Source organism: Flavobacterium sp. NLM (genome assembly GCF_002210235.1).
GTDB lineage: Bacteria > Bacteroidota > Bacteroidia > Flavobacteriales > Flavobacteriaceae > Flavobacterium > Flavobacterium panici.
The window spans coordinates 173,015-230,685 of sequence record NZ_LIAC01000010.1 but is presented as its reverse complement, the minus strand read 5'-3'; the positions used below and the strand labels follow the sequence as shown (position 1 = coordinate 230,685).

Below are 57,671 nucleotides of genomic sequence, written 5' to 3'. Positions count from 1 at the left end.
TTGAAAATTTGTCAAAAGAAAAAACGACTTACAAAACATCCAATAATATCATATTAGTACTTTCACTGCTTATTTTTGGAATTGCAGGAATCTCTTTTTATTTCCGCAATGATAAAGATTCTGACCCAGACGCATGGATAGTTTTTACATTTATAGCAATTGTTTTATTTACCGTATATTTTTTTATGAATGAAAATTCATGGAAAATTAGAACTCATAATAATGGATATCTCATTCTATTTAAAAAACACCCCAATCAAAATTTTGTTGATGAATTTATATCAACATTGTTTCTTGAGAGAGATAATTATTTGCGAGAAAGATATCTAAGCCTTGATCCTAATTTAAACTACGAAACACAGGTAAATGATTTGAGATGGCTGCGAAACGTTGAAGCAATTTCTAAAGATGAATTTGATAAATACTATTCAGATTTAAAATTATTATACGCACCAAAAAGAGGAGCAATTGGCTTTGATAGATAACATGAGAATTAGCACAAACTCTATTAAAAATAATCATCCCAATAAATAACCATTCCCCTTATGAAAATTACGCTCCAAATTTTAATAATCAGTATGCTGTTATTCTCTTGTCAAGAAAATAAAAAGGAGCTAAGTGAAAAACCGAATAAAAAAGAGATTGTAAGTAAAAAGAAAGAAGATTTAGTATCGGCTGGAGAAAAAGTAAATGACGCAATAGCAGATCTTACTATTAAATTTTCTGATTTAACGATTTCAATGAGTGACGATGATACAAGCTGGAAAGATGAATATGAAGAAACCGATAATATTTATGAAACCAGAAAAGATACAGCCATTTTTTATCTTGATCCGGGTTACTCTCTTGAAAGATCATTTAAAATTGAACAAGAAGAGTTTGATGAAATAGAATTGTATGGACAATTTGAAATAAACGTGGGAATTGATACAGAACGAGAACTTGATGTGCCGTTTTGCCTTATCGAAGATTGGAAAAGCTACACTTCTGAATGGACTAAATTTAAAGTCAATAAAAATGATTTACAGCTCCCAATGATTGATGATAGAATAGACCGCCCAATAGATTTTACTATTGATGAACTCAAAACTGCTGTAGGGAAACACTGCGGTTCTGAATGGTTAGATGAAATCAAAAATATTAAATCTCTTGATAAAATAAAAACCAGTTTTTTTACAACAAGATACATTTATAAAATTAGAGCAAAGAATAGTAAAACAAACGCGATAGTTGAAAAATTCATTGTCTTTTATGCACCTACAAGCTGTTAGAATTTAACATCACTATTAGATTCAGTTCTAAAAACATCTAAAAATGAAAAACCTTATTTCGATATTTATTATTTTACTTTTAATGAGCTGTAGAAATACGGCAGAAAATGTTTCTTCAAAAAAAGATCGCAAAGATGAGGTTTCGGTAAAAGAACTTTCTCAAACTAAAATAGATACTTCTGTAAAAGTAAGTCCACCATTTATTCTTAATAATATAAAATGTAACTGGAAACAAATTGATTCTGTTTCAGGAGCAATTACAATAGAATTAAGAGACTATAAAACACAAAGGATTTTATTAAGCTATTCTGATTATTTTAAATCAGGAAATGATGTTAATGCAGAGGATTATTTTAACGAACATTTTCAGGATTTAAATTTTGATGGTTTTAAAGATTTTTTGATCACAAGCAGTGGAAGTACTGCCATGACAGATTTGGTAAACATATATTTGTTTAACGAAAAAACGAAATCATTTGAATTTTCTGAAGAGCTGTCAGACAATACAATAGACGAAGTAGATAAGGTTAATAGAAAACTTTCTACAACTTCATCTACTTTAGATGATGAAACTATAAAAAAGCATTATTTTAATAAAAACGGTACGATAAAATATTCTGAAATTATAACTAGATCAGACGTTAGTGAAAACGATTCGGTTACACACTATAAAAATATATATGAAAAAGTAGTCAATGGTCAAGTTGTTAAAACAAAAGAGTATAGTACTATTGAATGATATTTACATCATTTTCCCTTCTTTAGCATATTCTTTTTTAATTCCCTGAAGCAAATGATTCAGGTTGATACTTTTGTTTTGATCTTCTAAAGTTCTCAGGCAGGCATATTGAATGATATTTACAATATTCGCGCCCGTAATATCGTATTTTTTTGAAAGTTCGCTAAGATTTACATCTTCGGCAATCTTAATTCCTTTTGGCAGATTATTTTGCCACAGTTTTAAACGTTCGCCGTAAGAAGGCACTTCAAACTCAATTATAGATTGAAATCTTCTAGTAAAAGCGGTATCAATATTTGTTTTAAAATTAGAAGCCAGAATAACCAATCCCGGATGATTTTCGATACGTTGCAGCAAATACGAAACTTCCTGATTAGCATATTTATCGTGTGCGTCTCTCACATTGGTTCTTTTTCCGAAAACGGCATCGGCTTCATCAAAAAACAGAATCCAGTCTTTGTCTGCCGCTTTGTCAAAAAGAGACGACAGGTTTTTTTCGGTTTCTCCAATGTATTTTGAAATCACCATTGACAAATCAATTCTATAAACATCTCTTTGGGTATATTTTCCTAAAAGTGAAGCGGTAAGCGTTTTTCCAGTTCCCGGCGCACCGTAAAACATGACTCTAAAACCGGGTTTTATTTTAGATTTCATATTCCATTCATGAAGTAAAATATCGTTGAATTTAAGCCATGTTTCTATTTCTTTAATTTGATTTAAAGTAGAAGAATTGAGAACCAAATCGTCCCAGTCTAATTGAGTTTCGATTAATTGCGCAGGGAAAATACTGCTAAGCTGCGGTTTTAGAATTTTTCCGGTAATGAATTTCTCGATGTATTCATCTTCTAAAATCAATAAACCACTCAGTTTAGGTTCGCCATTTGGAACAGATTCTATTTTGATGATTCTTTTTTGATAAAGAAAAGACTGATTGTGCAGGTAATCATAAAATGAAATTCGGTTTTCGAGATCATTTCCCGCAATTAAAAACTGAGCCGTTTCACCCGTTGGTAAAATTCCGCGATGGTTTTTGGTTTTTATTCCTCCAAATTCGGGTAATTCGCCGCCATTCGGTAAATATTCGGCAATAATCGAACTTAAAAAATCGGGTTTCAAGTGCGGCGCAAGAGCTAGTCCCAACAAAAGAGTATCGATTTCTGTCAGGTTATTTTCGATGATGAATTCGTTTATAAACCCATTCGAATCAACTTGATTCAAAACAGGTTTTTCCATTGGATTTTCGGTCTGAAAAAGGTTATCAAGCTGAAATACGAATTGGTTTTTTAGATAAGTGAATACATTTTCCATTTTATACTTATAATTCGATTGAAAAAAAAATCAAGTTTTGATATAGCTATAAATTAACATTAGGGAAAAGAAAGATCGGTACTTTTATTTTGTTAGCTTTTTAATCTAATTTAGCTAATTTGGTAAAATGCATTAAACTCTCCTTATCAATACTGCCATAATCATATTGGTCTTTTTTAATTATTTCTTTTACTACTTCATATTCAATAGGATCAAGTTTAAATAGTTCATTTAAAAGTCTTGAAATAAAAATGGGCTCATTGTGATATTTAATAAATAATTCATTAAAAATAATTACAACATAATCTCTATATTTTGAACTCTGTAATGCAAATTCGACCAGTACCTTAAATATAACAACTTTAAAATCCCATTCAATTTTTGGGTTTTTTATAAATTTTTCTAAATCTGGAATTATATCAAACCCCATCAATACAAGGGCTTTTGGCAATTCGGAACGAAAATCAAAAGCCTCTTCATTTTTTTCGTCAATTAATGCATCCAATAAAATAGGAACTGATTTTGTAATTTTTAATTGACCTAAAGCTCTCCATGCATGTCTTGAAGCAAAATCTTTTATAGTAAATCCTGAAATTGCATGGCTTAAATTTGAAGTTTTTACAATGTCGATTAGTTCGTTGGCATTTTTTTCTCCAATGTTCAATTCTTGAGCATAATTTGGCCAGTCTTTAGACAAATCTGTTTTTCCGAATTTGAATAATTTTTCTACTTCTTCTGAATATTTCTTTTTCATCTTACATAATAGTTATTACCTTCTTTGATTATTACATCATCTATTAAATTATTGATTGCATCTCTTATTATTGCATCTGTTCTGGAAAGATCTCTGGCTATTTCTCTATATCCTGTATAACTTGTTTTTTTGTAAACCTTTCCGTCTCTTTTAATTTGTCCTGAAATTTTGTTTCTCTTTAATAAATCTGTTACTAATTGCTCTGGCGGAGTAGCGGCTATACCTGTAATATTTGGAAAACTACCTGTTAAAGTCTGCGAATAGACTGAGTTAAGAGTAGTTCCATTTATTTCATCAATTTGGGCAGTTATAGATTGCGCAATATAAAAACCAAGTGCTAAAGTTAACTGTGCATTACTAGGAGATGGTAATGCAAAAATTGAATCATTTTTAGAATCTTGATAATAATTAACAGTCATTGAGTATTTTAAAATTTTTGATTTATTATCTTTTCCAAATTGCTCTGGACCATTATCCATATTTGTGTTTAAAGATTGTGTACCAAAAGCTAAATTGTCGTTAGTTGCTTTTCCATATAATGCAGCAGATAAAACGTGAATACCTTTAGTTTCAGATTGATTACCTGCATTTTTAGCTACAAAAGCATCTATAAAGCTATTTCCTGTCATTACACTTCTGTTTACTCTGGATTCCCCGGCTCCACTATCAGGTTGTTTTTTTGTTAATGGATTTGCAACAACTGTTTTTGGTCTTCCTTTATCCATAACAGTAGGCATAATTACTGTTTTTGGTGTAACTTTTTTAGGAGTAATTTTTTTAGTTAATTGAACATAATTATAATCCCAGGTTTCTCCGCCATCAGTTACAGAAGAAATATTTATAACAGATGCCTGATCTGTATTGACTTTGTTTTTAATGGCTTGAGCTTCATCAGCGGTAACTTCTCCTTCATCATTTTCTTTTTCAGTTTCAGAATCAATTTCCGCTAAAGCTCCCGCAAGTGGACCAGCAGGAGTTGCAGCTTCCGGTTCACCTCTTCCCATCACTCTGTCTAATAAGGCCATTCCCGTATCAACAGCTTTATTCACGAGCCATGTAAGTGCTTCATCAACCATTTGTTGTACAGAAATAATCATTTCGCCAATTCTTGCCCCAATTCCGGTTAATCCAACCTGATTGGCTAAGAAGCCTATCACAACCGGCATAGCTTGTCCCATAGTTCTTTCGAGATAATCTGCGGCTGTGGCGACATTACCTCGGGCTAAATCAGCTACGCCATTGACAAACGAATTGACAACTTCGAGCATTTCTCGCAAGTATTTTATAAAACTTTGTATCGCATTAAAGAACGCCATTGCACCGTTTATCACCGCCATGATTCCGGTTGGGTCTAACATACTCAACAATCTTGCGGTTATTCTGTTCACGATGCGTTCCATGACAAAGTTTTTCACGGCATCGAGAACGGTATTCCATAAATTACTAAGCTGTTCTTGTATTTTATCCCAAATGGCAGCCATACCGCGTTCCTGAACATCTTTAATAAATGTCCAAATACCTTCAAGTGTATTAATCATGCTGCGGATTCTGGCAACTCTTGCAGGCCCTATACGGGGATGTGCGGCGAGTTTTTCCCAGATTTTTTCCATTGAGATATTCAACACTTCCATTACCCAGGTAATAACACCTTGCAATGAGAAATCAGTAAGTGCCGGAATATTAGCATCTTTTAACTCGCTCATTAGCCAGCCTGTTACACCATTTATTAAATGGGTTACAATATTGTCAAAGAATTGTATAAATCCTTGTTTAAGCGCACGCAGTATATTTTTTAAGAAACCAATTGGATCTTTTTTGATGTCATCAATAGCTTCTAATGCTCTTGTAATGATATTTCCGATAAGGTCAAATGGGAAATTCATGATTTCGAGAATGGCTACAATAACGATTCGGACAATTTCTGCTACAAAAGCAATTAATCGGCCTATAGGTTCTCCAAATTTGTCAATGATTCTCAAGAAAGCATCTATCGGATGGATGAGGTCATTGATACTCATAGAATCCCAAATGTCGGTAAACAATTGAATTATAGATTGCGGCGTCATGTTGAGTGTCGCTACTGCGGCTTCAATTTCGCCTACAATTCTGGCTATTGCACCAGATTCAACCATTTGTGCATATTGTTCTTCTCCGCCGTCCATAAGGCTCATAAAACCTCGTATTAGATTTGGAACTGTGCGAGGTACAGCTTCTTGTGTAAAAGGATCTCTTCCAATAATTACTTTAATAAGCGAATAACCTCTTACAGTAGCTGCTTGAGAAGACAGCCATCCTAGTAATGACTCCTTAACAAGTTCTAATACTTTTAGTGCAACGCCTGAAGCAAAATCCCAAACTCGTTGCAGAAATCCTCCAGCTTGGGCTGCAAGTGCTGAAAGATTATCAGCAATATTGACCAAATTTGCAGGCTGAATAGCATCCCAGGCTGCAGTTATGAGTCCGCGAAGCTCGCCTAACAATGAATTGAAAGTTCCAACCTGAGTGTCAAGCCAGTCGGCAGTTTTTTGCAGCGTGCCTTTTTCACGCATTTGCTCAAGCTCTGTTTGCTTGTCTATAAGTATTAAGAAATCTTCTAATATTTCAACCGTTGTGGCATTGACTGCTTCATTGCGTAACGGGTCGTATTTGATTATTTTTTTGATTAATGACCAGGCTTTGTTTTCTGCCAGTATAGGTTCTGCCACACCAATCAAGGCTTCTTTTATCCAGGTAATAACCTGATCTACAGTTGAACTTACAAAAGAAGTTATTCTGTTAACTACTTCATTAAATTTTTCAGTAACTAAGTCAATTATACCAGTGTAAGGAAATGATATTTCGTCCCAAACCTCTTCAACTAAATCTAAGATACTGTCGATTGTTAATCCGAGTTCGCTTAATTTTCCTTCTACCCAGTCAAAAACCTGTTGTAAAATTCCATATTCCTGAAGCTTGTCGAATATAGCAGTTCCAAAAGGAACAAGACCCATTAAGCCTTCAACGAGATTAATTGGAGTTCGTTCTACATCAACTTGTCGCAGCGGATCATAACCAATAATAACGGTGAAAAGAGTGTAACCCGGAACGTGTCGTGCCTCATTGATGATCCAGTCTGGAACTAAATCCAGGAACGAACCCTGAACCATTTCGGGAGCAGGGGATATAGTAGGTTCCGGTTTTTTTCTAATGGCAGCTCCCTGCTGTACAGTATGTGTTAATTCATGAGCGAGTAAATGCTTGCCCTCTTTCGAATTTGGATTGTATTTTCCTTCGTTAAAATAAATATTGTTTCCGGTTGCAAAAGCCTGAGCTCCCAATTGCTTATTCATTTGAACAGCATTAGAGTCATTGTGTATACGGACATTGCTGAAATCGGCTCCAATGCCTGATTCCATTTCGGTTTTTACTTTTCCGGATAGTGGAGAACCTCCGCCTTTACTGCTGTTTAAATTAGATTCTAAATTTGAGTTGTCGCCAGGATTCGCATCGGCAGCAGCACTTTTTTGTATTTGTTTTTCGTCGTCTTTAGCCTGTTTCTCTTCTTCTTTTTTCTGTTGTACATTTTCTTCTTCCCCTTTATTTTGGATTAAAGGTTTGAGTGAAAGTGTATTTGTTTTTGAGGTAGTTTCTGTTTTTTTGACTTCTGTCTTATTCTGAATTGTCTCCTCTTTTTTCTGGATTTTATCTTCGAGTTTATGTTGAATTAAAGTTTTTGAAGAAAAAGCCGGATTAATTTCTCGTTTTTCTGGTATTCTGGAATCAAGTTTGTTTTGGATTGATTCACCATTTAACTGCCCAACTGGTGTTATGGTTTCGGGTGCAGTTTTTCGTTGAATTTCTTTGTTTTGTTCTTCTTGCTTTTGAACATCACCCGCCAATTTCTTTTGCATTACCGGCGATGGCGAAAAGAAAGTGTCTGTTTTTGCTGTTTGTTTATTGGCAACTACTTTGTCTGCGACTCTATCGGCTTCTGTTTCAAATTTATCGTTAGATTTTCCTATATTCAATTTTGCCTGTACCCCAAAAAAAGATTCCTTCCCTTTGTCATGATGTGACGCAGAGTGCGAAGGATTCGTATTTGTTTTTTTGGTTAAAACTGGCATGAATAAATTTTATTTAATTGATACAGATGCTTTTATTTGTGCGTTACAAAATGGAGGAATTGTTAAAGAGATTGTATGTTTTCCTTTTTTTAAACCGGGCAATGAAACGAAAGTTGTTTTCTTTTTTGTTGTTGGATTAATTGTATCTCGCAATTTTCCATCTACATGTACGTCAAACGCATTGCAGCCGCCTGTTTCTGAATTATCATGTAAATCTTGTGCGACGATTTTTAAACGATTCTCGCATCCTTCTTCTGCAAAAAAATTGCCTGATATTTGATTAGTGAACGTACCTCCAAGAATAGCAACAAAATCTTTCCTGCTGCATGGCGGAGGTTCTTTTTTGCCTCCTTTTTCTGCCACCAGTACATTGTCTAACGCTCCTATAGTTTCCGGGCCAACAAGACCGTCAATTTTATTCAAATTATTATCTGTTTGAAAGCCGATTACCGCATTTCGTGTTTCGCTTCCAAAATCTCCGTCTGCTCCAAATTTTGGTAAACTTTGACCTGCTTCCAATAACCCCTTTTGCAATTCTGCAACATAATTCCCTTTTTGACCAGTAGAGATCAGCATTTGATTATCATTGGCTTTTTCAAGCGGAGGGTTGCCTTTAAACTGTGGATTTTGGGGTCTCTCTGCTTGTAAATCTTCAGGATGATTTTCAATAGATGATTTTTGTATTGTTCCTGATTTTTGTTTGGCTCCGGTTTGCTGCACCGTATGGGTTAGTTCATGCGCTAATAAATGTTTTCCTTCCTGAGAACTTGGATTGTATTTCCCTTCATTAAAGTAAACATGATTACCATTGGTAAAAGCCTGCGCGCCTAATTCCTGACTCATTTGAACAGCACTGGCATCGGTATGGATTTTTACATTACTGAAATCAGAGCCAAAACCAGATTCCATTTCCTTTTTGGTTTTTTTGTCTAATCCGGTTCCGCTTCCTTTTGAGCTGTCGAGCTTTCTTTCTAAGGCATTGTTCTGAATTTCAGTTTCTGAATTTTGCTCTTTCTTTTGAACTGGTTTTTTTTCCTTTTTTTCTTCTTTTTTCTGAACGTTTTTGTCTTCGCCCTCGCATTCGGCACATTTTTTTTGTACTTTCTTGTCTTCCTCTTTTTCTCCCTTTTTCTGTACTTTTTTATCTTCTTCCTTGTCGGATTTCTTTTGTACCTTTTTGTCTTCTTCTTTTTCTCCTTTTTTCTGTACTTTTTTGTCTTCTTCCTTGTCGGATTTTTTTTGGACTTTCTTGTCTTCCTCTTTTTCTCCTTTTTTCTGTACTTTTTTATCTTCTTCCTTATCGGATTTCTTTTGAACTTTTTTGTCTTCTTCTTTTTCCTTGCCCTTTTTTTGCAAAGGCTTTTCTTGTGCTAAATCTTGTTTTTGAACTGTTGAAATGGTTTCTGAAATAGGTTTTTGCTGAATAGCTTCTTCGCTTCTTGATTGCAAGAGTCCTCCCGTTTTACGTTTGTTCACTACTTTATCAGCAACATTATCTGCTTCTGTTTCGTATTTGTCTCCTACAGTTCCTGTGGTTAGTTTTTTTTGAATTTTTGGTCCAAAAAAAGGAGAAGGTGAGGGGTTTGCTATTTTTTTGTGTTCAAATTCTCTCATGATATATTATTTTACCATTTTTGGTTAATAATTTGTTTGACTAAACAAACTGCGGATTATTCGCGATAACATCTTCTTTCTCTAATGCGCTTTTGATTTGCATATACCAATACGGAAATATTTTAGAGAGCCGAAGTTCAATTTCATCAACAACATATTTTTCATATTTTTTCATTCCAAAAAAATGAGAATACCCAATACTATCGGCGTATTTTCCTTGCTCTGTTATGTTTTCTCCTTTTAATAGTATTGCAGGATTATTGTTTTTATAATTCAATAGCGATGCAAGCGTATATTGTTCTATTAAAATGCAGGTTTCATAACCTTCTTCTTTCAATACAGAAAAGTTGTTTTGATTTTCAAGATATATTTTCTCTAAATCATAATAGCTTTTTATAAATTCATCACGGAGTTTGAGATCGTTAAAACCAAAAATTCCACAATTATAGGAATAGCCTAAATTGGGATGCCAATAAGGTAAGTTATTGGTGTATTTATTAAAAAATTCTACCTGCTTCTTATAATGGATTTCATAAGTATCTTCTTTGCGTTCTACTATTACATCATCAAAACTAAAATCTATTTTTTTCTTAATAAATATGTCAGTGTCTACGTGAACAAATGGTTTTGTCTGCAGTTCCATGGCAATAATTTTAGATTTCATCCAAAGTTCTATTTTGTTGTCATTGTTCACTTTGGTAACAGCACAAGGAAGCATATACAGGAACTTAAAGCCTATTTCGTCTACGTAAAGTTCAATTTCATCATACCACAAATGGCTGTATAATATACTTAGAGCTGTCATGTAGATCGTTTCCTTTAGTTTGTCTCCCATATCCCACCTGTTATTCATAATGGGAAGTACATCAAGGCTATAAATGATCTTGTGTGTTTGTTTCATATACAGCTATTTATAGTTTTTAAAAGATACCTTCTTTTTCTAATGCATTTTTTACTTCTTTGTACCAATACGGAAACAATTTAAAAAGCCTGTTTTCTATTTCCTGAACAATGTCACTTCTATATTTTTTTTGACCTACAATGTGTGAGTAACCCATTTTATCTGCCAGCTGAAAATTTTCGAACAATGTTTTTTTCCACAGCAATAATGTTGGTTTAATATTATGATGAGCTAATAATGACGCAAGATTATATTGTTCTAAAACAATGCAGGGTTCTATTTTTGCTATTTTTGGATTATGATTTTTTATAAAAACTTCTTCTAAATCATAAAAAACTTTTAAAAACTGGTCCCGAAGTTCCAAATCTCTAAAACCTAATACACCACAGTTAAATGCATATCCTAAATCTGGTTTCCAATGGTCTAAATGTTGAGTATATTTATTAAAAAAATCTACACGGTATTGGTACATACCATATAATTCGTAATCGTTTTGTTCAACAATTACCTTATCAAAATCAAAATTTATTTTTTTCTTTATAAAGACATCATTGTCAAGATGCACAAAAGGTTTGGTTTGTTTTTCCATCACATCAATTTTCGATTTCATCCAAATAACTTTGTCTTTATTACTGTTAATTTTAGTAACTCTGCAAGGAAGCATATAAAGAAACTTATACGAAGTGTCATCAGCATAAAGTTCGATATCCTGATACCATAAATGGCTGTATAGTATACTTAATGCAGTCGAATAAATTGTTTCTTTAAATTTATTCCCTTGATTCCATCGATTATTACTAACAGGAAATGCATCTAAGCTGTAAATTATTCTAGGTTCTTCCTTCATAAAATATTTTTTTTAATAGTATGAATTAAGTTTTTCTCTTCCAGAAAAGTTACATTGTTGTACAAAGAAGCTTTTCGGCTGTGTTTATATAATCGTCTCCATTCGTAATTTATTCCTGCTATTTTCGAGGTTTTTAGATGTATCTCATTGTTATGAAATTTTTTCATTTCATTAAATGAGGAGTGCCATACCATTTTGCCCAAAAGAGGTGATTGGGTAAGGCTTAATCTCGAAAAATCATTGGGGAAATTATCTACATTTATTTCCTTACCATAGATTTTGAATTTATAAACCAATGTTTCTCCGTTTTTGGTTCTGTAAAATTTAGAGGTATATCTCTTTATGTCAACTTTATTCTTAATTGGGTTTAAATCTTCTTCGTTTTCATACATTATATCCAAATCATTTACACGCATTTGATAGTACTGACGAAGGTTCAAATAATCGGCGATTCCTCCGCAAAAGGCGATTTTCGATAAATCAAGATTATCGAATACAAATCCTAACGCTTTTTGCTGTTCAATAAAAATATTTTTTTTATCGTATTCTAAAAAAGAGGCATTCTCAATATTCATACTTTTAATTTTTACCAGTTAACATATATGATTCGTTTTTTCCAGACCAATTTTATTATGCTCAAATTCCAGCTTAATTTGTCTAATAAAATATCTTGTGTTTTTCGCTCTATAATTATTACCGGACTGTCGTCTCCATTAATATTCAGTTTTCCGGGGCGTTGCAAAAATTCGTTTTGCAGCAATTCTGCCGATGATGTTTTCATTATATCCCAATTGCTTAATACCGCCTGAAGCATTGCTTCTCCTTCTTTTTTCATTTCTTCAGAGAGTAGAATGTTTCTTTCTATAGGTTGCACTATTGGAATATTACATAAGAATTTTTCAAAAGCCATAGCGTTCTCATAATCCTGTTCTTTTCCTGTGGCTATATAATGCAAAAGGTGCGTGGCAACTTCGGGATTATTTATAGTATTGTCTTTATTGAGCAGTTTGCAATTATCAAAAAGGGATTTCAAAAAGGGATGAATCAATACTAAACCCGCATTGTCAAGATATAATTCGCTAATATCTGCAGCTAATATTTCTTGTTCTTTTTCTTCTTTTTCAAAAGAAAGCTCTTTTTTATCGATTACTTCTTCGTGATCATCCGGAGTTTTTTCTTTTGAGTTATTTGATAATGATTCGACATTTTTATCGTCGCTTTGAATATTTATCTCTTTTGTCTCTTTGTTTTTTGACAAAATCAAATCCGGATCGGGCGATGTCTTTTCATTATTTTCCTGAATTTTTTCTGATTTTATTGTTGTTTCAGTTTCTATTTCTGTCTCTTTCTCTTTTTCTATCTCTTTCTCCATTTTTATTGAAGCTTGGTTTTTGAGAAAAGTTTCTTTTCCTGTTTCTTTTTCTTTTAAAATAATGTTGTCTAATTTTTTTTCGATAATCAAAACAATAGCATCAAGATTAGCCAGCAATTCCAGTTCGTTTTGGCTTTCAATCTGATTTTCAATTTCTTTTAGAAAAAGTTCTTTGTGTTCTAAAAAGTTCTTCTTTTTATGAAATTCAAATACACTGTAAATCAATTTGGAAAGCTTTTGTTTTACAATTGCATTTTTTGTTTCCAAAAGACTTAAAACAACTATTTCCCACATTAAAAATCGTTGATTAGGAATCAATTGATTTTTTGTAATACTGGTTTCAATGTGTTTTTTTATAGTTTCAATCCTGTTTATTTTGGCATTGCTGTCGGCACTATTTTTTTTAAGCAATATCCCTTTTTTAATAATGGTTACAATTTGGCTGTCACTAAATTGTTTGATAAACCTTGTTCTTACAATTGGTTTTTGGACTGCATTTATCCACTTAAAAGAAAAGGTTTCATCATTTAGGATTTCATCAAATGTGGTGTCATCTACTATTTTAAAATCAGGATTTAAAGTTGTCCACCAGGCATTTGTGCCAGTTTCCAGGAAATAAAAAAAGCTTTCTATTTCTTTTTCTTGTGGTTTGATGAGTTTATAGCCTTCTATATTTGCATCTTTTTTTTCAAAAACTTCTTCAACTTGTTTTGTGATTTTGTTTAGGATTTGCCCTTTAAAATCTTCAAAATCCAAATTTTGATTGATGGAAATATCAAGATTAAGTTTATCTAATTGTATGCTGTGCGAAGGATTTTTTGAATCTAATTCATTAAAATAATTTTCTAAAAACGAGAATATTTCCTTTTGTAAAAACGCATCAATATTGTCCTTGAGATAATACCCTTTTTCTTTAGAATTGGTATTTATCTCAAGGAAAACTTTATTGATTATATGTTTATTTGAATTTACCATCAGATGTAAGGTCTCCTATTTGTATATTTAAATTAGTCAGTATAAAATCGACTTTTGGGAATACTTTTAGCATGCTTGCTAAAAAGTCTTTCAATGATCCGTCCTTATCGGCATTGAATTTTATTTCTACGAAACTTTTAAATAAATTATTAAAAAGTAATCCTGCCGGGAAAATTTGTTTTTCAGAAGCCTTAAGCGTTTCCGGATCCTGACATCTTAAAATAGTGTAATACAATGAAGTATTTAGCTTTATAAGTGTTTGTACCGCAGCAATCTGATTTAAATTTTGCAATTTAATGGCAGCGGCAACAACTGTGGATATAGAATTGAAATATTCCTGTGTGAACAATCCGGATATTTTAGCATTTGACTTACCGTTGATGTAACTCGCAAGATCTTTTTGAACATCGAGAAATCTGCTTTCAGTATCAGAAATGAAGTTAACAGTTTCCTTATTGAATTTATTTATATCGGAAGTTTCTCTTAAATTGGTAGTCGTTTCAATTGCCTCTTTCACAAATAAATCGGCATTGTCAAGGCATATATTTACTTCAGGCACTTTTCTAAACTCAATTAATTTTGGCCCATCAGTTACTGAGCCACATTTGCCTTCGGCAGTTAATGCAACGAAAATAGAAGGTTGATTAAATGAAGAAACTAGCTTTATTATTGGGTCTTTTTTATCCGTACTTATTATTTCCTTATCAATTTGCCAAGTATAAGTTGCGGCATTTAAAGAGTTGTTGGTTAAGGTTAGATTTCCCAATGGATCGATAACAAAAGCAAAACTTGCAGTAGGCAGATCTAAAAGTGAAATTACAAGATTAGATGGTTTGCCGTCGATCAAAATGGTTACGCTTGTTACACCCGAAGGAACACCAGCCGGATTAAACTGAACTCCCCCTCTTGTTGTTACAATTCCTTCTCCAGAAATAACGGCCCCTTTTATATTTGGTTCAAGGGTAAGGATCACCGGTTTATCGTTTCTGCAAAAAGATACTTTGTTTACTAATTTTCCATCTACCAGTACTTTTGGGTCTTCAATTTCAAAACTCACAGGATGACTAACTTGAAATCCGCAGTTACCATTATCTGCATTAAGAGTAACATCAAATGTGAATTTTTTTTGCGATTCACTATTATACTTGTAGGTGTGTTTTATTTCTGTTTTATCATCTGCTACAAGAGTGGTTTTATCCCCAAAATCCCAGATATATTTATTGCCCTCAATATTTTCTCCGGTTACGGTAAAAGTAACTATGGTTTCGCTAATTCCTGAAGGTTTTAAAGGAACAGCAACAAAATCGAATTTTGGTTTTTCAAAAATGGTTATGGCACATTCAGTATCAAAATTATTAACCGTAAATGTTATGGTTTGGCCTATTAACTCTTTACTGACTAAATTTGGATCAAAAACAAGTAATCCATATTCATTTACCGTTACTCCTCCGTTTTGATCACGTCGAACATTGGCTTTTACATAACCTCCAGCTGGAGATACTTTGAAAGGCAGAGGCGGTGTTTTGCTGTCAAAGCAAATTTTATCTACTGGTAAAGTAAGCCCTATATTGTTTTCATCACAACATAAATACGGCAGCGAAAAATCAGCAACAACCGGATTTAAAATTGGAATGCCTTCAGCAAATTTTTCAAAGTCACCAGTTAAAGATAGTCTGCGGCTTTTATTATAATAAGGTATTTTTTCTTCCAGATATATCATTATAAATGTACCGCCGGGAACTACGCCTGCTTTATGCTCGTAACCATGGTTTTTGTTGAGGTAATATTGGGTGAACTTTTGGATCGTTTTATCCTGTTCATCAGCATTTACTGCCAGGATCATTATATTAAATCCCAGTCCGTTTTCTAATCTAATTTGTTGAATATCTTTTAGTGCCTCTTTGTAATTGCGACCCTGATGTCCTTCAATTCTATAAAAATCACTATCAAGATGAATTTCGAGCGGTTTTTTAGTATTCAATAAATCATCATGGTAACTAACATTGTTTTTTTGTAATCCTAAAATAGTTTTATCAAAATCCCAGGCGTTAATAAGCAAATCGTTTACATTATTGTAAAACGGAATGGCTTTTTTGCCCAATTTACCTAATTGTAAAGACGGTGTAATTTTTATATCCTCATATAAAGGATTGTAGTTTTCTAATAATTGTGCGCTTCGCAGTATAAGACTGTAGATTCTTTGTCTGGCTGTGTCTTCGCCGTAGCATATATTAATTTCATCTGCTTTTTCCTCTTTTTTCTTTTTTTCTGAATCTTCACCAGGAACGGCATCATCTGCAAGGCAGTCATTACAAGTGCTAAGGCTTTCTCCTGTAAGCAAAGGCGATTTGTAAAAAGCATGGCGGAATTCAAAACAAGGTTCTGTTTTTATTAGCTCGCCCAGCATTAAGTGTTTTGGAAAAGCATTAATATCTGGAGAACAATAACTATCATCTATAGTCAGCAGCAGTGCTCTGGTTTCGTTATAAGTATCTACAAGATCGTTAAGAAGATCATATAGATATTGAAAATCGGGAGGAAGTACCGGGTTTCCTTCAAAATTAAATAGTTCAGCTATCTTTTTTTGAATAGCATCTGAAATGATTGGCATATTTAAGCCTGTCAACAGTTTATTGTAGCCTTCCTGCAAATTTTTAACAACATCGTTTTTGAAAATTCCTTTGGTAAAAGTTTGTTTTATAGCATCAAGATGGACAAAATCTTCTTTTTTTAGTACAATTCTGTTTGATTTTAAGTCTGGCAAATTATAGTATAAATTAGAATAATTGATTTTGCCAATCATGCTGTCATAATTCATTATTTGTGTGGCAACGTCTTTGCTGACAATTAAAACTTTATAATTGCCCACAATTTCTAATCCCTGATTGTCACACGAAAGACTTACGCAAAGGTCAGATTCTTTTTCATAGGACTCCAGATACAAAAGAATTACGGCTTCTTTAAACTCAAATTTTGTATTTGCAGCAAATTCTGCTAAAGAAAAATAAGGGTCTTTTTCTTTTTTTTGCTGTTCTTCTGTCAAGAGTTCAAAAAGAGCCCATTGCTTGCTTGGACCATCATAAAAAAATGGTTTATAAGCCGCTTTTGTATTGTCATAAATTTTGCAATGTGTATAGGTTTTAGAATCAAAATCAATTTTTTTGTTTCCTAATGCATCTGCCTGATATAATTTAAAAAGATCACCATCAGTAGTAACACCAGTTCCCTGCGTTATTGAAATAGTTTTTTTATCCTCATTATAAGCCGGATAAAGTCCGCAAACTATACCAACGCCACTCAGGTAAATGCGGGACAGGCGATCCTGATCGTCAAAAAAATCTACTACCTCATTAAGGTTTCCTTCTGTAAGTACCTGATTCTTTGTGAATCGACGGTATTGTGTTGTTATTGTTGAAAGTTTTGCTGACATGGCAATAGTTTTTATAGTGATCCTAAATTCGTTTTTCCTAGTATAATTTTATCTGACAATCGCTCGTTTTCATCGCTGCAGTTAAACAGTCGTCCTGTTGGGTAAACATTGTCGAGAACGGTTAACGCTTTAATGAAGCTTATTAATTGGGGTTCTGGCTGCTCCTGATTCAAATCAGTTTTGGCGAACAAATAGTCTTTATATGTTTTTTCAAATTGAACAAGCTGGTTTTCTGCGGGGTCTTTTACATCTTTTTCCCTATATCCAATCCAGCATATTTTTGCCAGTACATGCGCTGGTAATTCTTCCTTAATTATTTTTTCGATATAATTTCTAAAATCGGTATTGGCAAATCGCAATGTATATCCCGGCAATACTACACTTACACGATAGGAGTAGGGATCTATTGGTTCGCAATTATCACATTCATCAGCGCAGATAGGCATGAAAGTATCCGGATTTACGGTTGTTTGATTTACATCCGGGCGAAGCATCATATGTTCTATCAAAAACATTCCTTCTTCGGTAAAATCTTCTTTCATGAAGTGAATCAAGTCCAGAATCGATTTTTCTAAATCCTTCAAATCAGTATAGTATTCAAATCTGCGGGCAATAATGCGGTTTGGATTTTTCTTGTCTTTAATTGCCGGATTTATAATATCATAGGAATATTTTCCGGCATCTGATTTTTGAATTAAAATATTGTCAACAATAGATAAATCTGTGACTGTGCCGTTTTTAAACGCCTCTTTTATTTTATATTCCCTAGTTTGGATAATTTGAAGTACGGCAAAATAAAGTTCTTTATTTGCTGCCGAAGTATCGAAATATTCTGCTGTTGAAGAAAGCACAATTTCCTTATTAGTGTCTACAATACGCCATCTATAAACAGATTGATTGTCTGTATCAATAAAATTGTACATTTCGACAAATGAATTAGAAAGGTTCCTGCGACTGTAATCTTTAATACCAATGAGTCTTGAAATCCTTTTTTCGGCTCCCGAAACATTATTCGTATCCCATAAATTGGCAGTAGGTTGTTTGTAATAATCAAAAGCATTGCCGCGCTCTTTGCTTACTACTTTATAATCTTTCAAAAAGTTTTCTTTGTCACGCAATACAACTTGATCTGTAGTGTTGCCGTAAATGGTTTTGTTGACAAATACGTATTCTGAAAAATTTTCGGCAAAACGGGACAAGAGGTGATCTAAAATTTTATTTCTTCGTTCGATATTATTGTCCTGCTGATCAAAAAGCAGTGCTGTAATCGTTTCATCATTGTAATCTTCATATCCGTTTACAATGTCATCAGCGCCTTCAATATCTTTAACGACTTGCGTAAAAAGGGTTCGGGACAAGTTCCCGCTTACAGAAAGCAATTCGTTTACCTTGCCTAATTGTTTAAAATAACTTCCTAATATCTGATCAAAAAATAAAAGATATCCTTTTAATTGTTTTGCTTTAGATTTACGTTCAACCGATGATCTGGAAGGAAGTCCAACTTCGCCAATACCATAAGTTTCAGGGAAATCATTTTGTATGGTTGTATAAAAATCGGTGTTCAGATATTCGCCATTTGGGATATCTAATTCTTTATCCTGACTGGCGTTTGTTGTCGCTTTATCTTTTTCTGCTTTTATGGCGTCTAAATAAATTTTTACCTGAGCCTGATTGATATTAAGTGGCAACAATCCTTTGTTGTAATTAAAAACACTTTTAGCACAAACAACAGGCTTTTCATAAGGTGAAAGGCAAATAAGCCATTTGTTTTCGAGATCATCACCTCCGCAATTTCCTAAAGAAATATCTTTAATTAAGATTACATCTGGAACTGACATTATTATTCTCATGATATCTGAAAGACGTACTTCGTTTCTCAAATCGGCTGTAAGCAATTCTTTTGTATCAATAAAACCATTCTCTAAAGATGGACCATCAAAAATTTCCAAAGTTGAATATCCTTTCTCAATCATTTGTTTTAGAGAATAAAAATTGACGGTTGTCGATAAGTAACTTTCCAGAGCGTCAATAACATTTGCATGAACCAATTCTTCATCGGCTTCAGTATCTACTTCAATATCTGCACATATTTTTATAGGGTAGTCTACCACTTTTTTTATTTCAACAAGATCTTCACAAAGGTTTCTGTTTGCATGATACTGCTTTCTTATTTTTTCTTTAACAGCTTCTATTTCTGAAGGTTTTGAGCTTTCAAAATCTACATAAAGATCATATAAACCATTGAGCTCAAAAGATTTTCTTAAATTATCTGGCAGGTTTTCATAATCTTTAATATCATAAGAAAGTTTATCTTTTTTGCAATCTACATATACTGTTTTTTTATGTTTTGCAAGCCAGCAGTTTCTAACTCCTTTTATGTCTATAAATAGTTTTCTATAATCATTTTGCGTGACTGGACTTGATGACAATACTTCTGAGGCTTTAAAAAACTGTTTTGGAATGCCTTTATTAATGTCATTAGATTCTAAGATATTTTCTATTGGGAGATTGAGTCTCATTCCAAGATCAGAAATGGCGTAGCAAAGCATCTCCAGCATCGTAATTCCCGGATCATGCTCATTAAAATCAGTCCAAAATTTACTGCCAAAAGATTCGATATATTCGATTCCTTTTTTTCTCAAATAAAAGAAATCCAAATCGTCCTCAGTTGCTGATTTTTTAGGAATGGTGATATGTTGGTTTAGTATCGACATTTTTCAGGTTCTTCTGGGGTTGTTATTGTACAAGTTATTATGTCAGTGCTGATAATGTGGTTTTTAACAGAGACTAAAATGTTTTTTGGGCTTGATGGGGACAGCGTAGTTAAAAAGTCTAAAAGATGTACATTAGCCTTGTTGTTTTCTGTATCTTCTAATGGCTTAGGATGTTCCTTATCTGTTTTCTTATCGATATATATTGCCATTTCAAGCGTAGATAAAAAATCTACGTAATATAAATTTTCGATATATTCAATTACTATACTTCGCTGCAGTTCAACTCCAAATATGATTTGTTTAGAGGTATCAAATGCCCAGGGAGATAAAAACTTTATAAGATCTTCGTTGAGCTGTTTCTTGTAAAAATTCTCATCGTATTGTGGATAAAACTTTACATCCAGTTTTATTATAACTTTTTCATAATCAGGATTAATAACTTTTGCAGACACTTGCATTGAGTTTTTAGAATTAATAAAACTCTCTATGCTGTTCAATGTGGCTGTGCTTACTCTTGGCTCATAAATATCGAATACATTTTTGTCTATAATATCCGGAATTACTACCAGCGTTACTTTTCCCGGCGATAAAAACGAGGTATTTGTACCCGAAATAAAAGTATGATTAAGACATTTTACTCTAAAAACAGATGGAAATTCCTGTAAAATAAGATGCTCATAATCCCAAAGCGTTATAGCTCTGTTTTTGTGACGCAGGCGTTCACTTACACGGAGATAATAGGAGGGATCAGATTCCAATGGTTTTCCATCAAATGAATTAAAGGGTTGTTCAATACTTTTAATCTGCGGAACTCTGGTAATTAATTTAGATATTGTTTTGGCAGGTAATGTGCTGTCTAAATGAGCTAAATTGTTGTTGTTATCAAAAAACTGGGCGGTAACAACCTGAGTTTTTACATCGATAACTTTGCAAACTGCATCATAATCTTTGTGCATTTTTGCTTTTACCCAAATGGTATCGGCTGGAAACAATGTATTGTCATTAGTTGCCTGCTTTGGAATGCTAAATTTTACGATACCCGATTTTAAAAAGTTATCGATACCATTTGCTAAAATTTCCTTATCCAGATTTTTCCAATAATTATCGCATAATATATACCATTCTACTTTTTGTTTTCCTGTAAAAGTGGGAACGCTGATATTTTCGCTTCCTTCTAATATTTGAAATAATAATGAAATTTGCTGTTGTATTTCGGCATCCTGAAGCCCTACATAAAATTCGCCTCCATCGCAATAATCCGGAACCAGACAATTTGTAGTTGGCGTGCCGGTCTCTAAAATTTCTTTATTGATGGCTTGTTTTTTCAAATAAGAATGCTCTTCACGCTGACCAAAAGGAGCTTCATGAAACAATTTTATTCGGTTAGACTGGTAGGCAGAAATACTAAAATCAGTAGTTTCTTCGGCAGAATAATTCAGGCTTATACTTTCTACAACCGGAGTGTAAGGCTCATTTGGGATAGGCGTTGTTGGGTCTGTCGCCACATTCATTATGGCCAAAGTATATATTTTTGGAAATAACGAATGTAAAAATGATTGATTTAATGTCAATCGTATAGGACCGCTTTTGTCAATGCCATAAGTGTTCCCTTTTACATTGATATTACATTCATATACTTTATCACCATCAGTATCATCAAATAAATTGACAATTTTATTTTGTTCATCCCAAACTTCTTTGTTTAAAACAGATAATGTTGCTTTAAAATAGCCCTCTTCAACAATTGGATCATTTGGGTTTATTTCAGGTGGTTCGGGTGTTTCTTCAACAGCTTCTATTGCATCATTAATTTCTATAGGAGCTTTTATTTCTGAATTGTTTTTTTTAGGAATTCCATCTTCAGGCTGGTTGGCATGCATTATTTTTTTAACGCTGTCCTTGATGAAAATGGCATCAAGAAAAATCTGTTTACTTATGGTTTCAAGAAAACTATTTTTGTAGGCTGCGTAATGAGTTTCAAATGATAATGGAGTGTTTTTCCACTTGATGTTAATATCTGCATCTATCCATTTTTTAGAAAATATTTCGGGATAGTCTATTATAAAGGAACTGTTTTTTTCAGGTTGAGGTGTAAAAGGGTAAAAGGGTTTTGCTGCATTAAGTAAACCGTTATCACTTTCTAATAATAGCGATTTTACATCCTTAACCTCAACTTTTGTGGTAATGCTGGTGATTGTTTTTGTTACTAAAGCTCTAAAAAGAGTATGCCCTTTTACATCTTGTGTATTGATTAAAAATCGAATTACAGGAAGTTCTGTCGAGAAAAATTCGCCTAAAACTTTCTGGTCGTAGTTCACAATAGCCGGATCATCTTTTGGTACCTGAAAAACCAATCTTAATTTGTTGGCACCAATGCTGGAAGACTGATTTCCAGTCTTAAAAAGAACAGATGTACTAAGCTTAAAATTTCCAATCCATCCTTTTTTTCCACTATACAGAATGCTGATGTTTTTTAAAAGATCATCTACATTAAATGGATTCTGAAAAGTTAAATTTTGATCAAAAGTAATTGTGATGTCAATATTTCTATCGCCTTCCTTAAGATTAAATAATTCTGAAGCTATTGCAAAACCTAATTTTGCATCGTCCAATTCCGGGTATTTCTTTTCATTAGATGTATATCCGAAAGGAAACCAATACGGAGCTTCTTCTTTTAGCGGTTCCCCTTTTCCGTCAAGGGAATTGGCAATTTGACTGCATTTTATTTCGCCCAAATCAACATCATTATAAACGTTTTTTAGATACGCTATATGGGCTTTATTGGCAATAAATTCTTCTGTGGTTTTGTATATTAATTTTTTGCCATCGGGGTCTTTTCCAGCATCAAGTTCTGTATTTACGGCTATTTTTTCTTCGGCTATTTTTTTTGCAAGCTCAAAAATAATACTCACCTTATCCGCTTTTGCAGGCAGTTTTTCGATTTGCAGTATGTCTTTATAAAAAAAGTCTAAATGCTTTTTTGTAATAAGATTAAGTTTGTTTTGGGATAATTCCAATAATTTCAGGAAACACACAAACAATGTCATGTGAGGCGTAAGGTCCTGATTGAGATTAGAAGTAGATAATGTTTTGGTAATGCTTTCTTTTAAAACAGCATATTCTTTTTCTGTTCTTTTCGGAATACCATCCGGATGATCATTTTTTGAAAAACCGAAATAGGTAAAAAATTCCTGCCAATCGCCTTCTGGAGTTTTATCGTTATTCGTGTCGAAAAAGTTGACTTGTTTTGCAAAGTTATAAGCAAATAACAGCCAGTCTTCAATAGTAAAATCATGAAGTTTCAGGTTGCCCGGCTCTAGTGAGTCACTAAAGCGTTCTTCCTGATTAACTCCATTTCTTTTAAAAATAACATTGTCTATTTGGCTGTTGGTACTCATAGTTATAAACTTTTAAATATTAGTGCCTTCTCCTTTGTAAAATGGATAAACTAGATTGCTTCTTGAGTTTGTACTTCTTATTCTGTAATCGATTATGACCAATAATTCTCCTTCTAAATCATCGCCTTGTGTGATGTCAATTTTGTCAACATCAATTCGGGGTTCGTAATATAAAATGGCCGTTTTTATTAGTTCTGAAACATAAGTTTTTAGTGTTCTGTCTAATGTTTCAAACAGTAATTCGTCCATATTGCAGCCATATCTGGGAAGCATAATACGCTCACCTATTTTGGTAGAAAGCAATATCTCCAGACTGCTTTTAATATCTGCCTCGTCAGATGTCATTACGACTGCTTTAGTGTTCTTTTTAAACTCTGGCGGAAAACTCCATCCAGTACCTAAAAAAGCTTCTTTACTTTCCATAATTAACCTATTAAAACGGTTGGACATCCTATTACAATTGTTCCGCCATGCGCAGTTGAATCTCCCATTCTTGCGGCTGGTTTTCCTCCAATAAGCACTGTGGCTGAGCCTGCTATAATACTATCAGGTGGACCTGTACAAGTGATCATATCTCCCAAACAGGCTGCTGGCTGACCGCCTATCAATACTGTAGGTGCGCCTGGCGGCAATATTGGCCCGCCTACATGAGGAACAGTTGCTGTTACCATTGGGCAAACATGCATATCGTTGATTCTTGCGGCTGGTGCTCCCATAATTGTAATTATTAAGTTAGTTGTAATTATTTTAACACATAGAAACATAGTTTTCTGTAGCTTTAAAAAAAAGGCGTTTCACTAATTTAAATGCACATAGTTTAGCTATGTGTGGAAACTTGTTTCTTTTACTTTCTTTTTTCGACATAAAAACCTATGTTTCTATGTGTTAAAAGATTTTTAATGGAAAGCAATAGAAATAATTTAATTTATCTGAACAATGCTGCCTTTTACAATCGCTACTGCTGCCGACGACATTTCTGCGCCAGCACTGCCTTCGGCTTTAAATTGGGCGGTTGCTTTTAGATTTACATTGGTGCCTTCAATTTTTACATCGCCTGTTGCTTTTATTGAAATATCGCCCGCACTTTCCATCTTTATTCCTGCGCTGTCGATGGTAATCACATTAGAGTTTTCGTCTTCAATAACTATAGATCCTTTGTCTTCATCGAGTGTTATTTTTTTGCCTGCCGGAGTTTCAATGGCTATCGATTTTTTATCATCATCAAAGAGCACTTTCATTTCGCTTCTTGTAAAAATCCCTTTTTGATGGTTATCATCAGCTGCTTTTAGCGGAGCAGGTTTTGCGCTGCTGTGGAGCATTCCTAATACAATCGCATCATTAGGATCTTCGTTGATGAAGCCAATAATTACTTCGTCTTCAATTTCAGGTCTAAAAAAAGTTCCTCTGTTGTCACCTGCATCAAGGGCAGCAACTCTGCACCAAATACCTTGTTCTTCGTTATTGATAATTGGTATTTTTACCAAAATTCGGTCTTCACCATCGGGATCGTCCTGAAGTTGGGTTACAATACCAATATGAAGTCCTTTTATGGATGGAATTATTCCTGAAGCCGACGGTGTATTGACATCATAAGTTTCAGAAAACCATTCTGGATTTAATCCAAACTGCGCGTTTACAGTCCAATTACCGTTTGCAATTTCATGGAAAACTCCTGTAATGTATGCTTTGCCATTAAAACGATCTCCTACGCCTTCAAGTGTAATAATCGTGTTGGGTTTTACTGCGGGAATGCCTTGAAATTTTACTCTTCCGCGAACTTTTGATAGTTGTTGAAATAATAATTTAGCATCAGCCCAATCTTGCAATTCGGTATCGGTAACGTGACCGCCGTGGCGCAATTCCAAATTTTCAAGCTTTACTATATCGGATAAATCCGAAGGAGATAAATTTCCGTTTAGGCTTACGCTGGGATCTTTGGCTTCGATTTCTAATAATTCCTGATTGGATGCATTCCAACTGTAGGATGAAACTTTGGCAAACTGATTTCGAGCATCAATTTCGGCATCAAAATCGAGCATACTCGAACCAAAAGAAACCGTTTCAACTGCTTCAGAAGCCAAATCTGGTTTTTTAATCGAGATTTTGCCGTTTTCAACAAAACATAATTTTCCATTGGCTTGCGCACGGGAGACAATAAAATCCCAATCGGAAGTATTGTACTGCACTAACTCTTTGTGGCTATAATTAGTGCTTTCTACATCTTTTTCTAATCCGTAAGTGCCTATAATGTCTTCAAAAGCATCGCTGTCTTTTACGTCATAAAAATATTTGCTTTTTCTGCCAATGGTCATTTTTACAGCTTCGTCTTTGCATTCCACTATTAACAAGGACGAATTGTCTTTTATTTTTATGGAATGTTTTACAACTATTCCTTTGTAAATGGTTTCTTCGTCACTGTGATAGCCAGCTTTTATTTCTATTTTTTTTCCCGGAATGAGCAAATCTTCATTGCTCAATTTAAAATCTTGTGAGGCAGCATCTCCATCAGTCAAAATAATTTGCGCCATCGGTATTCTATTCACCTCATTATGAACTACAATGCTCATTACTTGGTAAATGCCAGACAGCTCAGTTCCCTCAATGAGCAATTTGTGCGTTACTAAATCTGCACTTTTACTGGTTTGTATGACGCCGCTATTGTTCATCTATTGTTGTTTTTGTAGAGGAGGGAAAAATATTTTTTGACCAATTTTTAATTTTCTGAAATTGATAAGCTTGTTGGCTCTTGCTACTTCGAGATAATATTTTGAATCACCATAAATTTTAAAAGACATTAAAGGAAGCGTATCGCCTGCTTTTACAATTCTGGTATGTGTTAAATCAGGAGATTGATTGTTTTGCTGTTTTGCTCTTAACTCATCCTCAACAACTCCTTTGAATTTTCCTTTTGCAATGGCTCTAATTGGTGTTCCATCTGGCCTGAAAAGTTTATACTCAATAGTCATTTCTGTGAGAGATCCTTTAAACAGCAGACTTCCCCAGGCAATTTTTAAATAGTTTGGCTTATGTTCTGTGCCATTATATTCTAAAATAACCTTTCTAAAATGCTCAATGTCTTCAATAACACCATTTTCGGTAGTTTCCTTGCCGGCAATAACACCTGTTCGGTCAAAAACAAAATCCAATTCTAATTCCTCCGGAGCAATTGCTGTAAATCTTGGCGCAGGACTGCTTGTTCCGGGAGCTTGCGTTGTATCTTGCTCTATCTTGTAATGAAAAGTATATTTTTCGGGATTCATCAGAGTAATGAACTCTTCAATATCCGAAATTGGATTGTTGAATTGAGGATCGCTGTAAGCAATGATCTTCAGTTTTTTTAATTCACCATTAGTCGTTGTCATATCAGCGTTCTTTTTTTCGTTCTATAATTTTCATTACTTGCTCGACACATTCAGCCACATTGTCTTTTTCAGCAGATGATGATGAAGCAGCTGGTTTTGCACCCGAATTTGAATTTTCGCTCACGTTTATTTTAATGTGAAGCTCTTTAATTTCAATTGGCATGGTAAAATTATTTTTTATGAAGCGTGAAATAATTATAAGCAAGCTCAAAGCTTTCAACAACAATTTTGCTTTCTAAAGCACTAAAATCTTCCACCGCCCATTTTACGGGATAGGCATGTATAACTTTCCAGTGCATTAAAGGCTCATGATCCTGATTCAAGAGTTTTACAGTTAAATCGACGGGCTTAAACTCGAAATTTTCTAATGCTTTTCTGCACCATTCAATTACGTCAGAGTCAATAAGTATCCCCCTTTTTAAAACCAAATTGGGATATTTGGTTTTAACGGGAAGTTTGTGTTTGAATCTGTTTTCTCCACCCTCGACAATTTCTTCTGTTTCAAGATCTACGGAAAGTCCTGATACAGATTGAAATTGATGGTCTTTTTCTTTTGTGCCCAGTTGATCAAATTCAACCAGAAAATGAAAGCCTACGGGTGGATAATAGTTAGCCATGACTAGTCATTTTGAATAGATAAACCTTCATGAACCAATTCAATTGATTCGATAGCCACTTCGTTTCCGTCGGCTTTTAAATCAGTCGACTGTACTTTTGTTGGCCATGCATTTTTTACTTTCCAGGTAATCACTGGTTCGTGCTCCTCATTAAGTAATTTGATGGTAATATCCCTTCTTTCGATGGTGTTTAGTTTTACTGTATTCCACCAGGCATAATACTCATTGTCGCTTTTAAAAGTGCCTCTTTTCATAGTAATGTTAGAGTACTTCTGCATACCCGGCATTTTAATTTTGCTGTATTCCGGACTTGCACCCTGACGGTACTCAATAACTTCAGTTTCTACATCTAATCCGGAAACTTCTGTAAACCCTATTTTTGTTCCACCCCAGTCAACTGAGAAATGAAACTTTGGTAATGGATAACTCATGATCTATATTTTTTTAATGATGATTTAATTAAGATTCCTGCATTTTGTGAGAGAAACGAAGAATGATGAACTCAGCCGGACGAACTACTGCCAGACCAATTTCGATGATCATTTTACCGTCTAAAATATCCATAGCAGACATGGTTTGTCCCAGTCCGATTCTAACATAAAAAGCTTGTTCTGGTTTGGCTCCTGCCAAAGCTCCGGCTCTCCATTGAAGAATTAAGAAATTCTCAATCATAGCTCTTACTCTTATCCAGGTATTGGCATCGTTAGGTTCAAAAACAAACTGTTCTGTTGCTTTTTTAATAGATTCTTCGGCCATATTAAAGAAGCGGCGAACCGGTACATAACGCCATTCACTATCGTTACCGGCTAAGGTTCTTGACCCCCAAACCAAGGTTCCTTTACCGGTAAAGGTTCTGATAGCATTGATAGATTTACCTGCAACAGTATCAATATTTAAATTGTCCTGAATGGTATTTGTTATTTGTACGGTTGGTTTTATTACATAGTTCAAACTTACATTTGCAGGAGCTTTCCACACGCCTCTGTCTCTGTCAACTCTGGCATAAACTCCCGCAATAGCAGAGCTTGGTGGAAGTGTTATTGACAGGTTGTAAATTTCAGTAAGTATCTTATTAAAAGTCGCATTGTCGATAGATTCTAAAGTGCTTAATTTTCTTCCGTTTAATGCACCATTATTTACATCTTTTCCGCTAACAGATTTAATAGCATTTACAAGTGAAAGAAGGTTTGCTTTAATACCGGAAAAACTATTTGTAACTATCGTAATTGCAGTTTGAGTATTCAAATCAGTATAGTTTACCAATTTTTTTAATTCCTTATCAAAACTTACAGTATCTGTAGATATAATTTTAAGCATTTTAGCTGGTGTATTCTCATCCTGTATTTTTTTCTTTAATGTTTTTAAGTTTTTATATACAGAATCAATTTTATTTGCAGCAGTAAAATTTGCATTAAATGCAGTCAGAGCACTTGTAATGTTGTTTGCAATAACGGGATCTTCATCAATTGTACTGATTGCTGCATTTGCTTCGTCGTTAAGCGAATTCCTCAAAAGAGATAAACTTTCTAAAGAAATTAACAGAGCATTTAGTTTATCTAAGAAAGCTCCTTTTTTTGCAGGATTACTAACAAAAGTTCCGCCTAAATCAAAACCGGTTGCATCATTGCTGTACATCTGTAAAAGTAAATCACTCATTTGACCGGAAATATCTCCGGGAACAGTATCAACGTCAATCAATTTAGCTACAGTAGCATCAATTCCTGTAGTTGGATTTTCGATAGTTGCCAGTCCTGCAGCGATTTGGTCATACGCTTTTGCCGTATAGGAGAAATGTTTTAATATAATTTTACTGCTGTCAAAAGCATAATCCAATATGGTTTCTAAATGCGGATAATAAACAGCTCCGTATTTAATAGTGTCTTTTTCAGAACTAATTTTATCTCTTAAATCATCTATATTAGTATCTGTTGGACTTGATTCATCATAACTTAAAGTATCAATTAAGGTAAATCTGTCCTGCAGGTTTTGACATTGCATTAATGCATTATTGTATAATCCGTAGAAATCAGTTGTAGTTATGCCGCTTACTTTTGTTGCATCAGGAAATAAAATTAGTGTTGGTTCGTCTACCTTTTCTAATTCTGCTAATCCGTCGTTTAATGCAGTACTGTTATTGATTGCTGTAATCTGAGTGTCTGCCTCATCTAAATCATTTCCATAACGCCCTACCGAAATAATGTAGCAAGGACCACCGCCATTTGCAAAGAACAACTGCAAGGAATAATACATCAAAAAAGGCTGTTTTGAAGTTGGCTGATCTACAACAATAGATCTTGTGTCTCCATTATCTGTTGAAACATCATTAATGGTAACACTAATTGTTGTCTCTGGTTTAGCAAAGCCAAAAAAGCGTTCGTATTCTAAAAGAGATGTTATTCTTGTTGGTTTCAATTTCAAATCTCCATTAATCTTGTTCGTGGCTTTTTCTGTATAACCAATAAAAGCAGGAATCGCTGTCTCTACCTGGGCAACAGAAGGGGGAAACTTTACGATTTCCTCAACATATACTCCAGGCGTTTTGTAAGTTGTTGCCATAATTGAATTGTTTTTTAATTATTAAATAAATATTTCCGAATAGTAATCACTATTGATTTTTGTTATTGATTTTACAGATGGATTTGGGTATTGACTTTCTGCCGGTTGTGCAGGCGTAAAATCGGTAAGCGGGTCAATTTCAACAAAACCGGAGCGTGTTAATGGTTTTGCGGCATTGGTTTTAATTTCGGTTCCAGCTTTACGGTTGATATATTTCCAAAGTGTTTTCCGATTATCAAAATGAATTTTAAAATTTGGGCTTGTCATTTTGCCCAAATTATTTATAATGTTTCCTGAACTGTTGTCGCCTTTAGCTGTGAGCGAAATAATCCCAAAGACATTTTGTTGTTCTGACGGCTGCAGTGTTGAAATTAAATTGACAGTGGTTTCTTCAGATACTAAATACGCATTTGAAATTAGCTTGTTGTCATTTATTTTTGGAAGATATTCAAATGAAACGGGTTCAGTCAATGGTTTGACATTACTGAAAAGATATGCCTGAGTAAGAGCAAAATCAAGATTAGTATAATTTTCAAATTGATAATCGTTTATTTTAATTAAAAACTTTAAGTTCAAATCAACAGGGACTTTTATAAATGGATCCAGTTCATCTTTCACTTTAACGTATACTCCGAAACCTGTTTTGGTTTTTTTGAATATCATTTTGTAGTTTTTAAGTACAATATTGGTTTCCAGAGTTGGTGTTATTGCTGTAAATGCATCTGTATTAAAGGACTGCAGCATTTTTTCTTTATCAGCATTTGTCATGCTTGCAAAAGTTTCTTCTCCGTTATTCAAAAAATAATTATGAAGAAGTGTTACTTCAAATAGCAATTGATATGTAGCAGCAAAACTCATGACTGTTCTTTTCTTTTGGTTGTTCCTGAAAATTCACCAATAACTTGTCCTTCTGCTTGCACAATATTGCGTTCAATTTGTATCATACTCACTTTATATAAAGCAGATGGAAGCTGTTTACCGCCCAATGTTCCCCAGATATAATTTAGTTCTTCAAAAGTGGGAGTATAGAGTTCAACCGTAAATCTAAAGTTGTCTACATTGCTCATTGCGCTAGTGCTCCTGTTAAAGATGGTATTGGCTTGGGTAAAAAGCCTTTTTCCCTGAAAAAATTCAATTATTTTCGAAATATCCTTAAGTGAGTTGATATATTTATCTCTGTTAGCACTAAAAAGTATATACAGATTTAAATTGACGACACTATTTTTATAAATTGTTTTAGTATTTTCAACAGTATGATTTGGGAAGTTTTTTAAAGTAGCTTCTTCGGCTAAGTTGATTACTGTAAGTGCCACGGCATTTTTTAATGCATCGGTGATATCATCATTTTGAGATTCTAAAAAAGCAATATTCTCAGGAACAACAGATTTCTCTAACCCAATTTCGTCGAGATAGTTGTTTACTTGTTCTGAAATTATTTGTATTACTTCAAAAATCATCTTTTGATAAAATTTATTATAAATACTAAATGAAATGTTTACTGAATAAGAATATGATTCAGGCGCAGATTATAATTAGAAATGGGGGCTTCTGACTGTGCTTTAAACTTGGTATGAAAACAAGGCTGATAAGATTTGACTAAATTAGATAAATGCAAGGGTACCAAAAAAGGGGAAAATTCCCCTTTTTTTATTTATTTAAAATATTGGTTTTTAGTTAGTTGTGATGATATTAAGGCTTTGTTTTAATCCTTAGTAATATCAGGGGATTGAAGGAAAGAACATTCAAAAATTTAGGAAAGAAAAGAATTAAAAGTGGTCAAATTTTAGATTTGAAAGATGCATTTAAAAAGCTAATGTATGCAAAAACTAAAATTAAAATGGTGAGGTTCTATTTTTTAGGAGAGAATAATATTTTGTTTTCGATAATTTTTCGATTTATAAAATCTAAACAAATGATCATAAATAATAAGTTCATACATTCTTTGTTTTGAAGTGTATTGTCTATTAATCATCATATGAATATGACTTGCCAAAAAAGATTCTAATGGAATTTCAATTTTAGTTTTGATCTCTAAAGTTTTTTCAGCAATATTTTTAGATTTTTTATTTATAATTTTTGCAATTTCTTTCAAATTATCATTTGAGGTAGTCGATAAAAAATCATTTATTTGAGGATATAATGATTGGTACCTTTTAGACATTTCTTTTTTCTGTTCTTTATCTGTCTCAAATTCTATTTTGAAAGAAGTTTGTAAATTATCCATCAATGATAACTTCTCCATATCTGATAATTTAAAGGAATTTAAAAAAGAATCAATTGCATAAAAGCTAAATAATAGCGGAGTGTCCTGTTTAGTAAATTGAGATTTAAGTTTGATATAGCGTAAAATCATTTTGCTGTCTTCCCAAAAAAGGAATTCAGAATCTAACATTGTATTTTCGCCATATCTTTCTATTTCTCTTTTGTAAGTGTCTGTTTGTATGTTCCAGACTAAATTTTGCTCTAATAGCTCATTAAAAACAGAATAAAAAGATTTAATAACTCTAGTTAGATGTTTTGTATCGCTTATCAAAAAACGAATACGAAGATGCTCTTCTGTATCTCTGTAACGAATAAAGAACCATTTTTGGATGATCTTCTTTTTTTCTAATTTTAAAATGACAGGTTTTAATTTTTCTAATAAAATATAATCAGATGTTTTCACACCGGTATAAATTTTATAATATAACCATTCACTGCCCAGACAAAAATCTCTTTGCATTTTTATGCTTTTTCTTTGTAATAAGAAAGTATAATTTGATTGCAGAAAACAGCATCTTCAGTATTTTGAACTGCTGATTTTTCTGTAAACAAGAATTCTTCCAAAATAGTTTTTTCTTGATTTTTTCCTGATTTTAAAAATAATTCAATAGAAATTTCACTTTCAAAATCATACAAAAGTGTATTGTTAGAATTGCTTAAGGTTACATAGCGTGGAATATTACGCTTTATTCGCCATTCGGAAAACAATAAGATTAAATTGTCTTTATCTATTTTACAGAAACCAATGATTTCATCTTTTTTAATTATCCATTTTGCCTTTGAAAGTATAATTTCATTATAAATTACTCTTGGGAAAAAATTATATTGCGATGCTAAAACTCCCCAATTAAAAGTAGAAACTGGTTTTAAATTTTGTCGTTCCAGATCACATAAAAAATGATAAATAGGTAAAGAATTATTTAAAAAATTATGTGCATTTGATAAACAGGGAAGAATTTCTTTATTCTGTTTTTTAGAGCGAAGTATAACTCTGCCCGACTTAATCGAAATCGATAAATCGTTTAAATCCAGATTGTTTTCTCTCGAAACACCGGGAGCACATAAATAACTAATTTCGTAGTCTCGTAAAATTGGCCTTCTTATAATATTTCCTATTCTTGATTCTGGAATATGTACAATTTCGGCTAAAATTTTATCATCGTGATATTCATCTTCTTTTTGAATAATTTCTTTTGTAAGCTTGTGAATTTGTTTGTTTCCATTGCAAAATCTGCTTAATAATTTTGAAGCACTTGTATTTCCTGTTGATGTAAGAACAATATTGTTTTCATCAAAAACTTCTACAATTACTGAAAAAGTTGTAGGAGAATTTTTAAAATCAGCATCAAAATCCGGAAAATCTTTTTCTGAAAGTACAATAATTTCGTCGTTATTCAGAATACTATTTTGAAGCTTCGCCTGTAAAATAAAATCAGTATTTGTCCATACCTCATTTTTTTCAGATGTGTTTTTTGCTTTAAAAGAATAACTTTCGAGAATTTCATGAATATCATTCATTTCGTGATTTTCATGATAACCAATCCCAATTTCTGTATCTAATACAAAGCTTAAAGGCATTTCTGAAGATTCATATCTTTTGATAAAAGACTTTTTGAAATTTTCAAGATTTACTAATTCCCTGGAAGTCTGAATGCCGTTTAAAAATCGGATTGCTTTTAGTACTTTTTGAGAAACATCGGCATTTAATTTATTATTGAGAGCTGAAACATTTAGATCGGTCTGAAATAGATATTTTTCTTCATACTGAGTTCCAATATTATTGATCGTTTCCCTGATTTTTTCATAACTTCCCTGATTCGTAACCAAGTGTTTATCCAGATGAGAAAGGTTTTTTTGAAGGTCTTTAAAAAAAATAATTTCATTATTTAAGTGTGGAATTTTTTCCAAAATGGAGAAAGTTCTTTTCCATTCATCGTCTCCGGTTATCACGGCATCCAATTCGCTGACTAAAAATTGAAAAACTATTAATTGTGAAATGAATTCAAATGCTTCTTCCTTTTCAGATTCATCTTCTGCTAAAAACGCTATCATTTCGTAGATAGTAATTCCTGATTTTGCTTCAGAAAGAATTTTCTTTAGTAAATCTGATTTACGTATTGCTGAAATAATATGTTCCCGTTTTGTTTCGGCATATTTATATTCAATAAAACGATAAAATTCACCAACTTCGTAAATAGAAGAGTTTGGAAAAAATTTAAGATAAACTGCAATTTCTTTTCTTTTTGCAATATCCTGCAGTAGAGATACCCAATAATGCATATCAAATTGCGTAAAACGGCTGTGATTATTTTCAGTATCTAAAATAATATTTGTTTCAGTATCTAAATTTCCAACAGAACATCCTGCAAACAAACCAAATGGTGTACATCGTGACGAAATTCTCGCCATATACTTTAGAAAAGTAAGTTCGAACGCTTTTTTTTTATCATTAGATAATGTAGAAGTTCCAGACACCCATTTATCTAATCCACTTACTAATTCTGGTGAAGCTAAATTTATTGCTTCTCTAATTATTGGTGTATTGTATAATCTGAATGCTTTCTCTAAAGAATAATTTTCTAATAATTCAAGGTAATTTGACAGGGGAAACAAAGGGGTTCGAAGTACAAATTTCGAAAAGCTTTTTATTTCAAAATGAGGTTTCATTTTTTCTGCCTGCTTACTTTTTCTGCAAGTTTCATAGCATTATATGCATTTAAAACTTTGCCTGATTTAGATAATTCTGTAAATAAAGTTTGCTTGTCTTTTGTTCCCGGAACAATAACTTCGAGGTTATATGTTGTTCCTGAGTCTATTATGATTTGTTTGACCTGCTGTACTTTAAGTTTAGGATAATAAGACCATATAAGAGCGGCTACTCCTGAAACTATTGGAGCAGACAATGAAGTTCCAGAATCTGATTTATATTCATTATCCATAGCTGTTGTATAAATTTGTTCGCCAGGAGCAAACAAGTCTACATTTTGCTTTCCGTAGTTTGAAAAATTCGACACAAATGTTTTGTCTAATCGTGCCGAAACTGACCCAACATTAATAAAATTACCGCTTACTTCAGGTTTACCATCAAAGGTATTATCGCTTGGGTAATAAGGATTTTCATCAACATTGAAACGTTCATTTCCTGATCCGTGTACTAATAAAACATTATGTTTTTCAGCATATTTAAAGGCATCTGAAACCCATTCCTGATGTACTGAAAATTCTTTTCCAAAAGACATGTTAATGACTTTAGCACCATTATCTACAGCGTAATAAATTGCCATTGCAATATCTTTATCATTTTCATCTCCGGAATAAGAAATATTAAGAGGCATAATTTTTACATTTTCTGCCACACCTTTTACTCCTATGGTATTCTGACGGTTTGCCGCTATTATGCCGGCAACTTTTGTGGCATGTCCCTTAAGATTTTTAATTCCTTTTTTAGAGATACTTACATTTCCGCATCCGTATCCTTTTTCTAAAACATTTGGATTATCACCAATTACAAGTCTGTCGTTAAAGTCTTTATTTAAATTTTTATTTACTATCGAATCTAACTCAGCCTCACTTTTTTTAAGAGCTTCAAGAGTGCTCTCGCCATCTTCCATATTAATCATCATATAAAATATTAAAGCTCCCAGATCACGATCATCACTTTCTCGCCTTTGTCTGTAAGTTTTATCATTTATTTTATGTTTTTTATAAAGACTGTCTAATTGCTTATAAGTATAGTCTTCTTTTGGAAAAAAATGCTTTAAGGTATCTTTTACCAAAGGGAAAATTTTAACACTGTGGTTTAAACCACTTAACCATCTGTTGTAATAAATGTTTTCCTTCTCGTTAACTTTTAATGCTCTTTGGTATTCTTTGTAATTAGCTAAATTTTCTGGTTTAATCTGGTCTTCTGTTTTTCCTTTAAATTCAGGATCCCAATGCCTTATAAATCGAACAGATTCAAAGTTTCCCCAGGTAACGTAATCTTCTTTTTTGTTTGATGTGAAATTCCAACCATTTATATCATCTACATAACCATTATTGTCGTCGTCAATATTATTATTAGCGATTTCTTTTTGATTGATCCAAAACTGACCTTTTAAATCTTCATGATTAATATCTAATTGTGTATCTATAACAGCAACGATAACCTGTTGCTTAGATTTTTTTTTGTTTTCACTATACCATTTATTCAATGAAATTCCAGGTATACTGTCTTTTAAATAATCTTTTTGATACCATGTTTCTAATTGTTGAGACGTTAGTTTATTTTTATTAATAATTGGTATAGAAGATGTGACAGGTTCTTGTGAAGACTTACAACCTGATATGAATAGTATGAGTATGAAAATAAATGGGGGAAATTTCATGAGGAAAATTTAAAATATATTAGGTGTTTTTATTGTTTCCTCCAGTTACAACATCTGTAATGGTTTTATCATCTCCGGGTGCATCTCCGCCAACAATAGTTCTTAGGTTTTTTAATTTTGCAACTTCAAATTTTTCTAAATCAAATTTTTTGATTTCTTTTTTGTTTGTTTTCATGGTTTGTTGATTAAATATGTTTTTGCAAATATATAGGTGTATTCTTAAAATGCGGCTTATTGTGGCTTATGTTTATCGGAATTCAGGAATTTCGATAATAATTAGTTTTTAAAACAATGATTATTAGTGTTTTATTATTTGTTGTTCTCTTCCAGCTGTTTTAAGAAATAGGTTGGTTTTATGCCTGTTTTTTTATGAAAAGCAGCCGAAAATGACTCTGCATTATTAAAACCAAATTCAATTGCCAGAGCCTGAATAGTATATTTTCTAAGTTTATGATCCTGCTTCAAACAAGTTAAAGCATGTTCAATTCTTAATTCATTTATATACTGTATAAACGTCTTTTCTTTATAAATATTTACAATTTTAGACACATATTTGTTATTGGTGTCAAAAGATTCAGATATAGTCTGAATTGTAATATTCGAATCTAAAAAACCTTTTGAAGTTTCAAAATCAGTCAATTTTTTTAATATTTGATTAATAATATCTTCATTTATTCCAATAGTATCCGTTTTCGATTTGTTCTCTTCGAAAACTCCAATTTCTTCGAGTTTATTATTTAGTTCAATTTTTTCATCAGATTGCTGCATTATTTTTTCAAAACGAGAGCGATAGCTTTTTTTAAGTTTATATTGATAAATGCTAAAACCAGCCATTAATAATACTATAAAAATTAAAAAACCAATGCTCCAATACGATTTTGTATTGTTTATTTTAAGTGATTTAATGAGGTTTTCTTTTTCCTGCATTAAATTGGGTGTATCATATTCGATGTTTAATTTTTTTGTCAGCTCTTTATAATTGTTTTGTAGAATGCTATCGATATACATATACTTTGTTAAGTATTTTAATTGATTTACCTTATCATTATTATTTTTGAAATAAGAAATTAGATAAGGATAACCACTCATAAATTCAGGAGTAATTCTTTTTGTAACATTATATAAAGAATCTACTTTAATAAAATTTTTAATAGCTTCTTTTTTATTATTCAAACCGGCATAAGCTTTACCGGTATAATAATAACCAGCCAATGTATTTCCTTTATCTTTATAATGTATAACTTTTGGGAGAGCATTATTAATACTATCCAGAGCTTCTCCAAATTTTCTTTTGAAGATTAAATTAGCACCTTCATTTAAGGTAAAAAGAGCATTTAATAATTGGTTATTTGTTGCTTTTGTTTCAATAAATCCTTTTTTATTATAATAAGTTGCAGAATCTGAAATACTTAAAGCTTTGTATGCATCTGCAAGACCAAAAAGGACCAATTGATACGGATAAGAATAATTTGTTGATCTGACTTTTTTATCATTATAATAGTTGTAGCATTCTTTATACAAAACAAGAGCTTCTTTTACTTCCCCTAATTCTTCAGATTTTAAGGCTGCAATAGTAAATTTTGTCTCATAATATAAATCCGGATTATTTTTTTTAGCAATATTTTCAGCTATTAAAAAATTATCTATTGCTTCCTTATACTTAAATTGTTTTTTATAAATATGACCTTTTCCTGAATAGGCATAAGCAGGGAATTTTGGATCTGATAGCTCTTTTGTATAAAAAATAGCACTATCTAAGTAAACTATAGCTTTTTCATTTTCTGATAATAATGAAAGTAAAAAGTATCCTCTTGCTCTTTCGACAGGTTTATTTTCGCTTTTCGCTTTGTTTAAATAAGCATTTGCATAAGGCAGCTGTTTTGCACTTTTGTTTTCGTTTTTCCAATAAAGTTCCTTTAAATCTTCAAATGAAAGTTTTGTTAAATTCTTATTTATCGTCTGCGAATGTAGGTGGCTAGAAAATAATAATAAAAATAGTGGTAATAGAAATTTAGAATAAGGCATAAAGATCAGTTTCGTACAAAAATATAGTATAAGTTCAGAAACACAAGTCGAAATTTAATAAAAACAATATTTTTATATTGTATTGTCTTTCAGTTGTTTATGTTTTTGTTTTAACTGTATTCCTGAATTACGTGCCGAAATTCCTGAATTCAGATGTACATAGTTTGTGCAGTGTAAGAGCATTATATAGTTTTGGCTGCAGAAAAAACAAGATTTTATTTTGATCCAAGTTGGTAATAAAGAAAAAACTGTTTTTACTAAATCTAAGATTTTTTTAGCTCTATCTATTTCCACATTATTTAGTCATCAATTAATTGTCCGGACATTTAATATTAGTCTATAAAACAAGGTCTGATATCTTGGAATATAATTTCAAAATGAAAATAATCTTAAAAAATATAGCTAATAGATTGAATTGTAGAGATTAAAAAGCTAATAAAAGTTTGAATGCAATGTGTAATATTTTGCAAATGGCCAGTTGTAAGAGAAAAACATTTAAACAACAGTTGTGATAATTGGACAGGGAAACCTGTATAATTAATTTAATAATCAGTAATACTAAAGAAATATAAAATTATGAAAAATGAATATTTAAAATTTTCTGCGGGAAATTTAGTATGTTTGGTTGCCTTATTAGGAATAATTACACTAGCCAGCTGCGAAAATGATTTTGACAAAACCGAAAGCAATGATGCGAGCGCAGCGCTTGAAGAAATCGAAGTAGTTGATGATAATACAGTTAAAATTGAAAGTAAAGCAAGTTTGTTAACCATTTTTAAATCATACAAAGAAAATGTCGCTAACCAAAACAATTTTAATGATAAAATCAGAAAAATCCAGAACAAAGGTTTTAAATCCTTAACGCCTCTTTTCCGTGAAGGTGATAGCGAAGGTGTCCAAAAATTTGTGTTAGAAAAAAAGAAAAGAATTGCAAAGAGAAATGTTGAATTTGGAATTACCTCAAAACCAGGAGCAAATGAAGAAGTTGCTCTGGATGATGAATTGATTTCAGACCCGTTACTTTCTTCTCTTTTAAATGAAAACAGAGAAATCATTGTTGGTGACAGCTTGTATAAATATACAGAAACAGGGCTTTATTTTTGCCACGTAAATAACAAACAAAAGTTGTACGATTATTTAAATAAAACCAGTGTTACTAGTAGAATGAGTAAATTTACAAAAACGAGGATGACTGGTAAAGCAATGCCTCAAGTTGTAGTAGCTGATGATGGAATTAATCAATTTTTGCCTACACCGGCTTATATTCAGCCTATCGACCCTGGAAGTGGCGGAGGCGGCGGAGGCGGATATACTCCACCAGCTCCACCTGTTACTACAAGTCCAAAATTAATCAAACAAAATCTTGAGATTTCTTACATAGAAAAAAATAGTATTTGGGAAAAAGTTTTTGGTGCTTCTGATAAAGCTGAAGATTATTATAGCGATAACAGACGTATACAAGTAAGTTTCTGGAATCAAAATTATTATTTATTTTCATCGGTTGGCTGCAGCGCCAGACTTCAAAAAAGAGAAAAAACATTAGGAGTATCCTATTGGGAAAAATCGTATGCAGATATTATAGAATTAGGGGTAAATGATGTACAATATGATTACAAGTTTAATACTCCTGTTTATAATCAGGGAAGTTATAATTATAGTACAGTTTTTTTTGAATATAAAGGTGTAAAATACAATATTGATGGAAAGATTATTACTAAACTACCAACAGATGGTCCTAGATTTATTTTTGATACCGGAGATCCAGAGGAAGGTTTAACAATATTTATTCACAATAATGAATATGATTTACTTACAGCCAAGGAATTAAATAAAGCTATAGATGTGCTGGCTAAAGCATTTGCTACTAAGATGCCATCAACAGTTGATAAAGTGCTATTAAATGACAAAATAAAAAATGAAAGTTTAAAATATAATGTCCTTAAGGCTCCTTCTCTGAGTAATACGGTTACTTTTAAAACGCAAAATGTTAAATGGAGCCGAAATGACGATAATGCAATCACCAATTATTTTGATTTTAATTTTCTTCTTACCTGGAAAAGTACTTATGAAAATACTGAGGATTATTTAAACGGGCTTAAGGGCGCAACTTCATACTCAAATGTTTCTATAGATCTTTATGGAGCAGCTCTTCACAATGGAGAATGGAGAGGAAGAAGATTATTGTTAAGTAATTAATATATTTAAAATATGAAAATTAGGTTTAGTTTTTTATTACTATTAGCTTTTATAGTAAATGTTCATTCTCAGGATGCAACTACCAGTGTATCAAAGAATCAGTTTAAGGTAAATGTTTTATTTCCGGGCTTTGTTTATGAACATGGTTTTACAGAAAAAAACACACTCTATTCAGAAGTAAGTTTGGGATTTGGATATCGAAAAAGTAGTTATTATTATGAATCGACCTGGTCATTTTATCCTATGATTAATGAACAGTTTCGTCATTATTATAATTTAGAAAAAAGAGCTGATAAAGGTAAAAGAACAGCCTATAATTCAGGGAATTTTTTAGCATTAAATGCAACCTATAATTTTAAGCCAATCTCGACCAATAACAACTTTGGCGAATATGCTCCATCATTTACCCTGGCACCAGTATGGGGACTTCAACGTACATACAATGGGAAACTAAATTTGGAACTGCATTTGGGAGCAGGCATAAATGTTGATAAATATAATACAGAATTTGCTCCCGTTGCTAACTTCACTTTAGGGTGGGTAATTGGTAAATAATATGAGAAAGAAGATATTAATAATCGTGCTTTTACTATGTTATCATTATAGCAATTCGCAAATTGTGCGTCCTTATGCAGGGTTTGTAACTTATTTGCATACTGATTTTTCGAGTTCGGTTTTTCTGAGTTTAAAAACTGGGGGGGAATTTAAATTACTGAAAAACCTGAGACCGGAGATTGAAGTAAGCGGCATAATAGGTGCTCCTGAAGAGTTTGAAAGAAAAACTGAAAACAATATAGTTTACGAAAAATATTCAAGCTCTGCTACTGCTGTAAATTTTAGTATTTGCCCTAAAATAATTTTAGGAAATACAGATGAACTGAGTTCTTATTTTGTAATTCTTCCTAAATATTCAATTTCTAATATTGAAGCACATGGAAAAAGAGAAACTTTTAATAATGCAGGATTAGTAGTTAAAAATGATACTAAAATTGAAAAAGTATGGGACCAATCCTTTGGAATTGGGATAGGTTATAATTTTAACCTTTCAGATGAAAATCCTGACTCTCTATGTATTATTCTTGATCTTCAAGGAGTTGAATTAGGAAAAGCATTAGACAAAGTACGTGAAAGTGAAAGCAGAATAACCACCAAATGGACTTTTGGACTTGGATTTAATTATTATTTCAATTTAAAAAAGAAAAAAAGTTAAAAATCCCCGTCTAAGTTATTGGAAGAGAAATAGCTTAAAGCATTTATAAAAGAGACAACTTTTGGGTTGTCTCTTTTTTTGCATTAGAAGTACGAACACCACAAAAAAACCTATTTCATAATAAAATAGGTTTTTTATTTTTTGTCCGTTACAGAATGCTTTAATTGATGTAAGCATGGATTTTCGCAGCGTAAATTAAAAAGGTGAAAATTGATTTTATTTTGAAAAACGGATCTGTTTTTTTCTTTAAAATCAAATTTATTTTCCAATAGCAAATAATATCCAGATCGCTATTTTCTATGTCTATATTAATCTAAATCCTTACAGTTACAATTAATTTTTAAATTCAGTAAGAGGCTAAATAAATCTTATTTTGGGTTAAGATTTTAAATGTTGAAGTTGTTTTATGTTTCTCTTTTTAAATATTCGATATTAATAAAATCTAATATTCTTATGTACAGTAATTTTTTCAAAAAAAATCATCTTCACAAGAATTACTCTTTAAATAATATAAAAACATTTTGTCTTAACTTATTGGTTTTTAAATATTTATGTTTTTTGTTGTGAGAAATTCAGGAATTACGTATCGGAATTCCCGAATTCCGATTTACATAGTTTGTAACAGATAACACGTTTATATAGTTTTGGCTTGAAAATCTGACATGCCTTGTTTTAGAAATTATTTATGATAACTGTTTCTGATGTCATATCATTTTTTACTTCATTATTGATCTCCAAAGTAAATAGCATAAAGATTTTGAAATAAACAATTCGTACAATTTAATTACTAAGTATTTTACAAATGGCCAGTTGTAAAAGAAATGTATCTAAATAGCGCTTGCAAGCAAAACTATGGCAAGTTTTATATGCCGATATTATTAATATTTAAAATTTGAAATTATGAAATTAAGTTTAGAAGCTCTTCAGGAAAGAATTCAAACAGTTGCTTCAACAGAATTGATGGAGTCAATTTCAGGAGGAAAGGCAAGTGATTGCCATACAGGTGGTGACGTTATAACGGACTGGTTGGGGGACTTTGGACCTTATGAGTTACCATATTAATAAAATACATTAACAATTTAAAAAAAAAATTATGAAATTAAGTTTTGACAGTTTAAAAGAAAAAGCAGAAGCAGTTGTTTCTCAAGAGCTATTAAGTACAATAAGCGGTGGAATTCAGGACGATTGTCACGAATTTACTGAATTAGCAAAAAGACCACACCTTATTCAATAATTATATAAATCAATCAATATGAAATTAAGTTTAGACGCTTTAAAAGAAAAAGCAGAAGCAACAGCTTCAAATGAGTTATTAAATTCAATCGTAGGGGGTAATGCAAGTGGCTGTCACATAATTGCCAAAGTAGGAGATTTAATCATATATAAATAAAAACACTATGAAATTAAGTTTAGAAGCTTTAAAAGTTAAAGCAGAAGCAACAGCTTCTGATGAATTATTAAATTCAATCGTAGGTGGTAATGCAAGTGGTTGTCATGTAATTGCCCAAGTAGGAGATTTGATCATTTATCAAAAATAATTATTTTTTCAAGAGGTTGATTTTATCAGCCTCTTGAAATAAAAAAAAGACAATGAAAAAGTATAAAGAAATTAATGCAAATCAAACAGAAATAATAAATACCATCAAATTATTAATCTATAAAGAAAATCCAGGCTTATTAGAAAAAATAAATTTTGATGATGATGAATTATTTCTTGAACCGTTATTATTCTCGTACTTTAATTATAAAATGGATAATTCTTTGCCAAATAAATTTTTGACAGAGTTTATGCAAGGCTATTTTGTAAATAAAGAAGAGTTGGAAATTAATTATTCCTTTAATGAAAATGAGATTGCGTATCTGCCAAAATTGGGATATTTTAAAAAAAATGAACCGGCTTTTTTTGAACCGATACATATAATTGAAAATTCAAACATTGAAGTGTTCAGGCATTCAATTAATTTGCTTAGAAATGTTTTTACAGATGGGTCTGGAAATGTGATACCAGATTTTGATATAACTTTTGATAATTCTTTATTGGAGAAAAACATATCGTATTTAACTAATGCAGTTTCCTTTATAAAAGAAGATTCAAAAGAATATTATGAAATAATCGAGAAATGCTGCAAAAAAATACTGCTTTTTAAAACAGATCCCGGTAATACTAATTCGTTTGCTACTATAAAAGCACACGGAGTTGCATTTTTTAATGTTTATCAGGACGATTATGATGAAGTTTTCTTTATAGATGATATTGCCCATCAAACCGGTCATATTATTTTGACAACATTATTCCATAATCGTAAAGCTATATTTAAAATAGATGAGGAACAAAATGTAGAAGATCTCTTAAAATTAAAAGATCACAGAACGGTATATATACTTCTTCATGCATTGTATACTTACTACACTACATTACTTTGTTTGGATAATTCATTGGCAAAAAACAGATTTAATAAAAGACAAGAAAAAGAGGCTATTGGAAGAATAGGTTTTTATCTAAATAAATGTTCTAATGACTTGAATCGATTTGAAAAAATAAATGATTTGTATAGTGGAATAGAAAATGTTCTAACAAATGAAGGCAAAGAGATATATGATATCATAAGGCAAAAATATTCTGAAGCTGTTCAAAAATGGCAGACTACAATAAGCGGGTTTGATTATAATAATCAGACTTATAATTTCGCATTTAAAAATTTTGATGCTTTAAATACATTAGAAAAAACTCAATCATAATGAAAAACATTTTATTAATTATTTTAATTCATATTTCGCAGTTTATTTATCCTCAACTTAATCAGGAAATAAAGAAGAAACAAGACGCTATAATTTTAGAGCATCTAACGAATTGTGCAGAACACTATAATTATAACTTTCAAATGGCCGAATGGCAAAACTGTTTAGATGAAGGTTTAAAAAAAGACAGTACAATTGCTTCTTTATGGCAGGAAAAAGCAATGCCTTATTTTAAAGCCAGAAAATATGAAATAGGAATGCAGTATGTTGATAAAGCGGTTCAATACGATCCGCAAGAATGGCAGTCTTATCGCGCTTTTATAAAATGCATTTTTGTTAAAACCTACAAAGATGCAATTGCAGACTTTCAGGATTGTATAAATAAATATGGCGACGGTTACAGAATGGATCATAAATACAGCTTCTACATAGGGCTGTGTTATTTACAATTGAATGAGTACGAAAAAGCTGAAAAAATATTTAAAGAATATAACGACGATTTATTTAAAAATAGACAAAGTTTAGAACATCCTACAGCTTTATTTTACTATGGAATTGCAAAATATGAGTTGAAAAAATGGGATGAAGCAATTGCCTTATTTGATAAAGCATTGAAGATTTATCCCAATTTTTCAGATGCAAAATATTACAGAGCAATATGTTTGGCAAGATTAGGAGCTAAAGATGAGGAGGTTAAAGCCTTGTTTAAAGATGCAAAAGAAGATGCAAAACTTGGATATACCATAAATGAAGATAATACTATATACGAAACATATCCATACCAGGTAAGATGGAAATTTTAATATAGAAGCCTTTAGCATTTTAGTTTAAAGAATTACACATACATGATTAATAAAAATTTTCCGCATTTTAGGCAATTAGACAATAAAGACTGCGGACCAACTTGCTTGAGAATGATTGCCAAATATCATGGCAAAACCTTTTCGAGAGAATTTTTAAGAGATAAAGCAAACATTACGAAACTTGGCGTAACAATGGCAGGAATTGCCGAGGCCGCAGAAGAAATAGAAATGCGGACTCTGGGAATGCGTATTTCTTTAGAAAGTTTAGTAAATGAGGCTCCAACACCTTTCATTGTTCCGTGGAGACAAAAGCACTTTGTGGTAGTATACAAAACATCTAAAACAAAAATCTGGATTGCAGATCCGGCTCAAGGTTTACTGGTTTATTCTCATGAAGATTTTAAAACCGCATGGACAGATACCATAGATGCCACAGGATTTATTTTAATATTAGAACCAAATACTAAGTTTAAGGATCAGGATGACGAAAAAGAAAGCTCCCAAGGATTTTCTTTTTTGTATCCTTACTTTAGACCGTATAAAAAGCTGATTTATCAAATATTTATTGGATTATTTGTTGCCACTATTATTCAATTTATTCTGCCTTTTTTAATGCAGTCTATAGTTGATGTAGGTGTTAATAATCAAGATATTCCTTTTATTTACCTAATACTTATTTCGCAGTTTGTACTGATTTTATCGCAAACATTAGTAAGTGTTTTTAGAGAATGGATTCTAATACATATAACCAGCAGGTTTAATATAAAAATGATTTCAGATTTTTTATATAAAATGATGAAACTGCCTGTAAATTATTTCGAAACAAGAAATTCAGGAGAACATTTACAAAGAATTACAGATCATACCCGTATTCAAAATTTTATTTCTTCGTCGAGTTTGAATATGGTTTTTTCGATGGTCACTTTTGTGCTCTTTAATGCAATTCTTGCTTATTACGATTTAACGATTTTTCTCGTATTTATAATTGGAGCGGTTTTGTATGTGGGATGGACTTTCTTTTTCTTAAAAAAAAGAGCTGAATTAGATTTTAAAAGATTTGATCAATTATCTCAAAATCAAACCTCATTAATTCAAATTATTAATGGAGTCAGAGAAATTAAAGTAAATAATTCGCAGCGAAAAAACCGCTGGAAATGGGAATTTAACCAGATCAGTTTATTTAAAACATCTTTGAGCACTTTAAAGTTAGCCCAATACCAAACTATTGGAGCCAATTTTATAAATGAATTCAAAAATATCATTATTACTTTTCTTTCTGCTAAAGCAGTAGTCGATGGAAATCTTACACTTGGTATGATGACATCAATTCAGTTTATAGTTGGGCAGCTTAATATGCCCCTAGGGAATTTTGTTCTTTTTATCCAGTCCTGGCAAGATGCAAAAATTAGTTTAGAACGTTTATCTCAAGTTCATTTAAGAGAAGATGAAGATGTCGTTTCTGCACATAAAGCAAAAGAATTGCCAAATGATAAGTCTATAATTTTAAAAGATTTATCCTATCGTTATGGTGGAAAATCTTCGCCTTTAATTTTAAAAAACATTAATTGTGTTATTCCAGAAGGAAAGACTACTGCAATTGTTGGTGCCAGCGGAAGCGGTAAAACAACCTTAATGAAATTATTACTAAAGTTTTATAACCCTACGAAAGGAAGTATCAATATTGGGCCAATTAATTTAAATGATATTCATAATGATTACTGGCGTTTGAATTGTGGCGCTGTAATGCAGGATACATTTATGTTCAATGATAGTATTGGCGGAAATATTTCAGAATCTGAGCAAAATGAATTTATTGATAGAGAGAAGCTAAACAATGCTGCCTTTGTTGCCAATATTGAGGATTTTATTGAAAAACTGCCAAACAAATATAATACAGAATTAGGAACTTCAGGAATACGTCTAAGCGGTGGACAAGAACAACGAATTATGATTGCCAGAGCAGTTTATAAAGATCCATTTTATTTGTTTTTTGATGAAGCAACAAGTGCGCTAGACGCAAATAATGAAAAAGTAATTATGGAAAACCTAAGTAATTTTATTCATGGAAAAACAGCCATAATTGTAGCGCACCGTTTAAGTACAGTAAAAAATGCAGATAATATTATCGTTCTCGAAAACGGCGAAATAGTAGAACAAGGCAATCATAATGATTTAACACAACTAAGAGGAAAGTACTACTCATTGGTTAAAAATCAATTAGAACTAGGAAATTAAAATGGAAGAAGTAAATGATGGTTTAAAAATATACAGTGAAGAGGTGAGAGATGTTTTATCAGATCCACCGCAAGCAATTCAAAAGTGGGGGAATACTATATTACTGTTATTTGTAATTATTTTGTTTTTAATATCGTGGTTTGTTAAGTATCCGGATATTATATCCTCGCAAATTGTGATAACAACAAATATTCCTCCTCAAAAACTAGTTGTTAAAACATCTGGAAGAATTGAGGCTATTTTAGTTAAAGATAAAATCTTTGTTACAAAAAATACTGCTTTAGCTATTCTTGAAAATTCTGCAAATTATCGGGATGTATTTATGTTAAAAAGTATTTTAGATACAATAGACATAAACAGAGTTAAATTTCCATTTAATAAATTAAATTCAGTTCAGCTTGGAGAGGTAGAGAGCGCATTTGCAAATTTTAAGAAAGAATATGTTGCAGACGAATTAAATATGAAGCTTCAGCCATATCGTATTGAAGGTAACGCTCAGGACTATGAGTCAATTCAACTGCGAGAACGCTTAAATTTATTAGAGTCACAAAAAGAAATTAATCAAAATGAATTAGTCCTTCAGAAAAATGAACTAGACAGATATGAAGTTTTATTTCAAAAAGGAATATATGCTTCGCAGGAAGTAGAAAAACAGCGATTACTTTATTTACAAGCTCAAAAAAGCTACAAAAGTTTTCTTAGTACAATTTCGCAGTTAAAATCTTCATTAAATGAATTAAACCGAAATAGTAAAACAACACATATAAACGAAAGTAAAGAATCTATAAATCTTGAAAACAACAAAATTCAGGCATTATACCTATTAAAAAAAGCGATAAAAGACTGGGAGCTAAATTATGTTTTAAGATCTTCTATAAATGGCAAAATCAGTTTTTTGCAAATTTGGTCTGAAAATCAATCTGTAGAAGTTGGATCAACCATTTTTGCTATTATTCCAAATAAAGAAAACGGATATGTTGGAAAAGTAAAAGCTGCTGCGCTAAATTCAGGTAAGATTAGGGAAGGTCAAAACGTCAATATAAAGCTGGTAAACTTTCCTGATAGAGAATTTGGAATAATAAAAGGAAAAATACAAGCCATTTCATTAACTCCAGATAAAGATGGAAATCTATTAATTGATGTTGCATTGCCAAAAGGATTAGAGAGCTCTTACAAGAAAAGAATTCCTTTTCAGCAAGAAATGCGGGGAAATGCAGATATTATAACAGAAGATTTAAGATTGATTGAAAGACTTTTGTATCAATTTAGAGATATATTTCAAAGATAGTATAAACAAAAAAGCTCCAGATTTCTCTGAAGCTTTTATTTTTCTAAGTAGTCCGTGGGGGAATCGAACCCCCCTTACCAGGATGAAAACCTGGCGTCCTAACCGATAGACGAACGGACCTGTTTTGCTAATGCGGGTGCAAAAATGGAACTAATTTTTGAAATGTGCAAAAGGATTTTGAAAAACTTTTTTAATTATTTTGAAGAAGTTTAAAGTCAGTAATTTAGAAATTATGAACGTCTCAAAAATATCTGACTTTTTTGTTTTTAATAAACTATTTTGGTTGTTTGCCTGGTTCTTTCTTTTTCATTGTTCCCAAAATCAGAAATACTTTTTTTAAGTCTGCGGCAGAATTTGCACTGGCAAAAGTGTGAATATATTGGTTCCAGCCTTCATTGCTTCCGCTTTCAATAATCGACTGGATCGAATATTTGTCTTTGCAGTTATAGACTGTCCAATCGGCATTTTTGTTTAGAATTTTACGCTGCATTTTTTCTGTTTTACAACTATCACCTGGTTCAAACTGACTTGGATGATTCCCAAAATAGAAACCGCCTGAAAAAGCTGCTGTAGCTGTCGTGTCTGTAGGATAGAAATAATAAACAGAAAAATCAGGCCCTCTGTTTTCTTTAATTGTATATTTTTTTGGGATAGAAATATAGTAATTGCTATCTCCAATTTGCTTTTCGGTTAATTGCTTTAAATAAGGATTTTCTGGAATGTGTTTTGTTTTTTTATCAGAACAGCCTAAAATGGTTAAAATTAAAAAGATAGAAAGAAATGAAATTTTCAGATTCAAGTTCATATTTATTTAAATAGTGGTTAGCAAATTTATTTCCCCATTGCATATGTAATGCCTCCAAGCAAATGCTGCACAAAAAGAGGATCGCTGTAACTTTCAGGGCTGTGTCCTAAAGCGGTGTAAAACGCTCTGCCGCCATCATACTCGTGATACCAGGCCAAAGGATGATTGTCACCATGTTTACCGCCTTTATACGAAGTTTCATCAATTTTGATAAGCACATTTACATCTGGATTCAAATTTTTAAAATTGTACCATTCATCTTTTCGTTCCCAAATTGCCGGAAGATGTTTTGTAGATGGATGTTCATGATTGACAACTATTAGTTTGGCATTCTGCGGTTCTGGATGGCCGTCAAAAATTCCGCCGATCATTTGTGTGTACCAAGACCAGTCTGGTTCGCAGTTTGTAGCCGAATGAATGCCTACAAAACCCTTTCCTTTTTCTATAAATTTTTGTAAAGCTAATTTCTGACTTTCGCCCAAAACATGACCAGAAGCGCTTAAAAATATAACGGCTTTGTATTGCTTTAAGTTTTTTGAATTAATTGCCAGAGAATCTTCGGTAGCATCTACCAGAAAATGATTTTCCTGTCCCAGTTTTTTTATCGCTTCAATTCCGGCAGGAATGCTTTCATGCCTAAAGCCGTTAGTTTTAGAAAAAATCAGCACTTTTTTGATTTTATCAGGAGCGGTTTGTTCTGTATTTTTTAGGTGGAAAGAAACTAGAAAATAGCTTGTCAGTAAAATGAAGCTGAATAAAAATGATTTTTTTATTAAAAACTGTTGGTTCATTTTGCAAAATTTTATTTTGGGAAGATAGAAAAAAATAGTTTCTGTTAACTGTATTTTATATGATGAAGGTTTTTAATTTTTTTCGGATTGTCAGTTCGCTGGAAAATACGTTGTGAGGAGATTTAAAGTTGTTTCATAAATCGTTTTTCGCCTCACTTTTGCAAGCAGCCAGGATAAAAAACTCATAATTAAAATATCTTTAGGGCCGTTTTGAGCAGTAATTATAAAATCTTCTATTGCATTTTGAAATTTTTGTGTTTGTATAATTTCGGGTTTCATTACATATTGTTCTACAAACAAAAGGTATTGAATAACACGTTCTTCATTTACCGTTAAAAGATATTTTTTATAACGTCGTTTAAAACTTTTTATTCGGGATAAAGCCAGTTCAATATTTTCTTGCTGAGTATGCAGAAGGATTTCGACAACATGCTTTTTTATTGTCCAGTCCATGCCCATTTTTTTTTCGTACCAACTGTCAGTATGGTTTAATTTTGCCATTTCTTTTACGGCATTACGCCCGGCATTTTGCTGTATATAAAAAACGATAAGCATAAGGCGAATGTCATTACTGTCGTTAGGATCTGTTTTTTTATTTGAAGAAAGAGACTTTTCGGCAATCTCGATTGCTTTTTGAGGATTGCCAATATAATTTTCATTGAAGGCTAATAATAAATAATACCTAAGACAGAAACGCTGATAATACTTGCCAGATTGTTTCTGAAGTTCTGTAAACATCAATTCGAGATAATTTAAAGATTCAGTAAACTGGCCATTTCGGAAATAGAAATTAGCTATAAAATACAAAATGTATATATGATAGTATAGATGTCTGTCTGTCAGATCGGTTTTTTTGCTAATAAACCTATAGCTTTTAACAACAAAAGGCTGTATAAGTGAGTAATTGTTGTTTATAGAAGCATATTCATTAGCAATAAATAATATTTGATATAAAGATTTAAAAGTTAATCCTTGCTTTAATGATATTCCGTGTGTTTCAATAGTATTTTTTATAAGTGCCTGAAAATCTACTATTCGGCCTTCGTGATAAATAGCAGCAAGTTCACGACGCAAAATGGCATAACCTAAATTGAGCTGTTCCTCATATTCGAGCTGTTTTTTATTTGCTTTAAACTTTTCTATTATTTTTTCAATTGGTTCTGATAAATTGAAATGAGCAAATTGTATCTGAGTCAGATAAATTTCATTAAGAAGACTAAAATGCTCAATATTCAGTGCTATTTCTTCAGCTTTTGCAAGACATTTAAATGCTGTTTTTATAAGTTTATGTTCAAAAAATAACCGGCTTACGACAATAAAACGAAGTATTGTATTTTCTTCTGAACTATCATTCTCAAAACTTCGATTGGCCATGAAATTAATCATGTTATCATAAAGTCTTTTTCTAAGAGCATGGTAAGCATCGGTAGTTTTTTTATCTTCTAAAATCTTTTTATTAAATTTTATATCGTCAGTTTTTAACGAATTAAATAACTCTATATTGCCAGTGTCTTTGCGCTTGTTCTTTTTTGATAGATATTGTATAAATGCTTTTTTATCAGCATCATTCATCATATTTGATATTTCCTGGAGAGCATTCATAAATAAGATTTTATCAGGATAAAAATAGTAAAATGTATTTTTATATCATCAGTTTTGTGAATAAATTAGTTTTTAGAACTCCTTTTTCATGCTGACATTTGCCTCATAATTATAAAACATAAAATTATGGAACCGCTAAAATCAAATGAATCAAACAACAATTCAGAATCAAAAAATGCAAAATCAAATTATGGAAATAATCCTTTAAAGCCAAGCGCCGCTTTCGTTGGCGCATCCTGGATGACATTACTTATAGGTATGACCTCCTATTGTATTGGTCTTTATAATTCGGCCATGGCTTACAATGAAAAAGGATACTATTTTACGATTCTCCTTTTTGGTCTTTTCTCTGTAATATCAGTACAAAAAAGTGTGCGAGACAGACTGGAAGGAATCCCCGTAACCGATTTATATTACAGTATAAGCTGGTTTAGTACTATTGCTTCAATAGTATTATTAATAATCGGACTTTGGAACGCCAGTTTATTACTCAGTGAAAAGGGATTTTTCGGAATGTCGTTTGTATTAGGACTGTTTTCAGCTCTTGCAGTACAAAAAAACACGAGAGATCTTAAACAATTTGAATCGACTAACATATAGTTTTAGCGGGCCTCATTACTGTCACAAATTTGTGCAGTTTTGAGGTTTTCTAATTTTTTAAAACCTCTGTATATGAAATCTAAGTACAAATCGCTAATTTATATTATTGGAGTATTGCTGCTAATAATTAGTATCTTAAATAAAATTTGCTGGATATATATTTGCACGAAATACACTGAATTTGAAGAAACCAAAGCTGCTTATCTCAGTTTGTTTCCCAAGTTTATTGCTAATGCTTTTTTCTTGACTATTATTGATATAATCGCATCGGGAATTGCTGCAATTATCTTTTTTAAATTTAAAAAGGCAGGTTATATAAAAAAGACATCAAAAATTTTGATGATAATCTCTTTCATTCTTTGTGGATGGAGTATTTTTTCTTTGATGTAATAGCGGTTTTTTCAATAAGTTTTCACCTTATTGTTCACTAATTTCAAAATAAAGTTCAGGTAGGATTATTTTGGTTTCCTGCGAAGCTCCTTCCTTATGCCAGTACAATATGAAATTTACCTTTATATTTTTTAGTTCATAGTGTTTTGATTTCATTTCCTCAATTTTCTTAATAAATGACTTTGAGAATTTCAACACAGATTGTCCATTTGAATTTAAGCATTCATCATCCTTAACATATAATGTTTCTCCGCACGCTAGTTGAGAAACTAAAATTTGTCTGTTAATAAAATAGTCTAACCAGATATCTTTAAAAGTGGCATGTACAGCAATTTTATCAGGAGCAGTGTAAAATTCAAAATTGTCTATTTGTTCCAGATTTTCTACGGTCAAATGATTGAGATTATTTGCATTTAAGTGAATATTTAAATTGCGTTTAGCTCTGGTCATTGCTACGTATACTTGTCGTTTAGCTTCATCTGCAGCCAGATGAAAGTTTTCAAGTAAAAGAAATACATTATCAAACTCTTTTCCTTTGGCTTTATGAATGGTTGATACAAAAATTGTTTCACCATTTTCATTATAAAAATCCTCTAATTTAGATTCCCGAATTAAAACTTCTAAATCAGATTTGTACTTCTTATTAGGATTAGTGATTTCAAAATCTTTGATAATATTGTGGCAAATCTCTAATTTGTTGCTGTTACGGAAGGTGTTAATTAGCTCTTGTTTAGCATTGTCCCAAACTTCATCACTGATGATGTAAATATCAGCTCCAACATTTATTTTATCTAGTAAAAACCGAACTTCAACAAGATTGTATAAACTAAAATCATCATTAGATTGAATTAGTTTTGCTTTGATTCCATTTTTTAAAAGCATCCCTGTAACTTTTATAGCCTCCTCGTTAGTTTTTGTGAGTACGCATGTAGTTCCGGAAAGATCTGCGTTAACGATATCAGTTACAAGAGGCGTAATCAAATTACTGCTTTGATATTTAACAACTTTAATTTTTCCATTATCGGTTTGATTAGCAATGATTGGTGTTTCTTTTAGGCGGTGTTGAATTTGTTGTACGAATTGATTCGAAAATGCAACCAGATTACTTTTACTGCGGTAATTTTCTACTAACTCATGTTTTACGGCCTTGTTATCATAAATGAATTGTTCAAGATATTTGGAACTTGCTCCCCTGAAATCATAAATATTTTGGTCGTCATCTCCCACAGCAATAACCCTCATTTCTTCATTCTGCTCCATCAATGCATTTATAAGAGCACACTCATCTGCATTCATATCTTGTGCTTCGTCAATTACTAAAACAGTCTTCGTAATTTTATTAGCCTCAACATCACCATTTTTAATTCTTTCAACCGTTGTATTTAAAATATCCGCTGATTTTTCTAAAGTGCCAACTTTACCCAAAAGATCGAAACAGTAAGAATGAAATGTTTTAATTTCAATAAAGTTCGCTGCATTACCAATCAGTTTTAATAAGCGTTTTTTAAATTCGACAGCAGCAGCTCTTGAAAATGTCAGCATCAGTAACTGCTCATGCTTAACATCTTCCATTAAAAGTAGCGAAGCCAGTTTATGCACTAATACCTTTGTTTTTCCACTTCCGGGACCGGCAGCAACAACTATATGTTGTGTTTCATTATCATTAATAATCTTCAATTGTGTAGGGGAGAGCTCACCAAAAAGTTGTCTGAATTTTGCCGGTGTAATATTCCGCTTAATCTCATTTTGCCTGCTGCCTTTAAAATATTTGTTCAAAAATGAACCATAATTCAGTTGGAAATAATCTTCCACAAACTGAAGAGCATTCCTATAATCGGTAATCATTCTTTGGGCATATTCGCCTACAATGTGAATTTGCTGGACTTTGCTCTCGTAAAACTGGTTGAGCTTTTGATAATCGTCTTTCGTATATCTTTTTTTATTATCTTGTTCCGTTCGCTCAATCGTTAAGCTATTATAAACTACAAGAAAACCGCCTTCTATCTTTATTGCCTCAATTCGCGAAAGATAGAACAAGGTATCTTCAATATCATAAATGCTTATTTCTTTTTTGAAAAGGCTTAAGCTAGTATCATATGCAGTTTTTAGCTCATGTACCGAAAACTCAACCAAAGTCTCCTCTTTATTTGTTTGATCTTTTAATGTTTCGGTGATAGTTTTATCATAAAAAAAATCAATGATAAATACTGCAAGTTCATGCCGCTTTTCAAGTTTATCTTTTAATAGCTCTTTGTTTTGAAGGCAGAGAACAGCAATATGATTTCTGGCATGGTCTAAGTTTTTTCTTTTAATCCAGTTTTTAATAGACCAAAAGTTAATTATCGTTTTTAGTTTATTGGTGTTTATATCGTCACAGCCGTTTTTTTCAGCACCTTCATTTAATTCCTTCAAATGAAAAGTACTTTCTTCTCCTTTAAAAACCGAAAGTAAAAAGTTTTCAATTTTGCTGTATGACTCGACTATTGAAAGAGAGCGGTTTTTATTATCTGCATTCTTTATAAAGGCAGTCAAATCCTTAGCATCTGCCAGGATATTTTCCTCACGCATCAAGTTTATCACATTAATGACTTCTTCTTTTACAATGCCCAAATGATCGCTAATATAGTCTACTCTTGATTCTGGAGTTTCGTTGTTGGCCTGCTTTCTGCTTTTGCTTGAAAAGAGTTTCTTGATAATACGTACACCTTGCTCTTTTTGCTTTTCTTCAAATTTTTGCGAAGTGTTTATTTTATCAATAGCTTCCTGGGTATTTTTAGACAAAATACTGCTGGCAAATATTCTCGGCATATTTTGTCCGCGTTTTAAATATCCTGCGTCTTCAAGGGCAGCAATTGCGGTAGTTACGCGTGTTTCTATTTCTACAACAGTATCATCCCAGCCTGCTTTTCGTGCGATTTCTAATGCAGAATTGGATACTTTAGAACGAAATCTTGTAATGTTCTTTATCGCTTTCCACACCTGCTGGATTTCTTTAATGGAAAGTTTGGTCTGGTTCAGCAAGATAAAATGCTTACTAAGATCTTCTTCGTTAAAAAGTACAAAACAATCAGCTGAAATATTTTCATCCCTGCCTGCACGTCCCGCTTCCTGCACATAGTTTTCAAGTGAATCTGAAATTTCATAATGAATAACCAATCCCACATCTTTCTTGTCTACTCCCATACCAAATGCAGAAGTGGCTACCATAATTTGTGTTTCACCACCTAAAAAGGAATTTTGATTATCGGTTTTCTCCTGTTTATCCATTTTTCCATGGTATGGTTTTGCATTAAAACCATCTTTTGCCAGTTGCTCGGCAAGTTTATAAGCTTTGAGTGTTCTGGATACATAGATAATTGTCGGACAGTTTTTCTCTTCAATTAAATCTCTGACGGTCTGATATTTTTCATCTTCATTTTGCTTTTCAAAAACCTTATAGTGAAGATTAGTCCTTGATGCTTTTGAAGTGAACACTTCAAGATCCAGCGATAGCTTTTCGCTAAAATAATCCCGGATATCTTCAATTACCTTTTGTTTTGCCGTTGCTGTAAAACAGGACACCGGTATGGCATCTTCAAGATTTTTCTTTTCCTGAATTAACTTTATAAAATCACCAATATATAAATAGTCAACCCTGAAATCTTGTCCCCATGATGAAAAACAGTGTGCTTCATCAATTACGAAACGGGCAACTTTTCGGCCTAAAATTAGTTTTTCGATAGTTTTTGAACGGAGAGATTCAGGTGATATATATAGAATAGAGGCAGAACCATCTTCAATTCTTTCAAATGATTTAGCTCTTTCAATAGGGTCTAAAAGTCCATTAATAGTAACTGCTTCTGTTATTCCATTTTTTTCAAGATTGTCGACCTGATCTTTCATTAACGACTGAAGCGGAGAAATTACGATAGTTAACCCTTTAGAGTTTTCAGCACTCATAAGTGCCGGAACCTGAAATGTAATTGATTTTCCGCCGCCAGTTGGGAAAACAGCCAGTACAGACTTGTTATTAACAGCAGCCTTAACAGCTTTTTCCTGAAGCGGTTCACCACCATAAGTTCGGTAAAAATCAAAGCCAAAAAACTTTTTTAATCCTTTATAAATGTCAAGCGCGTTGTTACAGTAAATGCAGCCAGTTATACAAGGTTTGCTCCGTAATAATAGCATTATACGTTCCACATCGGGGTAATTTTTAAGAACCCATGGAGGTGTAATGGAATGAACTTTTTTATGGATTATAAATGAATTAATCAGAGACAGGCAATATGCCAGTTCGATAGGATTTTCAGAAATTATTTTAGCTAAATCCGACTGTTCACAAATTTCACCACGGAATTTTAATCTAATCTCAGCTTCTGGATCAGAGCTAATATTTTTATAATTCACAAACCGAAAAA

General features: G+C 32.3%; 46 protein-coding genes and 1 tRNA gene (2 of these 47 running past the window's edge). 16 read left to right on the top strand and 31 right to left on the bottom strand.

Annotation, left to right across the window (positions count from 1 at the left end):
- The 3 genes in view from APR43_RS14175 to APR43_RS14165 are tightly spaced (at most 60 nt apart) and all read left to right on the top strand, a layout consistent with a single transcriptional unit that may run on beyond the window.
- Positions 1–485 carry the 3' portion of a cytochrome b/b6 domain-containing protein gene (locus APR43_RS14175; protein WP_053470599.1) on the top strand. The gene continues 115 nt to the left of window position 1, outside the view, so only the last 485 of its 600 coding nucleotides appear in the window; its start codon lies beyond the left edge, outside the window; it ends in the stop codon at positions 483–485.
- 60 nt (positions 486–545) lie between these two features.
- Positions 546–1,271, top strand: a complete 726-nt coding sequence (locus tag APR43_RS14170; RefSeq protein ID WP_123924618.1) for a hypothetical protein — start codon at positions 546–548, stop codon at positions 1,269–1,271.
- A gap of 43 nt (positions 1,272–1,314) precedes the next feature.
- Positions 1,315–2,010: an XAC2610-related protein gene (locus tag APR43_RS14165; RefSeq protein ID WP_053470597.1), complete on the top strand. Its 696-nt coding sequence runs from the start codon at positions 1,315–1,317 to the stop codon at positions 2,008–2,010.
- A 3-nt stretch (positions 2,011–2,013) separates the two neighbouring features.
- Here the strand turns inward: APR43_RS14165 and APR43_RS14160 are convergent, their stop codons facing one another.
- The 26 genes from APR43_RS14160 to APR43_RS14045 form a co-directional block, all read right to left on the bottom strand.
- Entirely contained in the window at positions 2,014–3,318 is a 1,305-nt protein-coding gene (locus APR43_RS14160) for an ATP-binding protein (protein WP_053470596.1), read from the bottom strand.
- 100 nt (positions 3,319–3,418) lie between these two features.
- Positions 3,419–4,072 (bottom strand): hypothetical protein, encoded by a 654-nt coding sequence (locus APR43_RS14155; protein WP_053470595.1) that lies wholly within the window; start codon positions 4,070–4,072, stop codon positions 3,419–3,421.
- Complete coding sequence (locus tag APR43_RS14150) at positions 4,069–8,175, bottom strand: DUF4157 domain-containing protein (protein ID WP_240514956.1); 4,107 nt, start codon at positions 8,173–8,175, stop codon at positions 4,069–4,071. Before APR43_RS14150 ends, APR43_RS14155 begins: the two co-directional genes overlap by 4 nt.
- 9 nt (positions 8,176–8,184) lie before the next feature.
- Positions 8,185–9,789, bottom strand: a complete 1,605-nt coding sequence (locus tag APR43_RS14145; RefSeq protein ID WP_082356375.1) for a DUF4157 domain-containing protein — start codon at positions 9,787–9,789, stop codon at positions 8,185–8,187.
- 40 nt (positions 9,790–9,829) lie between these two features.
- Complete coding sequence (locus APR43_RS14140; protein ID WP_053470594.1) at positions 9,830–10,690, bottom strand: DUF6734 family protein; 861 nt, start codon at positions 10,688–10,690, stop codon at positions 9,830–9,832.
- A 19-nt stretch (positions 10,691–10,709) separates the two neighbouring features.
- On the bottom strand, positions 10,710–11,537 hold the full coding sequence (locus APR43_RS14135; protein ID WP_053470593.1) for a DUF6734 family protein: 828 nt from the start codon (positions 11,535–11,537) through the stop codon (positions 10,710–10,712).
- Complete coding sequence (locus tag APR43_RS14130; RefSeq protein ID WP_053470592.1) at positions 11,534–12,112, bottom strand: hypothetical protein; 579 nt, start codon at positions 12,110–12,112, stop codon at positions 11,534–11,536. Before APR43_RS14130 ends, APR43_RS14135 begins: the two co-directional genes overlap by 4 nt.
- 11 nt (positions 12,113–12,123) lie before the next feature.
- The gene (locus APR43_RS14125; protein WP_053470591.1) at positions 12,124–13,884 is read right to left on the bottom strand and encodes a contractile injection system tape measure protein; all 1,761 of its coding nucleotides are present in this window, start codon (positions 13,882–13,884) and stop codon (positions 12,124–12,126) included.
- The gene (locus tag APR43_RS14120; RefSeq protein ID WP_053470590.1) at positions 13,868–17,314 is read right to left on the bottom strand and encodes a hypothetical protein; all 3,447 of its coding nucleotides are present in this window, start codon (positions 17,312–17,314) and stop codon (positions 13,868–13,870) included. The genes APR43_RS14125 and APR43_RS14120 overlap by 17 nt, the downstream gene beginning before the upstream one ends.
- An 11-nt stretch (positions 17,315–17,325) precedes the next feature.
- The gene (locus APR43_RS14115; protein ID WP_053470589.1) at positions 17,326–20,028 is read right to left on the bottom strand and encodes a hypothetical protein; all 2,703 of its coding nucleotides are present in this window, start codon (positions 20,026–20,028) and stop codon (positions 17,326–17,328) included.
- Entirely contained in the window at positions 20,016–23,426 is a 3,411-nt protein-coding gene (locus tag APR43_RS14110) for a baseplate J/gp47 family protein (RefSeq protein ID WP_053470588.1), read from the bottom strand. Before APR43_RS14110 ends, APR43_RS14115 begins: the two co-directional genes overlap by 13 nt.
- A 12-nt stretch (positions 23,427–23,438) precedes the next feature.
- Positions 23,439–23,849, bottom strand: coding sequence for a GPW/gp25 family protein (locus tag APR43_RS14105; RefSeq protein WP_053470587.1), 411 nt, complete (start codon positions 23,847–23,849; stop codon positions 23,439–23,441).
- Positions 23,850–23,851: 2 nt separating this feature from the next.
- On the bottom strand, positions 23,852–24,142 hold the full coding sequence (locus APR43_RS14100) for a PAAR domain-containing protein (protein WP_053470586.1): 291 nt from the start codon (positions 24,140–24,142) through the stop codon (positions 23,852–23,854).
- A 204-nt stretch (positions 24,143–24,346) separates the two neighbouring features.
- Positions 24,347–26,092, bottom strand: coding sequence for a type VI secretion system tip protein VgrG (gene vgrG, locus APR43_RS14095; protein ID WP_053470585.1), 1,746 nt, complete (start codon positions 26,090–26,092; stop codon positions 24,347–24,349).
- Positions 26,093–26,788, bottom strand: a complete 696-nt coding sequence (locus APR43_RS14090; protein ID WP_053470584.1) for a CIS tube protein — start codon at positions 26,786–26,788, stop codon at positions 26,093–26,095.
- Position 26,789: 1 nt separating this feature from the next.
- Positions 26,790–26,951, bottom strand: coding sequence for a DUF5908 family protein (locus tag APR43_RS24505; RefSeq protein WP_165590671.1), 162 nt, complete (start codon positions 26,949–26,951; stop codon positions 26,790–26,792).
- Between the two features lie 7 nt (positions 26,952–26,958).
- Positions 26,959–27,405: a phage tail protein gene (locus tag APR43_RS14085; protein WP_007806489.1), complete on the bottom strand. Its 447-nt coding sequence runs from the start codon at positions 27,403–27,405 to the stop codon at positions 26,959–26,961.
- A gap of 2 nt (positions 27,406–27,407) precedes the next feature.
- The gene (locus tag APR43_RS14080) at positions 27,408–27,836 is read right to left on the bottom strand and encodes a phage tail protein (protein WP_007806487.1); all 429 of its coding nucleotides are present in this window, start codon (positions 27,834–27,836) and stop codon (positions 27,408–27,410) included.
- Positions 27,837–27,864: 28 nt separating this feature from the next.
- Positions 27,865–29,961, bottom strand: a complete 2,097-nt coding sequence (locus tag APR43_RS14075) for a phage tail sheath C-terminal domain-containing protein (RefSeq protein WP_053470583.1) — start codon at positions 29,959–29,961, stop codon at positions 27,865–27,867.
- 21 nt (positions 29,962–29,982) lie between these two features.
- Positions 29,983–30,819, bottom strand: a complete 837-nt coding sequence (locus APR43_RS14070) for a hypothetical protein (protein ID WP_053470582.1) — start codon at positions 30,817–30,819, stop codon at positions 29,983–29,985.
- Positions 30,816–31,418, bottom strand: a complete 603-nt coding sequence (locus APR43_RS14065; RefSeq protein ID WP_053470581.1) for a DUF4255 domain-containing protein — start codon at positions 31,416–31,418, stop codon at positions 30,816–30,818. The genes APR43_RS14070 and APR43_RS14065 overlap by 4 nt, the downstream gene beginning before the upstream one ends.
- A gap of 398 nt (positions 31,419–31,816) precedes the next feature.
- Positions 31,817–32,683: a thiopeptide-type bacteriocin biosynthesis protein gene (locus APR43_RS14060; protein ID WP_053470580.1), complete on the bottom strand. Its 867-nt coding sequence runs from the start codon at positions 32,681–32,683 to the stop codon at positions 31,817–31,819.
- A gap of 2 nt (positions 32,684–32,685) precedes the next feature.
- The gene (locus tag APR43_RS14055) at positions 32,686–34,890 is read right to left on the bottom strand and encodes a lantibiotic dehydratase family protein (RefSeq protein WP_053470579.1); all 2,205 of its coding nucleotides are present in this window, start codon (positions 34,888–34,890) and stop codon (positions 32,686–32,688) included.
- Positions 34,887–36,590 carry a S8 family serine peptidase gene (locus tag APR43_RS14050; RefSeq protein ID WP_082356374.1) on the bottom strand — a complete coding sequence of 568 codons (1,704 nt, stop codon included), beginning with the start codon at positions 36,588–36,590 and terminating at the stop codon, positions 34,887–34,889. The genes APR43_RS14055 and APR43_RS14050 overlap by 4 nt, the downstream gene beginning before the upstream one ends.
- A 19-nt stretch (positions 36,591–36,609) precedes the next feature.
- Positions 36,610–36,765 (bottom strand): hypothetical protein, encoded by a 156-nt coding sequence (locus APR43_RS24500; RefSeq protein ID WP_165590670.1) that lies wholly within the window; start codon positions 36,763–36,765, stop codon positions 36,610–36,612.
- 134 nt (positions 36,766–36,899) lie between these two features.
- Positions 36,900–38,615, bottom strand: a complete 1,716-nt coding sequence (locus APR43_RS14045) for a helix-turn-helix domain-containing protein (protein WP_053470577.1) — start codon at positions 38,613–38,615, stop codon at positions 36,900–36,902.
- Positions 38,616–39,191: 576 nt separating this feature from the next.
- Between APR43_RS14045 and APR43_RS14040 the strand changes: the two genes are divergently transcribed.
- From APR43_RS14040 to APR43_RS14010, 11 genes are all read left to right on the top strand, one after another.
- Positions 39,192–40,811, top strand: coding sequence for a hypothetical protein (locus APR43_RS14040; RefSeq protein ID WP_053470576.1), 1,620 nt, complete (start codon positions 39,192–39,194; stop codon positions 40,809–40,811).
- 12 nt (positions 40,812–40,823) lie between these two features.
- The gene (locus tag APR43_RS14035; RefSeq protein WP_053470575.1) at positions 40,824–41,366 is read left to right on the top strand and encodes a hypothetical protein; all 543 of its coding nucleotides are present in this window, start codon (positions 40,824–40,826) and stop codon (positions 41,364–41,366) included.
- A 1-nt stretch (position 41,367) separates the two neighbouring features.
- Positions 41,368–42,021, top strand: a complete 654-nt coding sequence (locus tag APR43_RS14030) for a hypothetical protein (RefSeq protein ID WP_123959147.1) — start codon at positions 41,368–41,370, stop codon at positions 42,019–42,021.
- Between the two features lie 900 nt (positions 42,022–42,921).
- On the top strand, positions 42,922–43,083 hold the full coding sequence (locus APR43_RS24495) for a hypothetical protein (protein ID WP_165590669.1): 162 nt from the start codon (positions 42,922–42,924) through the stop codon (positions 43,081–43,083).
- 31 nt (positions 43,084–43,114) lie between these two features.
- Complete coding sequence (locus APR43_RS24490; protein ID WP_165590668.1) at positions 43,115–43,255, top strand: hypothetical protein; 141 nt, start codon at positions 43,115–43,117, stop codon at positions 43,253–43,255.
- 18 nt (positions 43,256–43,273) lie between these two features.
- A complete protein-coding gene (locus APR43_RS24485; RefSeq protein WP_165590667.1) occupies positions 43,274–43,411 on the top strand; it encodes a hypothetical protein in 138 nt (45 codons plus the stop codon).
- Between the two features lie 7 nt (positions 43,412–43,418).
- A complete protein-coding gene (locus APR43_RS24480; protein ID WP_165590666.1) occupies positions 43,419–43,559 on the top strand; it encodes a hypothetical protein in 141 nt (46 codons plus the stop codon).
- Positions 43,560–43,611: 52 nt separating this feature from the next.
- Entirely contained in the window at positions 43,612–44,760 is a 1,149-nt protein-coding gene (locus tag APR43_RS14025; protein WP_053470573.1) for a hypothetical protein, read from the top strand.
- The gene (locus APR43_RS14020) at positions 44,760–45,563 is read left to right on the top strand and encodes a tetratricopeptide repeat protein (protein ID WP_053470572.1); all 804 of its coding nucleotides are present in this window, start codon (positions 44,760–44,762) and stop codon (positions 45,561–45,563) included. The genes APR43_RS14025 and APR43_RS14020 overlap by 1 nt, the downstream gene beginning before the upstream one ends.
- A 42-nt stretch (positions 45,564–45,605) precedes the next feature.
- Positions 45,606–47,798: a peptidase domain-containing ABC transporter gene (locus APR43_RS14015; protein ID WP_053470571.1), complete on the top strand. Its 2,193-nt coding sequence runs from the start codon at positions 45,606–45,608 to the stop codon at positions 47,796–47,798.
- A 1-nt stretch (position 47,799) separates the two neighbouring features.
- Positions 47,800–49,086 carry an HlyD family secretion protein gene (locus APR43_RS14010; protein WP_053470570.1) on the top strand — a complete coding sequence of 429 codons (1,287 nt, stop codon included), beginning with the start codon at positions 47,800–47,802 and terminating at the stop codon, positions 49,084–49,086.
- Positions 49,087–49,134: 48 nt separating this feature from the next.
- Here the strand turns inward: APR43_RS14010 and APR43_RS14005 are convergent.
- From APR43_RS14005 to APR43_RS13990, 4 genes are all read right to left on the bottom strand, one after another.
- A tRNA-Glu gene (locus APR43_RS14005) sits at positions 49,135–49,206 on the bottom strand.
- 154 nt (positions 49,207–49,360) lie between these two features.
- Positions 49,361–49,885, bottom strand: a complete 525-nt coding sequence (locus tag APR43_RS14000; protein WP_123924610.1) for a hypothetical protein — start codon at positions 49,883–49,885, stop codon at positions 49,361–49,363.
- A gap of 32 nt (positions 49,886–49,917) precedes the next feature.
- Positions 49,918–50,682: a ThuA domain-containing protein gene (locus APR43_RS13995; RefSeq protein ID WP_053470568.1), complete on the bottom strand. Its 765-nt coding sequence runs from the start codon at positions 50,680–50,682 to the stop codon at positions 49,918–49,920.
- A 90-nt stretch (positions 50,683–50,772) separates the two neighbouring features.
- On the bottom strand, positions 50,773–52,284 hold the full coding sequence (locus APR43_RS13990) for a tetratricopeptide repeat protein (protein WP_053470567.1): 1,512 nt from the start codon (positions 52,282–52,284) through the stop codon (positions 50,773–50,775).
- Positions 52,285–52,410: 126 nt separating this feature from the next.
- Between APR43_RS13990 and yiaA the strand changes: the two genes are divergently transcribed.
- Together yiaA and APR43_RS13980 are read left to right on the top strand one after the other, a co-directional pair.
- On the top strand, positions 52,411–52,884 hold the full coding sequence (gene yiaA / locus APR43_RS13985; protein ID WP_053470566.1) for an inner membrane protein YiaA: 474 nt from the start codon (positions 52,411–52,413) through the stop codon (positions 52,882–52,884).
- A 72-nt stretch (positions 52,885–52,956) separates the two neighbouring features.
- Positions 52,957–53,274 carry a hypothetical protein gene (locus APR43_RS13980; protein WP_053470565.1) on the top strand — a complete coding sequence of 106 codons (318 nt, stop codon included), beginning with the start codon at positions 52,957–52,959 and terminating at the stop codon, positions 53,272–53,274.
- Between the two features lie 27 nt (positions 53,275–53,301).
- On the opposite strand, the gene APR43_RS13975 is transcribed toward APR43_RS13980, so the two are convergent.
- Positions 53,302–57,671, bottom strand: partial view of a RecQ family ATP-dependent DNA helicase gene (locus APR43_RS13975; RefSeq protein ID WP_053470564.1) — the 3' portion only. The gene runs 475 nt beyond the window's last position; the window shows 4,370 of its 4,845 coding nt (coding positions 476–4,845); its start codon lies beyond the right edge, outside the window; it ends in the stop codon at positions 53,302–53,304.

Excerpts from the sequence above, each read along its gene's own strand:
- APR43_RS14170 (WP_123924618.1), top strand. The coding sequence starts at position 546 with ATGAAAATTACGCTCCAAATTTTAATAATCAGTATGCTGTTATTCTCT.
- APR43_RS14165 (WP_053470597.1), top strand. The coding sequence starts at position 1,315 with ATGAAAAACCTTATTTCGATATTTATTATTTTACTTTTAATGAGCTGT.
- APR43_RS14160 (WP_053470596.1), bottom strand. The coding sequence starts at position 3,318 with ATGGAAAATGTATTCACTTATCTAAAAAACCAATTCGTATTTCAGCTT.
- APR43_RS14155 (WP_053470595.1), bottom strand. The coding sequence starts at position 4,072 with ATGAAAAAGAAATATTCAGAAGAAGTAGAAAAATTATTCAAATTCGGA.
- APR43_RS14150 (WP_240514956.1), bottom strand. The coding sequence starts at position 8,175 with ATGCCAGTTTTAACCAAAAAAACAAATACGAATCCTTCGCACTCTGCG.
- APR43_RS14145 (WP_082356375.1), bottom strand. The coding sequence starts at position 9,789 with ATGAGAGAATTTGAACACAAAAAAATAGCAAACCCCTCACCTTCTCCT.
- APR43_RS14140 (WP_053470594.1), bottom strand. The coding sequence starts at position 10,690 with ATGAAACAAACACACAAGATCATTTATAGCCTTGATGTACTTCCCATT.
- APR43_RS14135 (WP_053470593.1), bottom strand. The coding sequence starts at position 11,537 with ATGAAGGAAGAACCTAGAATAATTTACAGCTTAGATGCATTTCCTGTT.
- APR43_RS14130 (WP_053470592.1), bottom strand. The coding sequence starts at position 12,112 with ATGAATATTGAGAATGCCTCTTTTTTAGAATACGATAAAAAAAATATT.
- APR43_RS14125 (WP_053470591.1), bottom strand. The coding sequence starts at position 13,884 with ATGGTAAATTCAAATAAACATATAATCAATAAAGTTTTCCTTGAGATA.
- APR43_RS14120 (WP_053470590.1), bottom strand. The coding sequence starts at position 17,314 with ATGTCAGCAAAACTTTCAACAATAACAACACAATACCGTCGATTCACA.
- APR43_RS14115 (WP_053470589.1), bottom strand. The coding sequence starts at position 20,028 with ATGTCGATACTAAACCAACATATCACCATTCCTAAAAAATCAGCAACT.
- APR43_RS14110 (WP_053470588.1), bottom strand. The coding sequence starts at position 23,426 with ATGAGTACCAACAGCCAAATAGACAATGTTATTTTTAAAAGAAATGGA.
- APR43_RS14105 (WP_053470587.1), bottom strand. The coding sequence starts at position 23,849 with ATGGAAAGTAAAGAAGCTTTTTTAGGTACTGGATGGAGTTTTCCGCCA.
- APR43_RS14100 (WP_053470586.1), bottom strand. The coding sequence starts at position 24,142 with ATGGGAGCACCAGCCGCAAGAATCAACGATATGCATGTTTGCCCAATG.
- vgrG (WP_053470585.1), bottom strand. The coding sequence starts at position 26,092 with ATGAACAATAGCGGCGTCATACAAACCAGTAAAAGTGCAGATTTAGTA.
- APR43_RS14090 (WP_053470584.1), bottom strand. The coding sequence starts at position 26,788 with ATGACAACGACTAATGGTGAATTAAAAAAACTGAAGATCATTGCTTAC.
- APR43_RS24505 (WP_165590671.1), bottom strand. The coding sequence starts at position 26,951 with ATGCCAATTGAAATTAAAGAGCTTCACATTAAAATAAACGTGAGCGAA.
- APR43_RS14085 (WP_007806489.1), bottom strand. The coding sequence starts at position 27,405 with ATGGCTAACTATTATCCACCCGTAGGCTTTCATTTTCTGGTTGAATTT.
- APR43_RS14080 (WP_007806487.1), bottom strand. The coding sequence starts at position 27,836 with ATGAGTTATCCATTACCAAAGTTTCATTTCTCAGTTGACTGGGGTGGA.
- APR43_RS14075 (WP_053470583.1), bottom strand. The coding sequence starts at position 29,961 with ATGGCAACAACTTACAAAACGCCTGGAGTATATGTTGAGGAAATCGTA.
- APR43_RS14070 (WP_053470582.1), bottom strand. The coding sequence starts at position 30,819 with ATGAGTTTTGCTGCTACATATCAATTGCTATTTGAAGTAACACTTCTT.
- APR43_RS14065 (WP_053470581.1), bottom strand. The coding sequence starts at position 31,418 with ATGATTTTTGAAGTAATACAAATAATTTCAGAACAAGTAAACAACTAT.
- APR43_RS14060 (WP_053470580.1), bottom strand. The coding sequence starts at position 32,683 with ATGCAAAGAGATTTTTGTCTGGGCAGTGAATGGTTATATTATAAAATT.
- APR43_RS14055 (WP_053470579.1), bottom strand. The coding sequence starts at position 34,890 with ATGAAACCTCATTTTGAAATAAAAAGCTTTTCGAAATTTGTACTTCGA.
- APR43_RS14050 (WP_082356374.1), bottom strand. The coding sequence starts at position 36,590 with ATGAAATTTCCCCCATTTATTTTCATACTCATACTATTCATATCAGGT.
- APR43_RS24500 (WP_165590670.1), bottom strand. The coding sequence starts at position 36,765 with ATGAAAACAAACAAAAAAGAAATCAAAAAATTTGATTTAGAAAAATTT.
- APR43_RS14045 (WP_053470577.1), bottom strand. The coding sequence starts at position 38,615 with ATGCCTTATTCTAAATTTCTATTACCACTATTTTTATTATTATTTTCT.
- APR43_RS14040 (WP_053470576.1), top strand. The coding sequence starts at position 39,192 with ATGAAAAATGAATATTTAAAATTTTCTGCGGGAAATTTAGTATGTTTG.
- APR43_RS14035 (WP_053470575.1), top strand. The coding sequence starts at position 40,824 with ATGAAAATTAGGTTTAGTTTTTTATTACTATTAGCTTTTATAGTAAAT.
- APR43_RS14030 (WP_123959147.1), top strand. The coding sequence starts at position 41,368 with ATGAGAAAGAAGATATTAATAATCGTGCTTTTACTATGTTATCATTAT.
- APR43_RS24495 (WP_165590669.1), top strand. The coding sequence starts at position 42,922 with ATGAAATTAAGTTTAGAAGCTCTTCAGGAAAGAATTCAAACAGTTGCT.
- APR43_RS24490 (WP_165590668.1), top strand. The coding sequence starts at position 43,115 with ATGAAATTAAGTTTTGACAGTTTAAAAGAAAAAGCAGAAGCAGTTGTT.
- APR43_RS24485 (WP_165590667.1), top strand. The coding sequence starts at position 43,274 with ATGAAATTAAGTTTAGACGCTTTAAAAGAAAAAGCAGAAGCAACAGCT.
- APR43_RS24480 (WP_165590666.1), top strand. The coding sequence starts at position 43,419 with ATGAAATTAAGTTTAGAAGCTTTAAAAGTTAAAGCAGAAGCAACAGCT.
- APR43_RS14025 (WP_053470573.1), top strand. The coding sequence starts at position 43,612 with ATGAAAAAGTATAAAGAAATTAATGCAAATCAAACAGAAATAATAAAT.
- APR43_RS14020 (WP_053470572.1), top strand. The coding sequence starts at position 44,760 with ATGAAAAACATTTTATTAATTATTTTAATTCATATTTCGCAGTTTATT.
- APR43_RS14015 (WP_053470571.1), top strand. The coding sequence starts at position 45,606 with ATGATTAATAAAAATTTTCCGCATTTTAGGCAATTAGACAATAAAGAC.
- APR43_RS14010 (WP_053470570.1), top strand. The coding sequence starts at position 47,800 with ATGGAAGAAGTAAATGATGGTTTAAAAATATACAGTGAAGAGGTGAGA.
- APR43_RS13995 (WP_053470568.1), bottom strand. The coding sequence starts at position 50,682 with ATGAACCAACAGTTTTTAATAAAAAAATCATTTTTATTCAGCTTCATT.
- APR43_RS13990 (WP_053470567.1), bottom strand. The coding sequence starts at position 52,284 with ATGAATGCTCTCCAGGAAATATCAAATATGATGAATGATGCTGATAAA.
- yiaA (WP_053470566.1), top strand. The coding sequence starts at position 52,411 with ATGGAACCGCTAAAATCAAATGAATCAAACAACAATTCAGAATCAAAA.
- APR43_RS13980 (WP_053470565.1), top strand. The coding sequence starts at position 52,957 with ATGAAATCTAAGTACAAATCGCTAATTTATATTATTGGAGTATTGCTG.